The organism is Streptomyces sp. NPDC050423, from assembly GCF_040655445.1.
Classification (GTDB): Bacteria; Actinomycetota; Actinomycetes; order Streptomycetales; family Streptomycetaceae; genus Streptomyces.
Genome location: NZ_JBFAJY010000002.1, coordinates 227394 through 283173, shown reverse-complemented (window position 1 = coordinate 283173; position 55780 = coordinate 227394). Strand labels below are relative to the sequence as shown.

Here is a 55780-nt window from a genome sequence, read left to right as displayed (position 1 = left end):
CTTCCGCGTCGTCACCGAGGCGGCGGGGCGCGGAGACCTCGGCACCCAGCGCGCGCAGCCAGGGTCCGATCATCGGGCCGAGTGCGTCACGGATCAGCCCGTCGTGGGGCAGCCCGGCCGTCAGCAGTTCGTCGCCCAGGACGAGGACATCGACGCGCGGCCGGGGGCGGGTGAGCAGTTCGTCGTACCCGGCGGCAGCGGCCAGCCCGAGAACGGGGGGCGTCACCAGCGTTCCGGCGGGGAGGAGCTGCTCTCCGGAGCGGCACTCCTGTCCGCGCGGCCTGATGTCCTGCCCGGGGCTCACCTGCCGCAGTGCGTACAGCAGCCCCTTGGCCTCGTCGGACCGGGCGTGCTCGCTCCGGATGACGGCGGTGGCGTCTGCCGGGATACGGGCGCCGGTGGCAATGCGTACGGCGTCACCGTCGGGGAGCGGCGCGGGGGCGGCGTGGCCGGCGAGGACGCCCTCGTTCTCCCGGATGCGCCACGGCCCCGGCCCTGCGACGGCCCAGCCGTCCATGGCGGAGGTGTCGAAGGACGGGAGATCGGTGAGCGCGGCGAGCGGTTCGGCCAGCACGTGTCCGAGCGCGTGGTCGAGGGGGAGGCGTCCGGTGCGGGCCGGAACGCCGCGCCCGGCGCGGGCCGCGACGGCACGGGCCTCGTCCCACGGCGTCGCGTGGGTACGCGTCCTGCCGCGCGCGGCGGGGCGGTGTTCGTCCTCGGGGGCGGGGTCGGGGTCGGGGATGCGGGGTGGGGTCGCTGACGGTTCAGGTCCGCGTTCAGGTCCGCGTTCAGGTCCGAGTTCAGGTCCGCGTTCAGGAGGCGCCTCGCTGTACGGCTGTCGGCCGACCAGTGCGAGGGCCTGCGCGACGGCCCGCTCTTCGTCGGCCTCGGCCTCGGCTGCGCGGCGCGCTGCGGCGTCAGCGGGCTCGGGGGACAGACCGGGCTCGGCGGGCTCGGGGGTCTCAGCGGACTGGGCGGACTGGGCGACGGTCTTTGCGGCTGCCGGGTTCCTGTCCTCGGCCGGGTTCATCGCGGCAGCCGGGAGCCGCCCGGTACTGCCGCTGCGGCCCGTCATGGCGTCTCGGTCTCGTCCGCCCACCGGAGAGCGAGCGCGGCGGCCTTGCGGGCGGCCTCGGCCACCGCCTCGGGCCCGCCCCCGTCGCTGCTCGCCTTCGCCGCCGCGTACCCGACCAGGAAGGTCGTCAGGGGCGCGGCGGGCCTGGCGACACCGTGGGCGGCGTCACGGGCGAGGTCGAGCAGGACGGCGGTGTCGACGTCGAGTTCGATGGCCAGTTCGTTCTTGACTGCGGTGATCCATTCGTCCAGCACGGTCCCATGCTCTCTGATCCGGGCCCTGGCCGAAGCGATGTCCTGCCAGGTGTCGCAGTCGAACGAGGCGAGCGGGTCCGCGGCCACCCGGGAAAGCCGCAGCTCGTGCGTCAGCAATCGCAGGGGCAGTCCGGCGAGTCCACCGTGCTCCGCGGCGAGCAGTGCCAGTTCGCGGCGCAACGGCTCCGCCCGGTAGACGGCCACCAGTGGCTGGTCCCGGCCGTCCTGATCGGTGCAGACGGCGCCCTCCAGGCCGCCCCCGCCTACGGCTGCCAGCAGGGACCCGACCGTGTCCGCGCCGAGGAACGGCAGATCGGCGGAGAGCACCAGCAGGCGTTCCGCCGACGTGTGCCGCACCCCGGCACCGAGTGCGGCCAGCGGACCGCCGCCCCGAGGCTCTTCGTGCGCCCAGGTCACCGGGCGCACCGTGGGCCGCCTGCCCCCCACCACCACCGTGGTCCCGGCGTCGGAACAGGCCGCGAGCACCCGGTCCAGCAGCGCACGGCCACCGATCCGGAGCCCCGGCTTGTCGGCACCGCCGAGCCGCTTGGCGGCACCCCCGGCGAGAACGATGGCGTCATACACGGTCATGCCCCGAGTATGCGGGCCGTCCCGCCCGGTGGGTCCTCCCCGTCCGCGATGCCGTGGATCAACGCGGGACGGAACAGGGAGAACCGGGAGAAGCAGGGAAACCGGAGGTCGTGCCTACAGCGTCCGCAGGAGCACCGCCGGCTGTTCCACGCAGTCGGCCACATAGCGCAGGAAGCCGCCCGCCGTACCGCCGTCGCAGACCCGGTGGTCGAAGGTCAGCGAGAGCTGGACGACCCGCCGCACGGCGAGCTCGCCCTGGTGCACCCACGGCTTGGGGACGATGCGGCCGACGCCGAGCATCGCCGCCTCGGGGTGGTTGATGATCGGGGTGGAACCGTCGACCCCGAACACCCCGTAGTTGTTGAGCGTGAACGTGCCACCGGTCAGCTCCGCCGGCTTCAGCGTTCCCGTCCGAGCGGCCTCGGTGAGCCGGGTGATCTCGGCTCCGATCGACTCCGTGCTGCGCGCCTGCGCGTCCCGTACGACCGGGACGACGAGCCCCCGCTCGGTCTGGGCCGCGAACCCGAGGTGGACACCGGGCAGCCGCACGATCTCCCGCGCTTCCTGGTCCACCGTGGAGTTGAGTTCGGGATACCGGGCCAGGGCGGCCGTGCAGATACGGGCGAGCAGCGCGAGCACCGACACCTTGGGCCCGGCACCGGGACCACCGGCGCCGTTCATCGCCGCTCTGGCCGCCATCAGCTCAGTGGCATCGGCGTCCACCCAGCAGGTGGCGTCGGGGATCTCGCGCCGACTGCGCGCCAGCTTGTCGGCGACCGCGCCCCGTACACCGCGCAACGGAATCCGTTCACCGGCAGAACGTACCGATGCCTGGTCCGTCACCGCGGCCTCCTGCGGGGGCGCGGCAACCGACCGGATGGCGGACTCCACGTCGGCCCGCAGGATCAGGCCGTCGGGCCCGGAGCCCGAGAGCTGCCGCAGATCGAGGTCGTGCTGCCGCGCGAGCTTGCGCACCAGCGGGGAGACAACGGCGACCGGCCCCCGTACCCCGTCCGGAACGACGGCGGAACCCGCGGCCCCAGCAGATGCCCCAGCGAACACAGGAGCGACGGAAGGAGGGGAAGCAACAGGAGCGGCGGCCGGCGCCGAGAGTCCCTCCGGCCGGACCCGCCTCCGGCGCACCGGCGGTGCACCGGTCCCGTACCCCACCAGCACGTTGCCGGACCCGGACGATTCCGCCCCGGCGGCCCCCGTGCCGGATCCGGTTCCCGCCGTACTCCCGGACGGCTCCACGGACCCGACCGCGACCGTCAGCAACGGCGCCCCGACCGGGAGTTCCGCACCCTCCTCACCGAACCGCGCGGTCACCACGCCCCCGTACGGGCACGGCACCTCCACCATCGCCTTGGCCGTCTCGACCTCGACGACCGGCTGATCGATGGCGACGACATCGCCGACCTCCACCAGCCAGCGCACGATCTCCGCCTCGGTCAGACCCTCGCCGAGATCCGGAAGCTTGAATTCGAGTACCTGCGCCATCAGTGCTCCGCCTCCCACTGCAGTCGCGCGACGGCGTCGAGCACCCGGTCCACGCCCGGCAGGTGGTGTCGCTCCTGCATCGGCGGCGGGTACGGGATGTCGAAACCGGCGACGCGCAGCACCGGCGCCTCCAGGTGGTGGAAGCAGCGCTCGGTGATCCGGGCCGCGATCTCGCCGCCCGGACCGCCGAAGCCGGTGGACTCGTGGACGACGACCGCACGGCCGGTGCGCCGCACGGACGCGGCCACCGTCTCGTCGTCGAACGGCACCAGCGAGCGCAGATCGACGACTTCGAGGTCCCAGCCCTCCTCGACCGCGGCCTCGGCGGCCTCCATGCAGACGGGCAGCGACGGCCCGTACGTGATCAACGTCGCGCTGCGTCCGGGCCGTCGAACGACGGCCCGCCCGATCGGCTCCACGGCGGCGGGCGCCTGCGGCGACCAGTCCGCCTTCGACCAGTAGAGCCGCTTGGGCTCCAGGAAGACCACCGGATCGTCGGAGGCGATCGAGGCCCTCAGCAGCCCATAGGCGTCATCGACCGTGGCGGGCGTGACTACATGGAGACCGGGGGTCGCCATGTAGTACGCCTCCGAGGAGTCGCTGTGGTGCTCGACGCCGCCGATTCCGCCGCCGTACGGCACCCGGACCGTGATCGGCAGCGGCATGGCGCCGCCGGTCCGGTTCCGCATCTTGGCGACATGGCTGATGAGCTGCTCGAACGCCGGATAGGCGAAGGCGTCGAACTGCATCTCGACGACGGGCCGCAGCCCGTACATCGCCATGCCGACGGCCGCCCCGAGGATGCCGGCCTCGGCCAGCGGGGTGTCCGTGCAACGGTCCTCGCCGAACTCCTTCGCCAGGCCGTCGGTGATCCGGAAGACACCGCCGAGCGTCCCGACGTCCTCCCCGAGGACGTGCACGGAGGGGTCATCGGCCATCGAGTCGCGCAGCGCACGCCCGAGGGCCTGCGCCATGGTGGCGGGTTTGGCCCTCGCCGTCCGCTCTCCGGCCGTGGCCGCTGCGGTCGTCATCGCCCTGTTCCCCCGTCGTCCGTGCCGTGCTGCTCGTTCTCCGCGTCCAGCTCGACGCGCAGGCGGGCCGCCTGCTCACGCAGCTGGGTGGTCTGCTCCGCGTACACATGGGTGAAGAGATCCATCGGGTCGAGCACCGGATCCCCGTTCATCCGCTCGCGCAGTTCGGCCGCCATTCGCTCGGCGGCCGTCCGCGCCTCCTCGATGCCGTCGTCGCCGAGCAGCCCGCGCCCGGTCAGCTCCCGTTCCATGAGCTGGACCGGATCGTGTGCCCGCCACGCCTCGACCTCGCTGTCGCCGCGGTAGCGGGTCGCGTCATCGGCGTTCGTATGCGCGTCCATGCGGTAGGTGATGGCCTCCACGAGCGTCGGGCCGCCGCCGCTCCTGGCCCGCTCGACCGCCTCGGCGAGCACCTGGTGCACGGCCGCCGCGTCGTTGCCGTCGACCAGCCGGCCCGGCATCCCGTATCCCACGGCCTTGTGCGCCAGGGAGGGTGCCGCGGTCTGCTTGGCCAGCGGTACGGAGATCGCGAAGCCGTTGTTCTGCACGAGGAAGACGACCGGGGCCTTCCAGACGGCCGCGAAGTTCAGCGCCTCGTGGAAATCGCCCTCGCTGGTTCCGCCGTCACCGACCATGGCGAGCGCGACCACGTCGTCACCCTTGAGCCGCGCCGCGTGCGCCAGGCCCACGGCATGCGGCAACTGGGTGGCGAGCGGGGTGCAGAGCGGGGCGATGCGGTGCTCGCGCGGGTCGTAGCCGGTGTGCCGGTCGCCTCGCAGCAGGGTCAGCGCCTCGACCGGGTCCAGCCCCCGCGCCACGGCCGCGAGTGTGTCGCGGTAGCTGGGGAAGAGCCAGTCCCGCTCCTTGAGCACCAGGGCGGCCGCGATCTCGCAGGCCTCCTGCCCCGTGCTCGACGGATAGACGGCGAGCCTGCCCTGCTTGGTGAGGGCGGTCGCCTGGGTGTTGTACCGGCGGCCGCGCACCAGCTCGGCGTAGAGCCGCAGCAGCAGCTCGGGGTCTGCGTCGGCCGCGGCGTCCGTACCGAGCACGCGGTACGGCTCGGGGTCCGGGAGCAGCGGCGCCGGGTCGGTGAGCGGCTTCCACGCCGGGGGCGGCGTGGGCCGGTAGGCGGCCGCGCCGGGCAGCTCTTGGACCGTCATGACAAGCACCTCCTGGCATCGAGGGGTATCGAACGGCAGCTTTCGACATCAGGGGTGTCCGATATCGAGAGGTATCGATGGGTGGTGAAATATGTCCAAATATCAAGCACTGCGCGAGACACGAATGTGGTGCGCCTCACCTACCGATTGTTCGGTCGCGAGCGCATTTTGGCTACAGGCGCCGTCAGCCTGTGGACAAACGGTTCTCCACAGCCTGGGATGGAGACAGCTCGTCCAGGACAGGGAGGCGCGGGAACATGGCAGCTGAACAAATGGCCGACGGGGGCGAGGACCCCGGCCGGATTCCTCCGGCACGGCCGCTCGACTCCACCGACCGCGCCATCCTCCGGTTGCTCCAGACGGACGGCCGCGCCTCGATACGGTCGGTGGCCGATCGCGTCCACGTCTCGCGCGCCAACGCCTACGCCCGGATCAACCGGCTCATCGACGACGGGGTGATCCGGGGTTTCAGCGCCCGGGTGAACCACGAACGGGCGGGGCAGGGGGCCTCCGCCTACATCACGCTCAAGATCGTCCAGAATTCCTGGCGGACCGTCCGCGAGCAGCTCCAGGCACTGCCGGGAGCCACGCACATCGCGCTGGTCAGCGGCGATTTCGATGTCCTGCTGCTGGTGCACACGCAGGACAACCAGTCACTGCGCGATCTGGTGCTGACCAGGATCCAGTCCATCCCGGAGGTGCTCTCCACCCGCACCCTGCTGGTGTTCGAGGAGACGGACCTGGCCCCGGGCCCGTTCCGCCCCACGGAGCTCACCTGAGGCGGAACAGGGGCTGTGGAGCCGTGAGGCCGAGGATCAGCGGCTCAACGGCTCGATCGGCCCAACCGGGATCCCTCGGCTCAGCGGCTGGACTTCATGCCGTCGAAGGCCAGCTGCACGACGGTGTCCGCGAGCTGCTCCCGCTCCGCACCGCCGTCCGGCAGCGGCCGGTACCACTCCACCAGCGAGTTGACCATGCCGAAAAGCAGCCGCGTCGCGAGGCGTATGTCCACGTCGGAGCGGAGATCGCCGTCCGCGACCGCGGCCTTGAGCAGATCGCCCACCCGCTGGTCGAACTCGCGCCGCCGCTCCAGCGCCCAGCGCTCGGTCTTCGTGTTGCCCCGCACCCGCAGCAGCAGCGTGACGTAAGGCAGTTCGGCTATCAGCACCTCGACGGTACGACGGGTGACGTACTCGACCCGCCCGATCGCGCGACCTCGCGTCGCACCCGATTCGTCGAGGATTCCGAAGAGGCCGTCCAGCGCCCGGCTGACCGCTCGCCGCAGCAGCTCTTCCTTGCCGGCCACGTGGTGATAGATGGACGACTTGGAGATCCCCGCCGCCTTCGAGAGGTGCTCCATGGACGTGCCGTCGTAGCCGCGCTCGTTGAAGACACGGACAGCGACGGTGAGCAGAGTCTCCGGGGTGTACGTGTCCCGCTTGGCCGTGGTCATGCCAGCGATCCTCCCCTACGAGTTGTCCACAGGTTTCGTGGGGCCCCTTGTCCCGACCGATCGTTCGGTTACTCTAACTCTGTCCGCCCGTCCCTGCCCAGCTCGATGAGGAGTTGGTCCGTCATGGCCGCCGAGCTCTCCCCGCACCTGCTGTCCGAGAAGCACCGCCCCACGCTCGACCGGGCCCTCGACGCGATCCGCTCGCGTGCCTACTGGTCCCCGCACCCCGAGCACCCGAAGGCGTACGGCGAGGGCGGCGCCCCCGGCAGCCTGGGCGCCGCCGAGGGCAAGGCCGCCTTCGACGCCGTGCTGAACACCCGTATCGACCTCGGCCAGCCGGGCACCGACGGATGGGCGGGCGGGGAGGTCTCCCCGTACGGACCGGAGCTCGGCGTCGAATACCCGCACGCCGATCCGGACGTCCTGATCCCGGCGATGCGCGCGGGGGTGCCGGCCTGGCGCGAAGCGGGCCCCGAGACCAGGGCCCTGGTCTGTCTGGAGATCCTGGCCCGGATCAGCGCCCGCACCCATGAGTTCGGCCACGCGGTGATGCACACCAGCGGGCAGGCCTTCATGATGGCGTTCCAGGCCGGTGGCCCGCACGCCCAGGACCGTGGCCTGGAGGCGGTGGCATACGCGTACGAGGAGCAGATCCGCGCTCCCCGGACCGCGGACTGGTCCAAGCCGCAGGGCAAGCGAGACCCGATCGAGCTGCACAAGACGTTCACTGCGGCGGGCCGCGGCATCTCGCTGCTGATCGGTTGCAACACCTTCCCCACGTGGAACGGCTATCCGGGCCTCTTCGCCTCTCTCGCCACCGGCAATCCCGTCCTGGTCAAGCCGCATCCCCGCGCGGTGCTCCCGCTGGCCCTCACGGTTCAGCTGGCGCGCGAGGTGCTCGCCGAGGCGGGCTTCGACCCCAACCTGGTCGCCCTGGCCGTCGAACGGCCGGGCGAGGGCATCGCCAAGTCCCTGGCGGTCCGCCCGGAGATCAGGATCATCGACTACACCGGGTCCACGGAGTTCGGTGACTGGCTGGAGGCCAACGCCCTTCAGGCGCAGGTCTACACGGAGAAGGCCGGGGTCAACACGATCGTCCTCGACTCCACCGACGACTACCGCGGCATGCTCTCCAACCTGGCGTTCTCGCTCTCCCTCTACAGCGGCCAGATGTGCACCACCCCGCAGAACCTGCTGATTCCCCGCAACGGCATCACGACGGACATCGGCGAGAAGACGTACGACGACGTGGTCGTCGACATCGCCGCGGCGGTCACCGGGCTCCTGGGTGACGACGCGCGGGCCAACGCCCTGCTCGGCGCCCTGGTCAACCCGGAGGTCCGGGCCCGTCTGGAGCAGGCCGTGAAGCTCGGCGAGGTCGCCCTGCCCTCAAGGGAGGTGGCCAACCCCGACTTCCCGGAGGCGGTGGTCCGTACGCCGCTGATCGTCAAGCTGGACGGCACCGAGCCGGACGACGACTCCCCCTGCCTGTCGGAGTGCTTCGGCCCGGTCTCGTTCGCGGTCGCGGTCGACTCGACGGCGGACGCCGTGGAGCTGCTGCGCCGCACGATCCGCGACAAGGGCGCGATGACGGTGGGCGCGTACACGACATCACCCGAGGTGGAGAACGCGCTGGTGGACGTCTGCCTGGACGAGTCGGCCCAGCTCTCGCTGAATCTGACGAGCGGGGTGTACGTGAACCAGACGGCGGCGTTCTCCGACTTCCACGGGTCGGGCGGCAACCCGGCGGCCAACGCGGCCCTGTGCGACGGGGCTTTCGTCTCCAACCGCTTCCGCACCCTGGAAGTCCGCCGCCAGCGCTGACGGACGCTCTCTGTCAGCCCATCCGGCACCCCACTCAGCCCGTCCGGCGTTTGAGGACCGGGGGCCCGGGGGCAGAGCCCCCGGTTACAGGAAGGGGCGGGTAGGGGACAGCCGCCGCAGGCACCCCACCCGCACCCGGCCCCCGCTCGCCCTCGCCCGGCGGGCCCGGCCCCTCACCCAGAGGCCGGGCCCGCCGCACCCGCACCCGCACCCGGAATATCCGCATACCGCTGCACCCACGCATGCATGGCAATCGCTGCCGCCGCCCCCGCGTTGATCGACCGCGTGGACCCGAACTGCGCGATCGAGCACACCATCGACGCGTGCTTACGGGCCTCCTCGGTCAGTCCGGGCCCCTCCTGCCCGAACAGCAGCACACACCGCCGCGGCAGCTCGGTCCGCTCCAGCGGCACGGCGCCCGGCAGATTGTCGATGCCGATGATCGGCAGCCCCTCGGCTTCCGCCCAGGCGGTCAGATCCGTGGTGTCGGGGTGGTGGCGGACATGCTGGTAGCGGTCGGTGACCATCGCCCCGCGGCGGTTCCAGCGCCGCCGCCCCACGATGTGGATCTCCTTGGCGAGGAAGGCGTTCGCCGTGCGCACCACCGAGCCGATATTGAAGTCGTGGCCCCAGTTCTCCACCGCCACGTGGAAGTCGTGCCGCCGCAGATCCAGATCGGCGACGATCGCCTCCCTGGTCCAGTACCGGTACGGGTCGCCCACATTGCGCCGGTCGCCGTGGGCGAGCAGCTCGGGGTCGTAACGTTCGCCCACGGGCCAGGGCAGCGGGTGCGGCCCGACGCCGATCTCCGCCCCGAACCCGTCGTCGTACTGAGCCGGCTCGTCCACCACGGGCGGCTCGGCCGTCGCGGATTCATCGGTCGACGGATTCCTGCTGGTACTGCCGGTGCTCCCGGTCTCGCTGCTCACCCGACGAGCGTATGGCCCCCGTCGTCGCTGTGCTGCGGTGCCTCCCGGTCCTCGGCGGCGTCCCGGGGCTCCGGCACCGTGCCGCGCGCCCGGAACAGCAGATCCCGCCCGAGCGCCGCCCGGCCCCCCAGCCACACCAGGAAGACGGTCGGCAGGAAGACGGCGTCCGCGGCGATCATGGCCATCGAGAAGAAGGGCAGCCCCAGCAGCAGGGCGATACCGGCGTGCTCGCCGATCATCACGACGAGCAGGACGTTCTTGACCCGTCGGTTGAACAGGGTGAACGGGAACGCGACCTGCACGATGACCGTGGCATACGTCAGCACCATCACCATCACCCCGCTCGATGCGAGGATGTCCGAGAGACCGGGCCACGGCGTGAAGTAGTCGAGCTTGAGCGGGTAGTACAGCGCTGTGCCGTCCTGCCACCTCGTACCCTGGATCTTGTACCAGCCCGCGGTGGAGTAGATCAGGCAGACCTCGGCCATGATCACGACGAGGGTGGCGTTGTGGGCGAGATTGGCGATGACGTCGAGCAGGGTGCGCGGCTCGCTGTGCGGCGCGTACCGGTTCACGGCCCACCAGGCACCGTGGCCGGTCCACATGATCCAGAACAGCACCGGCAGCCAGACGGTTCCGCCCAGGCTGTCCGTCACCGTGGCCCCGAGCAGCACGGCGCCGAACGCCGCCCACAGCAGCGGACCGGCCACGTCCCCGCGTACAGGACGCCCGCCGCCGGCCTTCCCGTCCGGGTCCACGTCCCCGTCCGACCCGTCCGCCCGCGCTCTGCGCGCCGCACGGCGGGCGTCCAGCGACCAGACCTGACCGCACCGGGTCAGCACCAGGTAGATCGCCATCAGATGGAGGACGTTGTCGCCGCCGTCACCCATGAAGATGCTGCGGTTCTGCAGCGAGAGCACCCCGGCCATGAACAGCACGGACATGGCGCGGGTGTGCCAGCCCACCAGCAGCAGCGCGGCCGCGATCAGCGCCAGCGCGTACACGATCTCGAACCAGACGGTGCTGTCCGACCACATGAGTGTGGTGAAGGCCTGGTTGTTGGATATCAGCTGCTCCGCCATGTCCCAGCGCCACGGGGCACCGGGGCCGTACATCTCGTGCCGGTGCGGCAGTTCCCGCAGCAGGAACAGCAGATACGTGGCGGAGAAGCCGATCCGGATGACGGCGCTCTGGTACGGGCCGAGGGACGAGGCGGTGATGCGCTGGATACCGCGGGCGAGCCTGCTGTCGCGGCCGGGGCGGGGCGTGCTCACTGGTCCGTCTCCTTCGGGTCCGCCGAGCCCTCGGGGAGGTCGGCCGCGGTGACGGTCCACCAGGGCAGGACCCGGTAGGACGGCTTCGTGCTGATCTTCTCGTCGCTCCACGGAGGCGCCGGGACGGACCGCACCTCGGAGCGGACCTGGATCCGTTCGACGGTGCCGCCGTAGTCGTGTCCGCCGAGGCGCAGCATGACGATGCGGCGGATGTACTGCTCGGAGAGGTTGCCGCGCAGCCCGTTGGCCCGGTTCTGGCTGTCATGGGACCCGAGGTAGAAGTCCCAGCCCCGGCGGAGTTCGTTCTGCTGGACGTGACTGGGCAGCGGATTGCCGCGTATCGCCTTGCCGTCCTCGCCCGAGAGATTCATCCAGGGGGTGGTACGACGGCCGTCGGCACCGGCTATCTCGGCGCGTACGTGCACGGCGATGTTCTGCTGCAGCGGATTGGGGGCGAAGAGCTTCCAGTTCTGCTCGAACTCGGGGTAGACCCATTCATCGATCCCCTTGCCGTGCTGCTTGGTCAGCGTGTTGGAAGGGGCGACGTGCAGAAACACCATCGCCAGCTGAGTGCACGTGATCAGCCCGATCACCGCCAGCGCCACAGCGGCGGCGACCTGGTACGGAAACGACAGCCCCGCCATTCCGGCAGGAGGCTCGGGCTCGGCGAGCGGCTCGGGCCCGGAGCTCGGATCAGGCTCGGAACGCGGTCCGGCCTCGGGGCCGGGGCCGGGCTCGACAGGAGGCTGCGGACCGGGCTCGGTGCGCGGATCAGGAACCGTTGGAACCGTCCCTGAATCGGGACCGGCAACGCGCCCGTCCCCGCCGCCGACGCCCCTGTCGTCGTACGAATCCATCCCGCCCCGATCCCCGTCGATCCCGGTCAGTTATCCACAGGGTTGACACCCTACGGGCCGCAGACTCACCATTGAAGACATTGAACCGAACGATCGGTCGGTAGGGAGTCCGGGATGGCGGCAGTGACTGCGGGCCAGACAGCGCAGGCGACAGCGGGCAGTACCGATGGGGCGGACGGGGCCCTCGCGGCGGCCTTCGACGCCGCGGTGGCGGCCGACGAGCGCATCGAGCCGCGTGACTGGATGCCCGATGCCTATCGGGCCTCGCTGGTCAGGCAAATGGCTCAGCACGCCCACTCCGAGATCATCGGCATGCAGCCCGAAGCAAACTGGATCACGCGAGCGCCCTCGCTGCGCCGCAAGGCCATCCTGATCGCCAAGGTGCAGGACGAGGCGGGACACGGTCTTTATCTGTACAGCGCGGCCGAGACCCTCGGCACCGGCCGCGAGGAGCTGCTCGACAAGCTGCACGCGGGCCGTCAGCGGTATTCGTCGATCTTCAATTACCCCACCCTGACCTGGGCGGACGTGGGCGCGATCGGCTGGCTCGTGGACGGCGCCGCGATCACCAACCAGGTGCCTCTGTGCCGCTGCTCCTACGGCCCCTACGCCCGCGCGATGGTCCGTGTCTGCAAGGAGGAGTCCTTCCACCAGCGCCAGGGCTACGAACTGCTGCTGGCCCTCAGCGGCGGCACGGCCGCACAGCACGAGATGGCACAGGACGCGGTGAACCGCTGGTGGTGGCCGTCCCTGATGATGTTCGGCCCGCCGGACGACGCCTCGTCGCACTCCGCCCAGTCGATGACCTGGAAGATCAAGCGGCACTCCAACGACGAGCTGCGGCAGCGCTTCGTCGACATCTGCGTCCCGCAGGCAGAGGTGCTGGGGCTCACCCTCCCCGACCCCGACCTCCGGTGGAACGAGGAGCGCGGTCAGCACGATTTCGGGGCGATCGACTGGACGGAGTTCCAGGAGGTCCTGAAGGGCAACGGCCCGTGCAACGAGGAGCGCCTCACCCAGCGCCGCCGAGCGCACGAGGAAGGCGCCTGGGTCCGCGACGCCGCCGCCGCGTACGCGCAGAAGCAGACAGTTGTACCGAACGTGGAGGCGACAGCATGAGCAGCTCGACCGACTGGCCGTTGTGGGAGGTGTTCGTCCGCTCGCGGCGTGGCCTCTCCCACACCCACGCCGGCAGCCTGCACGCCCCGGACGCCGAGATGGCCCTGCGCAACGCACGCGATCTGTACACGCGCCGGTCCGAGGGGATCTCCATCTGGGTGGTGCCGTCCACCGAGATCACGGCGTCCTCGCCGGACGAGAAGGACACGTTCTTCGAGCCGGCCGGCGACAAGCCCTACCGGCACCCGACGTTCTACAAGATCCCGGACGGGGTGAAGCACCTGTGACCGCGGCTCTCGCCCTGGGCGACGACGCGCTGGTGCTGTCGCACCGGCTGGGGGAGTGGGCGGGCCACGCCCCCGTGCTGGAGGAGGAAGTGGCCCTCGCCAACATCGCCCTGGACCTGCTGGGCCAGGCCCGCCTGCTGCTCTCCCTCGCCGGGGACGAGGACGAGCTCGCGTATCTGCGCGAGGAACGCGCCTTCCGCAACGTCCAGCTGGTCGAGCAGCCGAACGGCGACTTCGCCCACACCATCGCCCGCCAGCTCTACTTCTCCGTCCACCAGCACGGACTGTACGAGCAACTGGCGGCCGGTGCCGGCGAGTTCGCCGGGATCGCGGCCAAGGCGGTCAAGGAGGTCGCCTACCACCGGGACCACGCCGAGCAGTGGACGCTGCGCCTCGGTGACGGCACGACGGAGAGCCACGACCGGATGCAGCGCGCGGTGGACGCGCTGTGGCGTTTCACCGGTGAGCTGTTCGAGCCCGTCGAAGGCGTGGAGGTGGACTGGGAGACCCTGCGGAACGACTGGCTGGCATCCGTCACCGCCGTACTGGAACGGGCCACGCTGACCGTACCGACCGGGCCGCAGTCCGGAGCCTGGACGGCCGGAGCGGGCCGGCAGGGCATCCACACGGAGCCTTTCGGCCGGATGATCGCCGAGATGCAGCACCTGCACCGCAGCCACCCGGGGGCGTCATGGTGACCCGGACGGCGCTGGAGGAGGAGCTGCGCCACCTCGCGGGCTCCGTCCCCGACCCCGAGCTGCCCGTGCTGACACTGGAGGAGCTGGGTGTGCTCCGAGGGGTGGAGGTACTCGCACCGGGCCGCGTCACGGTCCGCCTCACCCCCACCTACACCGGCTGCCCCGCGATAGAGGCCATGTCGATGGACATCGAGCGGGTGCTGCTCGACCACGGCATGACCGAGGTCTCCGTGGTCACCGTCCTCTCTCCCGCCTGGTCCACGGACGACATCAGCGCGGAAGGGCGGCGCAAGCTCACCGAGTTCGGCATAGCGCCCCCTCGGCCGCATGACGCGGCCTCCCCCGCCGGGCCCGTGGCGCTCTCCCTGTCGGTGCGCTGCCCGCACTGCGGCTCCACCGACACGGAGCTGCTGAGCCGGTTCTCGTCCACTGCCTGCAAGGCGCTGCACAGGTGTGTGACATGCCGCGAACCGTTTGATCACTTCAAGGAGTTGTAGATGTTCCATCCGCTCCGGGTCAGCGCGATCGAACGGCTCACGGACGATTCGGTCGCTGTCGACTTCGCCGTGCCGCCGGAACTGCGCGAGACCTTCCGCCACAAGCCCGGCCAGCACCTCAATGTCCGCTACACCGTCGACGGCGAGGAGGTCCGCCGCTCGTACTCGATCTGCGCACCGGCCACCGAGCAGCCGGCCGACCCCGCACTACGGGTGGGCATCCGGCTCGTCGACGGCGGGGCGTTCTCCACGTACGCGCTCAAGGAACTCGCCGTCGGCGATCAGGTCGAGGCGATGCCTCCGATGGGCCGCTTCGTGCTCACGCCGCGCGCCGGGCAGTTCGCGGCGGTCGTCGGCGGCAGCGGGATCACCCCGGTGCTGTCCATCGCGGCGACGCTGCTGGCGCGGGAGCCCGACGCCTCGTTCTGCCTGATCCGCAGCGACCGGACCGCTGCGTCGACGATGTTCCTGGACGAGGTCGCCGACCTCAAGGACCGCTATCCGGACCGGTTCCAGCTGGTCACCGCGCTCTCCCGGGAGGAGCAGCAGGCCGGCCTCCCCTCGGGCAGGCTGGACCGCGAGCGGCTCACCGGTCTGCTGCCCGCGCTGCTGCCGGTGGCCGAGGTGGACGGCTGGTATCTCTGCGGCCCACTCGGTCTGGTCCGGGCCTCCGAGGCCGCGCTGCGCGGTCTGGGCGTCGAGCGGACCCGCATCCACCAGGAGATCTTCCACGTCGACGACGGGCCCGGAACGTCCGCCCTGCCGCGGATCGAGGCACCGGCCGGGAGCATGCTCACGGCGACCCTGGACGGCCGCTCGGGCAAGTGGCCGGTGCAGGAGGGCGAATCGCTGCTGGAGACGGTGCTCCGTAGCCGATCGGACGCGCCGTACGCCTGCAAGGGGGGCGTGTGCGGGACCTGCCGGGCCTTCCTGGTCTCCGGTGAGGTGCGGATGGACCGCAACTTCGCGCTCGAACCGGAAGAGACGGGGGCGGGCTATGTGCTGGCCTGCCAGTCCCATCCGGTGACCGGGGAGGTGGAGCTCGACTTCGACCGGTGACCGCTCGCGCACGGTGCGGACCGGTGACCGCACCACACCGCGCACCACACGGCACGGCATGGCATGGCATGGCACGGCATGGCACGGCATGGCATGGCACGGCACAGCAGGGCACCGCACCTGTTCCCTTCTTGTAGAACCTGTTCTATCTTGACGCTCCGTCAGGTTCAGGTACGGGCGCAGCGGTTCGCGGGAGGCCAGGACAGTGGACTTCACCTTCACCGAGGAACAGCAGGCAGCCGCAGAGGCGGCACGAGCGGTCTTCTCGGGCGTTGTGCCCGACGCGGTTCCCAGCCCCGCACTCGTACCGGGTGCGGTGGCCGAGGACATCGACAGACCGCTGTGGGCCGGTCTTGCCGCAGGGGACCTGCTGAGCCTGACGCTGTCGCCCGAGCACGGCGGGGCCGGCCTCGACCTGATCGCGCTCTGCCTGGTGCTGCGCGAGTCCGCGAAGGTTCTCGCGCGGGTCCCTCTGCTGGAGACGTGCGCGGTCGCGATGACGCTCCAGCGCTACGGGGACCAGGCCCTGGCCGCCGAGCTGCTGCCCGGCGTCGGCCGCGGTGAGCTGGTCCTCACCGTCGGAGCCAATGGGCGCACCGGCCATGATCCGGCCGAACTCGCCGTCACGGCCCGCCTCGACGGCGACCCCGGCAAGGCCGGCGGCGACGGAGAAGGCGGCGACGGCTCCGAGGCCGTCTGGGTACTCGACGGTGTGCAGTCGGCCGTGCCGTGGGCACAGACCGCGAACTGGATCGCGGTGCCCGCCCACACCGGGGACGGCCGGGCCGTTCTGGCTCTGATCCGGCGCGACCACGACGGTGTCACCATCGCTGAGCAGGTCTCCACCAACGGCGAACTCTTCGGCGAGGTTCGGCTGGACGCGGTACGGATCACGCGCCGCGAGCTGATCGAAGCCGCCGGCGCCTGGGAATGGCTGCACGCGCTGCTCACCACCGGAACCTGCGCACTCGCGCTGGGTCTGGGTGAGGCCGTACTGGCCATGACGAGCCAGTACACCGGAAAGCGCGAGCAGTTCGGCTTTCCCGTGGCGACGTTCCAGTCCGTCGCCGTACAGACCGCGGACCGCTACATCGATCTGCGGGCCATGGAGGTGACCCTCTGGCAGGCTGCCTGGCGGATCGCCACCGGCGGGGGTGGCGCGCTGCCCCCTGCGGGCGATGTCGCCGTGGCGAAGATCTGGGCATCCGACGGGGTCCGCCGGGTCGTGCAGACGGCACAGCACCTGCACGGCGGCTTCGGCGCGGACACCGACTATCCCCTGCACCGCTTCCATGCCTGGGCGAAGCAGATCGAGCTCTCCCTCGGCCCGGCCGCGGCCCACGAAGAGGCACTGGGCGACCTGCTGGCCGTGCACTCCCTCGACTGAACACACCGGCACCGACGAGGGTGGAAGCGGCCCGGGGCAGGAGTCCGGGACGTGGGGCAGCAGCCGAAGAAACCCGGGTCAGACGACGAAGGCCGGGTTGCCGCTGTCTGTGACCATCGGACGCCCGGCACCGTCCCAGGCGAGCATTCCGCCGTCGATGTTCACGGCGTCGATGCCCTGCTGCACCAGGTACTGGGTGACCTGGGCGGACCGGCCGCCGACCCGGCACATCACATGCACGCGCCGGCCGTCCTGGGCCGCCTCGGTCAGCTCACCGAAACGGCCCACGAAGTCACTCATCGGAATGTGCAGGGCGCCTTCGACGTGCCCGGCCGCCCACTCGTCGTCCTCCCGTACGTCCAGCACAAAGCCGTCCGCCGGCACCGCCGCGGCGTCGACCGTGGGAAGCGGGCCGAAATTCATGGGTCATGCCTTCTCTCGTAAATGCGTGGATGCGCTCCGAAGTCACCGGAAACGCTACTGCACCAGACCTGCCAGTTCAGTCTCCCGCTGCGACACCTCGCCCAACAGCTGATCGGCGATCTCTTCGAGCAGGTGATCCGGATCGTCCGGGGCCATCCGCAGCATGGCACCGATCGCGCTCTGCTCCAGCTCCTGAGCGAGCACCGTCAGCAGTTCCTTGCGCTGGGTCAGCCAGTTCAGCCGGGCGTAGAGTTCGTCGGCCTCGCCGAGCTCCGCCTCCGGGGCAGCCGGCCCGGCCGCCCACTCCTGTGCCAGCTCCTTGAGCAGTGGCTCGTCCCCACGCCCGTAGGCGGCGTTGACACGGGTGATGAACTCGTCCCGGCGGGCCCGCTCCTCCTCGTCCTGGGCCAGATCCGGATGGGCCTTGCGCGCCAGCTCGCGGTACAGCTTGCGGGCCTCCTCGGTCGGCCGGACCCGCTTCGGCGGCCGTACGGGCTGCTCGGTCAGCATCGCGCTCGCCTCGGGGGACAGCCCGTCGGAGTCCATCCAGTCGTGGAACAGCTCGTCGACACCCGGCATGGGCATCACGATCGCCCGCGCCTCCTGCGCCTTGCGCAGATCCTCGGGATCGCCGGTCCGCGCGGCCCGCGCCTCCGCGATCTGCGCATCGAGCTCATCGAGACGCGCGTACATCGGGCCCAGCCGCTGGTGGTGCAGCCGGGAGAAGTTCTCCACCTCGACCCGGAAGGTCTCCACCGCGATCTCGAACTCGATCAGGGCCTGCTCGGCCACCCGCACAGCGTGCGCGAGCCGCGCCTCTGGCCGCGCCTGCTCAGCAGATCCTCCGCCGGCCCCGCCCGCGGTTCCGCCGCCTGCTCCGCCCGCCTCGCCAGCACCGGCTTCTGCCGTACCGGGCGACGCTGCGCCGGCCTCATCGGTACGGCTGCCCGCCGCACCGGCGGCCGGGGCTCCGGCAGGAGCCGTCTCCGCGTGCGCGTCGGCCGGGCGGCCTGGCTGCTCGTGCTGCCGGTCGTGGTCCTGCCGGTCATCGTCGTTCCGGGTGGTCGGCACCCCGGCGGCTTCGTGGGTCACCCGTCCAGCGTATGGCCACGGCCCACGCCCCCGGGACGCGCGGTCGGCGAAACGGGCTTCATACGCCCGCCTCGGCGGCTGTCCGACCCGCGCCGATCGCCCGCACGAGCTCGGCGTGGTCCGCCTCCGTACGGTCGGCGTAGGTCACCGCGAACGCCGCCACCGCCTCGTCCAGCTCGTCGTTCTTGCCGCAGTAGCCCGCGATCAGCCTCGGATCGGCGCTGTGCGCGTGAGCTCGGGCCAGCAGCGCGCCGGTCATCCGGCCGTAGTCGTCGACCTGGTCGGCTGCCAGGGCCGCGGGATCGACGCTGCCCTTGCGGTTCCTGAACTGCCTGACCTGGAAAGGCCGCCCGTCCACGGTCGCCCAGCCCAGCAGGATGTCGCTGACGACCTGCATCCGCTTCTGCCCGAGCACGACCCGCCGCCCCTCGTGCGGCACCTCCGGCACATCGAAGCCCACGGCGGGCAGATGAGGCGCCAGCACTGAGGGCCTGGCCTCCTTCACCTGCAGCACCAACGGCTCACCCCGGTGATCCAGCAGCAGCACCACATACGACCGGGTGCCCACGCTCCCCGTGCCGACCACCCGGAACGCCACATCGTGAATCGCGTACCGGGCGAGCAGCGGAACCCGGTCCTGCGAGACGGTGCCCAGGTAGCCGCCGAGCCCCGCCGCCACGGACGCGGCCTCCTCGTCCGGCACCCGGCGCAGCACCGGCGGTGCGTCGACGAATCGGCGTCCGCCGTCCCCGGAGTCCTCCGTGGACTTCGCGGCGAAGCGGGCGCTGGTGTTGTTGCGGGCCTTCTCCGAGACCCGCTCCAGCGTGCCGAGCAGATCCCGCGCGTCCGTGTGCGAGACGAGTTCCTCGTCGGCGATGGCGTTCCAGGCGTCGAGCGCGGGCAGCTTGGCCAGCAGCCTCATCGTCCGCCGGTAGGCGCCCACCGTGTCGTACGCACCCCTGCGGCAGGTCTCCTCGTCCGCGCCCGCCTCGCGGCCCGCGAGCACCAGCGAGGTGGCGAGGCGCTTGAGATCCCACTCCCACGGGCCGGTCACCGTCTCGTCGAAGTCGTTCAGGTCGATGACCAGGTTCCCCCGCGCATCGCCGTACAGCCCGAAGTTGGCCGCGTGGGCGTCACCGCAGAGCTGGGCGCCCACCCCGGTGACGGGGGTGCCCACCAGGTCGTGGGCCATCAGCCCGGCCGAACCCCGGAGAAAGGCGAACGGGGTGGCGGCCATCCGCCCCACCCGGATCGGCGCGAGCGCGGGCACCCGGCCCCGGTTGGACTCCTCTACCGCCCGCACCGCATCGGGCCGGCCCGCGGGCAGTACCAGCGACTCGTGCGCGGACCTGGGTATCCGCTCACGCAGCGCCTTGCCCGCTTCTCTCGGCGACTGCGGGCCGCCCCGGTCCTTCGGGTGAACGCGGCGGGCGAACCCGGGCACCACCGGAATGCGCGGACCGCCCTCCGCAGCCCGCTGCACCGGCACTGTCGCTTCGATCTCACCCATGGCGCACAGCTCCCCCGACCTCGCCCGACGCCGCCGTCCGGCACTCCCGGCCCAACATCAACTGACGACGACGGTACCGCCGTTCACCGGCACCCGTCTGCCCCTGTGGATGACCGGCCGGACCACCTGTGGACAACCTCCCGGGCCCCGCTCCGCCGGCCCCCGCCCGCCGCGGCCCGTCGGCTAACAGCCGCCGCCGCTCTCCTTCAGATGCGTCTCCGCCCAGCGCCCCAGTTCCTTGAGCGCGGGCTCCATCGCGGCACCGGCCTGCGTCAGGCGGTACGAAACCCGTAGCGGCGGCCCCTCGTCGACCTCCCGGACCACCAGGCCCGCCGTCCCCAGTTCGGACAGCCGGTCCGAGAGCATGCGCTCACTGATGCCCGGAATCGCCCGCCTCAGATCGGCGAAGTACACGGGCTGCTGGAGCAGCACCGAGACGATCGGCCCCGTCCAGCGCTTGCCGAACAGCTCGAAGACGCGACTGATGCTCACATCGACCCGCCGGCACGCCTGCTCGCTGTGATCCGCCATACGCCCAGAGTACTGCGCCACCATGAGTGACTTACGATTAGTAAGTCCCTATGTTATTAATAGTGACGTACGAAAACTCGGCCCGCCTCGACGGCCCGCCACCCCATCGCATCCCCGCCGCGCCACCGACACCCCGTGGAGACCCCCATGGCCACACTTCTGCACCTCGACTCCGCCGTTTTCCCCCAGGGCTCCGCGTCGCGCGAGGTCACCGCCGCATTCGTGGAGGCCTGGCGCGAGCAGCACCCCGACGGGCGGGTCATCTACCGCGACCTCGCCGCCGACCCGCTGCCGCACCTGAACGCCGCGGCCGTCGCCGCCGGCGCCGAGCACCCGCTGCGTGGCGAACTCGCCGCCGAGCTGGCCGCCGCGGACGCGGTCCTGATCGGTGCGCCGATGTACAACTTCACGATTCCGTCGACCTTGAAGGCGTGGCTCGACCACGTGATCATCGTCGGCCACAACGTGGGCCCCGACAGCCCGGTGGCCGGCACCCCGATCACCGTCGTCGCCAGTCGCGGCGGCTCCTACGCCGCCGGCACCCCGCGTGCGGAGGCCGAGTTCGTCCAGAACTATCTGGCGACGCTGCTGACGTCCATGTTCGCCGCCGAGGTCGACTTCATCGTCCCGGAGCTGACCCTGGCCCACAGCAAGCCGGAGATGGCCGAGCTCATCCCGCTCGCCGAGACGTCCCGCGCCAAGGCATTCACGGATGCCGCGGAGAAGGCCAAGAGCCTCGCGTCCCGGTTCGCCGCCTGAGGCGACCGAGGCGACCGAGACACACAAGAAGCCTGAGACGCCTGAGACGCCTGAGACGCCCGGCATATCCGACATACGGGAAGCCGCAAGGCAAAGGTTCACGCGACAAGGAAGGCCGGGGTCAACGGATCCCGGCCTTCCCGCATAACGATCCCACCACTCCTGAACCCACAGCGACCCGACCGCCATCCCCGCAGACGTCCCGCCGGCACCTCCACCGACGCCCCCTCCAGCGCCTCACCGGGGGCCGTCGCCACGGACCGCACGGACCTCACGGACCTCACCGCGGAACCTCACCAGGGAGAACCAATCGGGTGTTTCACGTGAAACCAATCCCGGTCTCAATCCCACCCGACCCGGCGTCAGCCGCCAACACGCCCCGACCGCGAGAGCAAACCGAAGAAGCCCCGCAGACCGTGGTCTGCGGGGCTTCTCTCTTGTGCGCGAGGGGGGATTTGAACCCCCACGTCCCTAAGGACACTGGCACCTGAAGCCAGCGCGTCTGCCGTTCCGCCACTCGCGCATGAATGGTGTTCCAGAATCTCTCACTTTTCGGTGCGAGCCCCTGGCGACATCAGGAAGATTAGCACGCTGGACAGGGCAGATTCACATCCGTTTGTTTCGCCGAACGCCTGACGGGAACCGGGAACCCGGAGCCGCCGCCCCCACTCCTCCTGAGTACACCCAAGGTGCGGGACACTGTCAGGAGGCCACCTCTACGATCCGTGTGAGGGGGGACACTCATCCGCAGTGCAGACAAGGGGAACCAGCCGATTTCCCGACGCGTGGATACGATCAGTAAGCAGTACAGGGACGACGACACCGGAGGAGGTGCCCCATGGGAGTCATGAAGCGTTTCGAGCAACGTCTCGAAGGTCTCGTCAATGGCACTTTCGCCAAGGTCTTCAAGTCCGAGGTGCAGCCGGTCGAGATCGCTGGAGCCCTCCAGCGGGAGTGCGACAACAACGCCACCATCTGGAACCGCGAGCGGACCGTCGTCCCCAACGACTTCATCGTAGAACTCAGCGCCCCGGACTACGAGCGGCTCAGCCCGTACTCGGGCCAGCTGGGCGACGAGCTCTCCGGCCTGGTGCGGGACTACGCCAAGCAGCAGCGGTACACCTTCATGGGCCCCATCAAGGTGCACCTGGAGAAGGCCGACGACCTCGACACCGGCCTCTACCGGGTCCGCAGCCGCACTCTGGCATCGAGTTCGTCACAGCAGGGCCAGCCCGACCAGCAGGGGTTCCAGAACCAGCCAGGACAGCCGGCCCAGCCCGCGCGTCCCGGCCATGGGCGCCCCCCGCAGGCCCCCGGCGGCTACGGCTACCCGCCCGCCTCCGCCCCGCCCATGCCCGCGGCCCCGCCGCCGGGCTCGGGACGTCCCGCGGCACCCGCATCCGACCGGCGCCCGCCGGCCAGTCCCAGCCCCCTGCCGAACACGCAGGTGCGACGCTGGATCGAGATCAACGGCACCCGCCATCAGATCTCCCGCCCGACGTTGGTGATGGGCCGCAGCACCGACGCCGATGTGCGGATCGACGACCCCGGCGTTTCCCGCCGGCACTGTGAGATCCGGACCGGAACGCCCTCGACGATCCAGGATCTCGGGTCTACCAACGGCATCGTGGTAGACGGGCAGCACACAACCCGCGCTACGCTCCGCGACGGCTCGCGGATCCTCGTGGGCAACACCACCATCGTTTACCGGCAAGCCGAAGGGTGAAGCGGGGGCAATGTCAGAGCTGACCCTTACGGTCATGCGGCTAGGTTTTCTGGCTGTTCTGTGGCTGTTCGTGATCGTGGCCGTCCAGGTCATCCGCAGCGACCTGTTCGGAACGCGCGTAACGCAGCGCGGCTCACGCCGCACTGCGTCCGACGCGCGCCCGCCACAGGCACGCCAAACCGCCGCGGCACCACCGCAGCAACGCCAGCAGCCCGGCCGCCAGCGCCGGGGCTCACCGACCAAGCTGGTCGTGTCCGAGGGCACCCTCACCGGCACCACGGTGGCGCTCCAGGGGCAGACCATCTCGCTGGGCCGGGCCCATGACTCAACGATCGTGCTGGACGACGACTACGCGTCCAGCAGGCATGCCAGGATCTACCCCGACCGTGACGGCCAGTGGATCGTCGAGGATCTCGGGTCCACCAACGGCACGTATCTGGACCGGACCCGTCTCACCACGCCGACGCCTGTTCCGCTGGGCGCGCCGATCCGGATCGGCAAGACCGTCATCGAGCTGCGGAAGTAGTACGACAATGAGCGAGCGGAGCGAGCCGGCCGCGGCGGTCCGGGCATCGGACCCGGCCAGGCTCCCGACCGGAGGGTGGGCAGTGTGGCTCGAGACCGGCTGTACCCCGAACCGACGGGCGAGGTGCGCATGAGTCTTTCCCTGCGCTTCGCCGCCGGATCGCACAAGGGCATGATCCGGGAGGGCAACGAGGACTCCGGCTATGCCGGACCGCGCCTTCTCGCCATCGCCGACGGGATGGGCGGCCAGGCGGCCGGTGAGGTCGCCAGCTCCGAGGTGATCTCCACGCTCGTCCAGCTGGACGACGACGTACCCGGCTCCGACATCCTCACGTCGCTCGGTACAGCGGTCCAGCGGGCCAATGACCAGCTGCGCATGATGGTCGAGGAGGACCCGCAGCTGGAGGGCATGGGCACCACGCTCACCGCTCTCCTCTGGACCGGTCAGCGTCTCGGCCTCGTCCACGTCGGCGACTCCCGTGCGTACCTGCTGCGTGACGGCGTACTGACCCAGATCACGCAGGACCACACCTGGGTCCAGCGGCTGGTCGACGAGGGCCGGATCACCGAGGAGGAGGCCACCACCCACCCGCAACGCTCCCTGCTGATGCGCGCGCTGGGCAGTGGCGACCACGTCGAACCCGATCTCTCCATCCGCGAGGTCCGGGCCGGCGACCGTTACCTGATCTGCTCCGACGGCCTCTCCGGCGTCGTCTCCCACCAGACGATGGAGGAGACGCTCGCCAGCTACCAGGGCCCGCAGGAGACCATCCAGGACCTGATCCAGCTCGCCCTACGTGGCGGTGGCCCGGACAACATCACCTGCATCGTCGCGGACGTCCTCGACGTCGACAGCAACGACACCCTGGCCGGGCAGCTCAACGACACCCCGGTCATCGTCGGCGCGGTCGCGGAGAACCAGGCCGCCCAGCTGAACGACGGCGGCGCGATGGAGACCCCCGCCGGACGGGCGGCAGGCCTCGGCCGCCCCGTCCCGCCGCCCTCGGGCGGCTTCGGCCCTCCCGGCAGCGGTGACGACTCCGGCTACGACGGGATGCCGGACGGGTCCTTCGGGTCCTACTCCGACGAGGACTTCGTCAAGCCCGGCGGCCGCAAGTGGCTCAAGAGGTCGCTGTACGTCGTGCTCGCACTGGCAGTCATCGGCGGCGGTCTGTACGGCGGCTACCGCTGGACCCAGACCCAGTTCTACGTCGGCGCGAAGAACGACAACGTCGCGCTGTACCGGGGCATCAGCCAGGACCTCGCCTGGGTCTCGCTCTCGAAGGTGGAGAGCGACCACCCCGAGATCGAACTCAAGTACCTCCCGGCGTACCAGCGCAAGCAGGTCGAGGCGACCATCGCCGAGGGCAACCTCGCCGACGCCCGCGAGAAGATCACCGAACTCTCCACCCAGGCCAGTGCCTGCAAGAAGGACGCGGAGCGCCGCGCCGCCGAGAAGAACGCCCCCAGCGACGAGGGCCAGGCCGGCACTACGGACACGGATGCCACCAAGACGTCCTCGACGTCCGGCACCGCCAAGACCAAGCACACTTCAGCGACTCCCACTCCTGGTCCCAGCCTCTCGGAGGAAGAGAAGAAGCTGGTCCCGCAGTGCGGTAAGCAGTAAAGCCGTAGGGGGCCTTCAGCACCATGAGCGTTGTCACCAACACGACCACCATCGGCGCGATCGACGCACCGAGCCGGCGCAACACCGAACTGATGATGATGGTCTTCGCCATCGCCATCTCGGTGTTCGCCTACGCCAACGTGGGCCTGGCCATCGACGGCCGGCTACCCTCCGGCATGTTCGGATACGGGCTCGGCCTGGTCCTGCTCGGCGCCGTGGCCCACCTCGTGGTGCGCAAGTTCGCGCCCTACGCGGACCCGCTGCTGCTGCCGCTGGCCACGCTGCTCAACGGGCTGGGGCTGGTGCTGATCTGGCGGCTGGACCAGTCACCGAGGCTGATCCAGCGTGCGGAGAGCCTGTTCGGGGCGTACAGCGCCGACGCTCCCAAGCAACTCATGTACTCGGCTGTCGGCGTAGCTCTCTTCGCCGCGGTGCTGGTGATCCTCAAAGACCACCGCATCCTCCAGCGCTACACCTACATCTCCATGGTCGTGGCGCTGGTCCTGCTGGTCCTGCCCGTGTTCTTCCCTGCGGTGAACGGCGCGAAGATCTGGATCAGCCTCGGCCCCTTCTCCATCCAGCCGGGTGAGTTCGCGAAGATCATCATCGCGATCTTCTTCTCCGGCTATCTCATGGTGAAACGTGATGCCCTGGCCCTCGCCAGTCGCCGGTTCATGGGTCTCTACCTGCCCCGCGGCCGCGACCTCGGGCCGATCCTGGTCATCTGGGGGCTTTCGATCCTGATCCTGGTCTTCGAGACCGACCTCGGGACGTCGCTCCTGTTCTTCGGCCTCTTCGTGATCATGCTGTATGTCGCCACGGAGCGGACCAGTTGGATCGTCTTCGGTCTGCTGATGTCAGCGGGCGGGGCCGTGGGTGTCGCTACCTTCGAGCCGCACGTGCAGGAGCGCGTCGACGCCTGGCTCGACCCCTTCTCCCAGAAGACCATGGAGCACAGCGACCAGATCGCGCAGGCGCTCATGTCCTTCGGGTCGGGCGGTACTCTGGGCACCGGCTGGGGCCAGGGCCACTCCGACCTGATCGGCTTCGCCGCCAACGCCGACTTCATCCTCTCCACCGTCGGTGAGGAACTCGGCCTCGCCGGAATGATGGCCGTCCTGCTGGTCTACGGTCTGATCGTCGAGCGCGGTGTCCGTACCGCCCTCGCCGCCCGCGACCCGTTCGGCAAGCTCCTCGCCATCGGCCTCTCCGGCGCCTTCGCCATCCAGGTCTTCGTCGTCGCCGGCGGTGTCATGGGCCTCATCCCGCTGACCGGTATGACGATGCCCTTCCTCGCCGCCGGTGGTTCGTCCGTGATCGCCAACTGGGCCCTGATCGGGATCCTGATCCGCATCAGCGACACCGCGCGCCGCCCCGCCCCTGCCCCCGCACCCTCCGCCGACGCCGAGATGACCCAGGTGGTCCGCCCGTGAACAAGCCCCTGCGCCGGATCGCGGTCTTCTGCGGAATCCTCATCCTGGCTCTGCTCGTACGCACCAACTACCTCCAGTACGTACGGGCCGACGAGCTCAACACCCGCGACGAGAACCGCCGCGTCCGTATCGAGCGGTACGCGCACGAGCGCGGCGACATCATCGTCGACGGCGGCAAGGCCGTCACCGGGTCCAAGGAGACCAAGGACAGCGACTTCAAGTACAAGCGGGTCTGGCAGGACGGCCCGACGTGGGCCCCCGTCACCGGCTACTCCTCGCAGGCCTTCGGCGCCACCCAGCTGGAGAGCATCGAGGACGGCATTCTCACCGGCAACGACGACCAGCTCTTCTTCGACCGCACGATGTCGATGTTCACCAAGGACAAGAAGCAGGGCGGCAACATCGTCACCACGCTCAACGCCGCCGCGCAGAAGGCCGCCTTCGCGGGCCTCGGTGACAAGAAGGGCGCCGTCGCCGCCCTCGACCCGCAGACCGGCGCCATCCTGGCGCTCGCCAGCACGCCCTCGTACGACCCCTCGACCTTCGCGGGCAACTCCGACAAGGACTCCAAGGCCTGGCAGGCGCTCCAGAAGGACAAGGACAAGCCGATGCTCAACAGGGCATTGCGCGAGACCTACCCGCCCGGCTCGACCTTCAAGGTCGTCACCGCGGCGGCCGCCCTGGAGAACGGCCTCTACACGGACATCGACGCCAAGACGAGGTCCCCGCTGCCCTACCGCCTTCCCCTGAGCACCAGGAACCTGGACAACGAGAACAACATCCCGTGTGAGAACGTCTCGCTCCGGGAAGCGCTGCGGATGTCCTGCAACACCGTCTTCGGCAAGATCAGCGACGACCTCGGCAACCAGAAGATGATCGACGAGGCCAACAGGTTCGGCTTCAACAAGGACGTCTTCGTCCCGGTCCGCGCCACCGCGAGCATCTACCCGAAGGACAACCGCCCGCAGAACGCCATGGCCGGCATCGGTCAGGCGTCCAACCGCGCCACCCCGCTCCAGATGGCGATGGTCGCCTCCGCGGTCGCCAACGACGGCAAGCTGATGCAGCCGTACATGGTCGCCAAGCGGCAGTCGCCCAGCCTGGACGACATCTACACCCACCAGCCGGAACAGCTCAGCCAGCCCCTCTCGGGTGAGAACGCCCAAAAGCTCCAGGAGATGATGAAGACCGTCGTCGAGTCGGGAACGGGCGGGAACGCCAAGATTCCCGGCGTCACCGTCGGCGGCAAGACGGGTACGGCTCAGCACGGGCTCGGCAACAGTGAGAAGCCGTACGCCTGGTTCATCTCGTACGCGAAGACCGACAGCGGCTCTCCCGTCGCCGTCGCCGTGGTCGTCGAGGACGGCAAGGCCAACCGCGACGACGTCTCCGGTGGCGGTCTGGCCGCCCCCATCGCGAAGGCCGTCATGGAGGCGGTCATCGACGGCAAGAGGTGACGCCCGTCACGCCGAGCACCATATCCGCACGTTGGGATACCGGTCGGATATCAGGTATGGGCTGCGGGCTGATCAGGTAGTGCGCGGCCGGTAGCGTATGCGCGAACAGCACACCGCCGGACCGCACACCGGTGCGGTCAGGACTGACGGAGAGGGCTGGAACAGTTATGGAAGAGCCGCGTCGCCTCGGCGGCCGGTACGAGCTGGGCTCGGTGCTCGGCCGTGGTGGCATGGCCGAGGTATACCTCGCCCACGACACCCGGCTCGGCCGCACCGTCGCTGTGAAGACGCTTCGGGCTGACCTCGCCCGCGACCCGTCCTTCCAGGCCCGGTTCCGCCGTGAGGCCCAGTCCGCCGCCTCGCTCAACCATCCGGCGATCGTCGCGGTGTACGACACCGGTGAGGATTACGTCGACGGGGTCTCGATCCCGTACATCGTCATGGAGTACGTCGACGGCTCGACGCTCAGAGAGCTGCTGCACTCGGGCCGCAGACTGCTGCCGGAGCGCACGCTCGAAATGACGGTCGGCATCCTCCAGGCGCTGGAGTACTCGCACCGTGCGGGCATCGTTCACCGTGACATCAAGCCGGCCAACGTCATGCTGACGCGCACCGGCCAGGTCAAGGTCATGGACTTCGGCATCGCCCGCGCCATGGGTGACTCCGGTATGACGATGACCCAGACCTCGGCCGTCATCGGCACCGCCCAGTACCTCTCCCCGGAGCAGGCCAAGGGCGAGCAGGTCGACGCCCGGTCGGACCTTTATTCGACGGGTTGTCTGCTCTATGAGCTGCTGACGGTCCGGCCGCCGTTCATCGGTGACTCACCTGTCGCGGTCGCCTACCAGCACGTACGGGAAGAGCCGCAGACCCCGAGCAACTTCGACCCCGAGATCACGCCCGAGATGGACGCGATCGTGTTGAAGGCCCTGGTCAAGGACCCGGACTACCGCTACCAGTCGGCCGACGAGATGCGCGCCGACATCGAGGCCTGCCTCGACGGCCAGCCGGTCACCGCGGCGATGGGCGCGGCCGGCTACGGCGGCTACGACGGGTACGGCAACGACCAGCCCACCACCGCCCTGCACCCCGCGGACCAGAACGGCGCCCCGACGTCGATGCTGCCCCCGGTCAACCCGGACGACGGCGGCTACGGCTACGACGACCGGCCCGGCCGCCGCCGACAGAAGAAGAGCAACACCTCGACGATCCTGCTGGTCGTCGCGGGCATCCTGGTGCTGATCGGGGCCGTCCTGATCGGCAAGCAGGTCTTCGGCGACACGAACAGCGGCGCCGCCGAGTTCAAGGCGCCCGACATGATCGGTTCGACCGTCAAGGAAGCACAGGGGCTCGCCAACAACACCAACATCGTGCTCAAGGTCGGCCCGAAGGAAGCGTGCAAGGACCAGCCCAAGAACAAGATCTGCCGCCAGACCCCGACGCCTGACGAGATGATGGCGGAGAAGGAGACCGTCACGGTCTTCGTCTCCACCGGTGCGCCGAAGGTCAGTGTCCCGGACGTCACTGGGGAGTCCGAGAACAGCGCGCGCAAGCTCCTTGAGGAGCAGGGCTTCACGGTCACCGTCCATTCGGTCGAGTCCGCAGACGCCCAGCCCGGCACCATCCTTGACCAGTCCCCCAAGGGCAACGCCAAGGCCGAGAAGAACTCCGAGGTCAAGCTCTCGGTCGCGACGGAGAAGCTGCTCACCGTGCCCGGACTGGACGGCCGCTCATACGACGAAGCGCTGACCCAGCTGACGGCGCTCGGTTTCACCAACGTCGCCAAGTCCGACATCGACTCCGACAAGCCCGCGAACGAGGTGGTCGGCCAGACCCCGGCGGCCAACGAGAAGGTGGGCAAGGACAGCGCGATCATCCTGAAGGTCTCCAAGGGCCCGCCGGCGCCGACGACGATGCCCGTTCCCGAGGTCAGGGGCAAGAAGGTCTCCGAGGCCAAGCAGGCCCTGACCGATGCCGGCTTCACGAACATCCAGTTCGCGGAGAACAGCTCGGACAACGACAACGCCAGGGTCACCGGCATCGACCCGCAGCCGGGCACGCAGGCCGACCCGGCGAACACCACCGTCACCCTCACCACGATGGGCGGCGACGGTCCCGGCGGCGGAGACGGCAACATCTTCGGCGGCCCGTCCGGCTCCCGGCACTGACCGCGTCCCACCCCGTCCGCGCATCCGGCACGGACACAGCGCAGGGCCCCGGCACCACAACGGTGACCGGGGCCCTGCGCTGTGTCTGCGGCCGGATGCTCGGACGGGGGACCGGAACGCGCGTCAGCGCAGCTCGGCCGGCTTCGTACGGTCGCGGTCGACCTTCTCCGTACGGACCAGCTCGCCCCACACGATGTAGCGGTACTTCGACGTGAAGACGGGCGTGCACGTCGTCAGCGTGATGTAGCGGCCGGGCTTCTTCTTGCCGGAGCCCTTCGGGACCTCCTGGAGCACGTCGACGTTGTACTTCGACGTCTCCGGAAGCTCCTTGAAGACCTTGTAGACGTACCAGGTGTCCTTGGTCTCGAAGACGACCGCGTCCCCGGTCCGCACCTTGTCGATGTTGTGGAACTTCGCCCCGTGGCCGTCCCGGTGGGCGGCCAGCGTGAAGTTGCCCTTCTCGGCGGAGGGGAGCGCCGACTTCACCGGGTCGGTGTAGTAGCCGGCGATGCCGTCGTTGAGGTTCTCGGTGTCGGTGCCCTTCTTGACGAGCACCTCGCCGTTCTTCATCGACGGGACGTGCAGGAAGCCGATGCCGTCCTTGGTGTCCAGCGCCCCCGGGCCGTCGGCCCAGCGGTCGCGGACGGTGTGGCCCTGCTTGGTGGCCTCGCGGTCGGCGAGCACGTTCGTCCACCAGAGGGAGTAGGCGACGAAGAGCCCGAGCACCAGGCCTGCGGTGATCAGGAGTTCGCCGAAGACACTGACCGCGGCCGCGACGGGATGGCGGCCCCCGCGCCGCACCGGGGGCGCGGACTCGCCGGTCTGCTCTTGGTCCTCGGTCCTCGCTGCCACCGCACCGTCCCTGTCGTGATGATGTCCAGCCCGTTCAGCCCACCAGCGCGTCGGGCTTTCCCTTGCTGCGCGGCCGTTCATCGACCATCTTGCCCCAGACGATCAATCGGTACGTACTCGTGAATTCGGGCGTACAGGTCGTCAATGTGATGTACCGACCGGGCTTGGTGAATCCGGACTGCGGAGGCACCGGGCCGATCACCGACACATTGGACGGCGAGGTCTGGGGCAGCACGCTCGTCATCTCGTACGTGTAGTAGGCGTCCTGCGTCTCGACCACGATCGGGTCGCCGGGGCTCAGCCGGTTGATGTAGCGGAACGGCTCGCCGTGGGTGTTGCGGTGGCCGGCCAGCGCGAAGTTGCCCTGCTTCGCAGAGGGCATCGCCGTGCGCAGCGGGTCCTCGCCGTAGTGGCCGACCATGCCGCGGTCGAGGACCTTGTCCTTGCTGGTGCCCTCGGCGATCGGCGTGACCACGTCCAGTTTCGGGATGTGGATGATGGCGAAGCCCTGCCCGGCCTCGAACGCACCGGGGGCACGTTTGCCGCTGGCCCAGTCGTTCTGGATCTTGTGCGTCTCGTTGCCGGCGATCTGGTCGGCGCGCACGTTGGTCCACCACAGCTGGTACGTGACGAACAGCAGCATCAGCACGCCCAGCGAGATGAACAGCTCGCCGACCACCCGGCTGGCCACGACCGCCGGGCTGTCCTTGGCCGCCCGCGCCGCCCGTCGCGCCTCGACGCGTGACATCGGTTTCGCGGGGCCGGCCGGTCCGGACGCCGGCCCCGGCTGCGGGTCGGGACGTCTGCGGCCGCGGGCCCTGGCCGCACGGCGCCGTTCTGCCCGGCCTCCGGTACCGGGCGCTTCCGCGGACTCCGCGGGTCCCGCGGGCCCCACGGGTCCCGCATCCGGCCCGGCAGGTACGGCAGATTCGACTGCTTCGACTGGTCCGGCAGGTACGGCTGCCATGACCTCCGTGGCGTCCTCGGCCGCCGGATCGCGTTCCGGTTCCGGGCGGTGCTCCGTCCGCGCGCGGGGGACTACCCGGGGGACTGTTCGCCGGATGTCCGGCGTTCGCAGTGCGACGGTCTCGTCGTGGCGAGGGGGCACTTCGGCCGGGGCCGCCGGGACGGGCGCCTGTCCGCCGTACCAGTCCCGTTCGTACCCCTCCGGGTCGTACCACTCACGCGGAGGCTCCTGAGCCGTCTGCGGCCCGTGTGGCGCCTGGGCCGGCGGCGTACCGGCACCGCCCGGCCCGCTGCCCGGGTCCGCCGTCCCCCCGGCAACGTCCTCCGCCCGGGACCAGGGCGAGGCGTGCTCCCCCGGCAACGGGTCGTTCAACGGGTCCGCCAACTGGCCGACCGCCGCCTCGAACGCGCCTGCGGCCTCGTACGTCCCCTCTTCCCGCGGGCCGTCCTGACCGGCGTCGCGGCCGTGGCGGGGTGGGGTCACGCGACGGCCTTGCCCACCACCGGCGCGAGCCCCGCCGACCTCTCGACGGCTCCGGCGTCGCCGCACTGCGCCAGCCAGTTCGCCAGCATCAGATGGCCGTGCTCGGTGAGCACCGACTCCGGGTGGAACTGCACTCCCTCGACCGCGAACTCCCGGTGCCGCAGCCCCATGATGATGCCGTCGGGCGTTCGCGCGGTGACCTCCAGCTCCTCGGGAACCGTGTCCGGTTCGGCGGCGAGCGAGTGGTAGCGGGTCGCGGTGAAGGGGGAGGGCAGACCGGCGAAGACACCCTTGCCCTCGTGGGTCACCGGGGACGTCTTGCCGTGCAGCAGCTCGGGGGCTCGGTCCACGACACCGCCGTACGCCACCGCCATCGACTGCATCCCGAGGCAGACCCCGAAGACCGGGACGCCGGTCGCCGCGCAGTGCCGCACCATGTCGATGCAGACGCCCGCGTGCTCGGGGGTGCCGGGGCCCGGCGAGAGCAGGACGCCGTCGAAGCCGTCCTGGGCGTGGGCCGTGGTCACCTCGTCGTTGCGCAGCACCTCGCACTCGGCGCCCAGTTGGTACAGGTACTGCACGAGGTTGAAGACGAAACTGTCGTAGTTGTCGACGACCAGGATGCGGGCGCTCATCGGCCGGCCCCCGTCGCGCCCGCGCCGTCGACCGTCACATCGCCGAACGGAAGCAGCGGCTCCGCCCACGGGAAGACGTACTGGAACAGCACATAGACAACCGCCAGGGCGAGCACGAGCGAGATGAACCCGCGCACCCACACGTTGCCCGGCAGATGACGCCAGACCCAGCCGTACATGCTGACCCCTCCATTCGGTACGGGACCAGACTAAAGGGCCGGGGCAGGGCCGTGGGTCAGCTGTGGAAAGCTGCCGGCCTTCCGTCGGTCACGGGCTGGGTCGCGTCCAGGTGCGCCCAGACGATCAGCCGGTGGCTGCTGCCCCACTCGGGGTCACAGGTGGTCAGCGTCAGATAGCGGCCGGGCCCGTCGAAGCCGGACTTGCGCGGCACGGGGTCGATGACACCGACATCGCTCGGCACGGTGCGGTAGGGCTTCTTGTCGATGCGGTACGTGAACCACGTCGTCCCGTCCGTCAGCAGCACCGGGTCCCCGGGGCGCAGCTTCGGGAAGTCCTTGAAGGGGTCGCCGTACGTGCGGCGGTGGCCGGCCACCGCGAAGTTGCCGGTGGCTCCCGGGCGGGCGGTGCCGCGGTAGTGCCCGAGGCCCTTCTGCAACGTCTTGACCTCGGTGTTCTCCAGGACAGGCCACTCCCACCCCTTTCCGAAGCGGGGTATGTAGAGCATCGCGAACGGCTTCCCGTCGCGGTACGCCGCGGGAGCCGGAGGCTTCGGACCCGGCGACGACGGTGGACTCGGTGATGCCGGTGATGACCCTGATGACGGCGATGCCGACGGGGCGGGTGCGGACACCGTCCCCTGCGCCCACTGGCGCTGCAGGTCGTCGATCTGTCCCTCGGTCGCACCGGCGGCCTTCACCCCGGTCCAGAACAGCACGTACACCACAAACAGCACGATCAGGGCACCGATCGTGATGCACAGTTCACTGAACGTCCTGACGATCAGTCGCACCGACACCGGTCGGCCTCCCCGCAGCTGCTCGCTACTTCACCGGCTCCGCATAGTGGAGATCCACTGTGCCCGAGTAACCGGGAAGAGTCATCGCCTGGCGCTCGTCGACTTTCCAGCCGAGCCCGTACGCCTTCACGTACAGCAGGTAGTTCTGGATCGCCGGGGAGGCGTCGAGCGCCTGCTTGAGCTTGCCGGGGTCACCGACGGCGGTGATCTTGTACGGCGGTGAGTAGACGCGGCCCTGGAGGATCAGGGTGTTGCCGACGCAGCGCACCGCGCTGGTGGAGATCAGCCGCTGGTCCATGACCTCGATGCCACCGGCTCCGCCCTGCCACAGGGCGTTGACGACCGCCTGCAGGTCCTGCTGGTGAATGACCAGGTCATTGGGTTGCGGATCGGGGTAGCCGGGGTTCGCGGTGGCATTCGGCGGGGCGTCGTCGAGGGTGACGGACACGGCTCGGCCGGAGAGCTTCGCGGTGCCGGCGGCCCGCTCCAGCCCCTTGAGCCGGGCATCCTCCGCCGTGGTGCTGCCGTCGTCGCGCTGGGCGAGGGCGTCGACGTCCCCGCGCACGGACGCGGCGGACTCCTCCAGGCCCGCGTTCTTCTCGCTGCGCTGCTGGATGAGGTCGGAGAGCTTCAGCAGCGAGGAGTCGGTGCGGATGTTGGTGCCCTTGGCCGTGTTCGCACTGGTGACGAAGATGAGGCCGGCGAGGGCGAAAACGGCGGCGGTGAGCACTCTGACCGGATACCGGAGGGTGCGCCGGACCGGCCCTGGGGGAGAGTCGGCAGAATTGCTCAACGTACCCTTATCTCCTTCGGCGCCACGGAAGCACTACGCTAACGGACGCCCGGGGGAGGCAGCATTTCCCCCTCGCGCCACGCCCGGCGTCAGCCAACAGTTCCCTGCGCGGTAACGCAGCGCATCGACAGGAGAGTTCCTCGTGCCGAAGTCACGTATCCGCAAGAAGGCCGACTTCACGCCCCCTCCGGCGAAGCAGGCAACCAGCATAAAGCTGACCAACCGCAGTTGGGTGGCGCCGGTCATGCTGGCGCTGTTCCTGATCGGTCTGGCCTGGATCGTCGTTTTCTACGTGACCGACGGCTCACTGCCGATCAAGCCACTGGGGAACTGGAACATCGTCGTCGGCTTCGGCTTCATCGCCGGCGGCTTCGGCGTATCCACCCAGTGGAAGTAGCTCCCCGGAGCGCCCAGGTCGCATCCCCGACACCACAGCGGACCCCGGTACCGCAACCCTTGCCCTGAGTTACCCACAGCGTTATCCACAGGCGGGGGAAAAGGTCAGACGATCTGTGGATAACTCCTTGATCGTTGACGCCGGTGTGACTGCAGCCACCCCCGAGCGGGGCGGCACGCCCCTTGTCCCTGCTGGAAAAACCCAGCTCAGCGACAAGGGGCACAGTTGTACCCACTGAATGCACAAGATTCGGTACACGCTGTGGACAACTTCGATCACAAACGGTCTGCATCGTGCTGACGGCGTGCTGACAGGGCGCTTCCTACGTCAGCGAGGCTGTTCTGAGAACCACGATCAGGACGACCACGGCGAGGGCCGCGGCGCAGGTGCCGTACTGCACCGGATTCCGCCGCTCGCGCGGGGCATGCACCATGCCGATCGCGATCAGCGTGCCCGCGATCAGGCCGCCGACATGTGCCTGCCAGGCGATGCCGCCCCAGGGGTTGAAGGTGATGATCAGGTTGATGGCGAGGAGCGCGAAGACCGGGCGCATGTCGTAGTTCAGCCGGCGCATGAGCACCACGGTGGCGCCCAGCAGCCCGAAGATGGCGCCCGAGGCACCCAGCGAGGGCTGGTTCGGCTCCGCGAGCCAGTAGGTCAGTGCGCTGCCCGCCAGCCCCGAGAGCATGTAGAGCGCGAGGTAGCGGGCCCGGCCGAGCGCCGCTTCCAGCGGACCCCCGAGCCACCACAGACCCAGCATGTTGAAGGCGATGTGCCACACCTCCTGGTGCAGGAACATCGACGTCACCAGCCGGTACCACTGGCCTTCCGCAATGCCCTCGGGCGGACCGCCGTAGTAGAAATTGGCCCGGCCCAGCAACACCAGATCATCGACCAGCGCACTGTTGGCCAGCACCGCGACGAACACCGCGACGTTGATCCCGAGCAGGATCTTGGTGATCAGCCTCGGGTCCGCCGCGACCGAGCCGCCCGCGATCGTACGCGGCCGGCCGGCAGCCGGGCTGTGTCCCGTGCCCGATCCCTGACGCACGCAGTCCGGGCACTGGAAGCCGACCGAGGCGCTGACCATGCAGTCCGGGCAGATCGGGCGGTCGCAGCGGGTGCAGCGGATCGCCGTCTCACGGCCCGGGTGGCGGTAGCAGGCGACCGGACCGTCCACGGGAGCGGACGCGTTCTGCTCGCCCGGCGGCTGCTGGTCCATCGGTCCCATCACTTCCCGGTCCCCTCGGTCCTCGTCATCGCGGCAGGGCACACCGAGCCGCCCTGCACGTCCGTTCTGTCATCAAGTACGGACGGGCGGGGCAGTTGGTTCCCGGGCGGATCAGAGAGTGAGCGGCCGGCGACGTTCGGCGATCAGCGGGTCTCGACGACGACCGACTCGATGACCACGTCCTGCAACGGACGGTCGGTGCGCGCGTTGGTCTGCGCGGCCGCGATGGTGTCGACGACCTTCTGGCCCGCCGGGTCCACCACCTCACCGAAGATGGTGTGCTTGCCGGTCAGCCAGGCGGTCGGCGACACCGTCACGAAGAACTGCGAGCCGTTGGTCCCCGGGCCGGCGTTGGCCATGGCCAGCAGGTACGGCTTGGTGAAGGCGAGGTCCGGGTGGAACTCGTCACCGAACTCGTACCCCGGGCCGCCCGTGCCGTTGCCCAGCGGGTCGCCGCCCTGGATCATGAAGCCGCTGATGACGCGGTGGAAGACGGTGCCGTCGTACAGCCGGTCCTTGGACTTCTTCCCCGTCGCGGGGTGGGTCCACTCGCGCTCACCGGTGGCGAGCTCGACGAAGTTCTTGACCGTCTTGGGCGCGTGGTTCGGCAGAAGCCGGACCTCGATGTCGCCCTGATTGGTCTTCAAGGTGGCGTAAAGCTGCTCGGCCACGATCTGCCTTCCGTAAGTCTTCCCTGACGTCCACCGATCCTCGCACGGACCACACCCCGCGTCGTCCGGCCCGCCCACGCCGCACGGGCCGCCCACCCCTCGCCTCCCACCCCTCGCCACCCGTCTCCGGCGGGCGCTGCCGCTTCCGGCGGAAGGGAATGCGGCCAAGTGCGTGACGAACCGGCGCGGGCCGGGCCGAACCGTGGCATTGTCGTCAACAGGCTCCCCTTGCACCTCATTGCCCGAGGGTGTCCCTCATGACCTGAATGACCCGGATGCCCGCCCCAGGTGCCGCACAAGCCCCGTGTAGGCATGATCTCGAACTGGGTGGAAAGGCGGAGTACCAACCCGCCACCAAGGAGGAGGATCCCGTGACCCGCATCGACAGCGTGCGTGCCGCAACCGACTCGGCGAGGGACAGCGTGCAGCACGCCGCGGAAGTAGTGGCCCCCTACGCCGGCACGGCCAGGGAACAGGCCGCTCACTACGCGCAGGAGGCCCGTACGCTGCTCGCGCCGAAGGTTTCGAAGGCAGCCCAGCAGGCCCGCGTCCAGTACGGCGCGCACCTCGCACCACGTATCGAACTCGCCCGTAACCATGTGCCCCCCAAGGTCGACGAGGCCGCGCAGCGCGCCGCGCTCCGCACCCGTCAGGCAGCCCGGAGCGCCGCGGACTACACCGTCCCCCGCGTCGAGAACGCGATGGCCGCCGCCCAGCCGGTCGCCGAGCAGGCCTCGGCGCGCAGCACCGCCGCACTGGCCGCTCTGCGCGGGCAGGTCACGGCGAAGGAGATCAGGAAGCTGACCCGGAAGCACGAGCGGCGGGCCAAGGCCGGCCGGGCGTTCAAGGGACTGGCCGTGGCCGGCCTCCTGGCGGGCGGTGCCTATGCCGTCTGGCGCTGGTGGGACCGGCAGGCCAACCCCGACTGGCTGGTCGAGCCGCCCGCCCCCACCGAGGTGGACGACCGCGCCCCCCTGACCTCGGTCGACGGGAGCGGCTCGACGGTCCTCGACCCCGACGTCCGGGCCAAGCAGGCCGACGCCGAGGCGGACGGACCGGACGGCGCGGACGGCACGGACGGCACGGACCTGGACGACCGCCCCTGACCGGCGGCTGAGCAGCGGCACGACGGACGGGCGCCAGGAGACCTCGGGTCTTCCGGCGCCCGTCCGTCGTGCCGGACAGCACCCCCCGGCGACGAAGTCCCCCCGTCCTCGATCGCGCGGGAGCCCTGCGGTAGCCCTCCCGCACAACTCAACCGCCTTGCCATAGAGCCCGCTCCAGCTCCTAGAGTGCGCCGCACCACGGTCCACCCCGTGGCGCCGTGGACAGTCTGACCAGCGAGGGGGCACAACCATGCGATACCGCACGCTCGGCCGCACCGGCATCGACGTGAGCACGTACTGCCTGGGCACGATGATGTTCGGCGCGGTCGGCAACCCCGACCACGAACAGAGCGCGCAGATCATCCACGCCGCCATGGACGCGGGCGTCAACTTCATCGACACGGCGGACATGTACTCGGCCGGTGAGTCCGAGGTGATCGTCGGAAAGGCGCTGCGCGCATCGGGCCGACGGGACGAGGCCGTACTCGCGACGAAGGTCCACTTCCAGATGGGCGAGGGCAGGAACCGGAGCGGCAACTCACGCCGCTGGATCACCCAGGCCGTGGAGGCGAGCCTGCGGCGGCTCGACACCGACTGGATCGACCTCTACCAGGTGCACCGGCCGGATCACACGACGGACATCGAGGAGACGCTCGGCGTCCTCGGCGACCTCGTACAAGCGGGCAAGATCAGGGCGTTCGGCTCGTCGACCTTCCCCGCCGAGGAGATCGCCGACGCTCAGCACGTGGCGGAGCGGCGCGGCCTCCAGCGCTTCCGCACCGAGCAGCCCCCGTACTCGGTCCTCGCGCGCGGAGTGGAGACCTCCGTGCTGCCGACGGCCCGGCGCTACGGCATGGGGGTGCTGACGTGGAGTCCGCTCGCCTCCGGCTTCCTGAGCGGCCGGTACCGAGCGGGGCGAGCCGTCGATCTCACCTCGGGACGAGCGCAGTTGAACCCCGCCCGCTTCGATCCGTCGATCCCCGAGAACATCACCAAGCTGGAGGTCGCCGACAAGCTCGCCGAACTGGCCGCGGACATCGGTTGCACTCTGCCGGAGCTGGCGGTGGCCTTCCCGCTCGCCCATCCGGCCGTCACCTCGGTCATCGTCGGCCCCCGCACGGCAGAACAGTGGGAAGCCCTGCGGAAGGGCGCCTCGGTCGTCCTCGACGACTCGGCCCTCGACCGCATCGACGAGATCGTCCCGCCCGGCACGAACCTGTACCACCCGGACGGCGCCTGGAAGTCTCCCGCACTGACCGACACCCGCCTGCGCCGCCGGCCCAGGGAAGAGCGCCCGGCATCGTGACACAGGCCGGGCATCGGCGTATCCGTACGAGAAAAGCCCGCCTGACCTGCATCTTCACAGGTCAGGCGGGCTTTCGGGATGTGGAGCCTAGGAGATTCGAACTCCTGACATCTGCCTTGCAAAGGCAGCGCTCTACCAACTGAGCTAAGGCCCCTGAAGCGGGCAGCACCGGGCGCACCGGCATCGTGGTCACCGCCGCAGACCAGAGTACCCGGTGATCCCCTGAATCCTCCAAAAGACAGGGGCTCCCGGTCGACGACCACGCTCCGTAAGATGCTCGTCGGGGTTCGCAGCAGCGAAGCCTCGGCGAAGGGGAGACGCTATGGATGCGGCACAGCAAGAGGCGACGGCCAGAGCCAGGGAGCTTCAGCGCAGTTGGTACGGAGAACCGCTCGGGGCGCTCTTCCGTCGGCTGATCGATGATCTGGGGCTGAACCAGGCCCGGCTGGCGGCAGCACTCGGCCTCTCCGCTCCCATGCTCTCCCAGCTCATGAGCGGTCAGCGGGCGAAGATCGGCAATCCGGCAGTGGTCCAGCGCGTCCAGGCGCTCCAGGAACTGGCCAGTCAGGTCGCGGACGGCAGTGTCAGCGCGGGAGAGGCCACCGACCGGATGGAAGAGATCAAGAAGTCCCAGGGCGGCTCCGTGCTCACCGGCACCAGCCAGACGTCGTCGACCAGTGGCGCTCCCACCGTGCGCCGTGTGGTCCGCGAGATCCAGTCGCTGCTGCGGTCCGTCGCGGCCGCCGGTGACATCATCGATGCCGCGGACGCCCTCGCCCCGACGCACCCGGAACTGGCAGAGTTCCTCAAGGTGTACGGGGCAGGACGCACCGCGGACGCGGTGGCGCACTACGAGGGACACCAGAACTAGTCGGGCCGGGCCGGTGTACGGACCTGGCCATCGCAGTATCCGGGCACGGGCACACGCACCGGCCGAGAGCTGGAACGGGGAGCGAGCGCAGCGCAATGGGTGAGGTCTTCGCTGGTCGGTACGAGCTGATCGATCCGATCGGACGTGGTGGGGTCGGTGCTGTCTGGCGTGCCTGGGATCACCGGCGCCGCCGCTATGTGGCGGCCAAGGTTCTCCAGCAGAGCGACGCACACACGCTGCTGCGCTTCGTCCGCGAACAGGCACTGCGGATCGAGCATCCGCATGTGCTCGCTCCGGCCAGCTGGGCCGCGGACGACGACAAGGTCCTGTTCACCATGGACCTCATCAGCGGCGGTTCGCTGGCCCACGTCATCGGTGACTACGGGCCGCTGCCCCCTCGGTTCGTCTGCACGCTGCTCGACCAGTTGCTGTCCGGTCTGTCGACGGTGCATGCCGAGGGGGTCGTGCACCGGGACATCAAACCCGCCAACATCCTTATGGAGGCCACCGGAACCGGCAGGCCGCATCTGCGGCTGTCGGACTTCGGCATCTCCATGCGCAAGGGTGAGCCGCGCCTCACCGAGACGAACTACGTGGTGGGAACGCCGGGATACTTCGCGCCCGAGCAGATGATGGGTGCGGAGCCGGACTTCCCCGCGGACCTCTTCGCGGTCGGCCTCGTCGCCCTCTACCTGCTCCAGGGGCAGAAGCCCGACTCGCAGGCGCTCGTCGAGCACTTCACCTCGTACGGCACACCCAGTGCTCCGCAGGGCATCCCCGAGCCCCTCTGGCAGGTGCTCGCGGGGCTGCTGCAACCGGATCCGCAGGCCCGCTTCCGTACGGCCACGGGGGCGCGCAAGGCGCTGACGGCCGCGGTCGAGATGCTGCCCGAGCCCGGTGCCGACGACGAGCCGGTGGAGGTCTTCGACCAGATCGGCCCGCTGCCCGCCGGCTTCGGACCCGCGGGGCCGGTCCCGGCATCGCAGCCGCCCGGCGGCCCGCAGGGCCAGGCGCAGGCGCAGGAACCCGGGCAGCAGCCGTACGCACAGCGGCCGGCCTCGATGTCGGAGACGGGCAGCTTCCACCTCCCGCCACCCCCGCAGCACGCCGACTCCACGCCCCGGGCGGCGCAGCCCGGCACGCACCATCCGGCGCATACGGCCTCCCCCTTCCCCGGCGCCGCAGCGGACCTCTCCCAGGCCCCCACGTCCGCGGTGCAGCACGACCAAGCTCTCACTCGTCCGTACACCGCTCAGCGGGCGCAGGTTCCCTCCCCCGGACCGGGGTTTTCCGGGGCCGGGGCTCCGCAGGCCTTCGCGCAGGCACCGTCGCCCCAGGTCATGTCCCCTTCGCACACCCCGGCACACGTTCCGCGAAAGCGGCCGGGACCGTCCACGAAGGTGGCGGTCCCGGTGCTGCTGGTGGCGCTGATCTGTTTCGCCGTGGGTATCTGGGCCCTGACCCAGGCCTGAGTGACGGCTCGGCGGACACGGGCCGGACGGCGGCCCGCACCCAGTCCAGGACTGGGCCAAGCCAGGCCAGGACTGGGCCAAGCCAGGCCAGGCCCAGTCCGGCCCCTGCCCGCCCCGGTCCTGTACGGCTACCAGGCCTGCGGCGGCCCTCCGTACGGCTGCTGCGGCGCGCCGTCTGCCGTCCCGGCCGGTGCCGCGGCCGCCGCCTGCCCGCGTCGTGCGAGCAGCATCCACCCGCCCAGCCCGAGCACCAGGACGGCGCCCGCGCCGATGCCGGCCGCGCCGAGCAGCTTCATGTTGCTGCTCCTGCTCTCGCTCTCGGCGGCCTGCGGGCCGCTCTGGCCGTTCCTCGCCATGTCCTTGTCGCCCTGAGTGACACCGAAGATCCCGGCGTCGCCGGCGTACGGCGTGTCCCCGGCCGCCCCCTTGACCGTGACCGAGAGGGTCAGCGGGAACGGCTTCGAACCGTAGGGCTTGGCGACCTCCGGACTCAGCGTCACGGACAGGTAGTACCAGCCGGCGAAGCGCATCGCGCTGACGCTGCTGCGGGAGGCGAACCTGTTCTCGTACGCCACCGGAGGCACCGGGTCCAGGGACATGGAGGCCGGCCTGCCCGAGTAGGACATGGGGGACGCGTTGCCGACGCGGCCGTGCGCCGGGTTGTCCAGGGACATCGCGAGCGCGCCGCTGACGTACTCGTCCTCGTCCGGAACAGTGCTGTTGCCGAGACCGGCGGTGGCGAAGATCTGCTGTCCCCAGTCCACCGGGACCCGGTAGAAGAGGGTCTGTCCGGGCACGACCTCGTCCCTCCACTCGCCGGTTTCCAGGCTCGTCGCGTCGTAGTAACTGCTGCCGCCGTGCCTGCGGTTGTCATCGCCCCGGGTGGGCGGCTTCGGCGAGGCGGACGGCCAGTTCTCCGGCGCCTTGGTCGGCGTCGACCCGCCCTTCGCGAGCTGCGGCTCCGACGCGTACCGGATTTCCAGCTCCCAGTCCCCGCGCCCCGAGGTGTCCTCGTTCTCCCGCTCGATCAGGACGTTGTACGTACCGGCGCCCTGGCAGCTGCTGCTGCCCTTCTTCACGTTGCGATAGGCGTACGCGGCGATGGGGCGCGGGTACTCCGCGGACTCGAAACGGGCGTCCTCCGAGCTGCACTGCAGGTCCGACTTGTCCCTGATGCTGATCGCGATGCCGTCCCCGTAGGCGACCTTGCCGCCGTCCTTCGGCACGACGACGGCCGAGACGTACGCGTTCGTCGTCTCCTCCAGGTTCAGCCGGTAATAGAGCTTCTGGCCGAACTTGATCGAGCTCCGGTAGACCGAACCGGCCGTGAGCACCGTCGCATCGGTGTTGACCTCGGCGCCGGTGACCGCCTTCGCCTTCGGATCGAACTGGTACGCAGCGGGCCCGTCCGCCCCGTACGCCTGCCCCGGCAGCGCCGCCACCGCGCACATCGCCGCGACCGCGGCCAGCGTCGCCCGGCCCCTGCTGCGCTGCCTCATCACGCGCTTCCCCTCGTCGTCCGTGCGGCTGCCCCGCGGCGGTTGCGTACATATACGAACACGGCGACCAGCACAGCCATGACGGCAGCCCCGGCGGCAGCCGCGATGCCGGTCCATCCTGCCCCTCCGGCACCATCGCTGTCTCCGGACGCGGTCGAATCACCCTTCTTGTCCGCATCCTCGGCCGCATTCCCGTCGGCGCTCTTGTCAGCACTGCTGCCGGACCCGGCCCGCACGGGCGCTCCGTGTTGCGGCCCGGTCCGTTCCGCACCGAGCACCGACACCCGCAGCACCAGACCGATCTGCGGATTCTCCGCGATCTCGGCGGCCCGCGCGCCCAGCGTCACCGAAATGTAGAACCCGCCCCCGGCATGCACCGGCTGCACATTGTTCCGGCTCTCGTAGCGGTTGGTCCAGGAGACCGGGACGCCGCCCATCCGCAGGGCGGCGGGCCGGCCGTTGTACAGCGTGGTCGAGGTGAACTCACCGCCGCCGGTGAGCGGGTGGCGGGCCGGTGTGTAGAGCCGGGTCGCCCCGTAGGAGTACGTGGCGGAGCTGCGGTCCACCGTCGGCTCGTTCGCGAACTCCACGTCGTAGCGCACCTGCTGGCCCCAGCCGGCCGGGACCTTGTACCAGAGCGTCTGGGACGGCAGGATCCGGTCGCGCCACACGCCCTGCCCGATCTCCCTGGCATCGTTGAAGCCGGTGCCGCCCCGCACATCGCGGGGGTCGCCCGCCGGCAGCACCGCCTCCTTGCCGCCCCGGCCGTACTCGGCCTGCGACTGCGCGGGCGACAGCCCCTCCTCCAGCGGCGGCTCGACCCCGTACACGAGCTCCAGCGGCCAGCGCGCGGCATCGGAGCCCTTCTTGCTCTGCCGCTCCACCACCAGCCGGTAGCGGCCGGCCCGGTCGCAGGTGCGGGTGCCCGCCTCGGAGCGGATGCGGGCCACCGCCGACGTCAGCGGTGCCGCCCCCTCCTTCTGCTGGAAGCGCTCGGTGTCCGTCCCGCAGGAGCCGTGCTCGTCGTACTCGATCCTGGTGCTCAGCGCGTCGAACGTGTCGACGGCCGCCCCCGGCTGCGGAACCGCCGTCGCCGCGAAGTCCGCCGTGGACACGGCGTCCAGATCCACCGCGTAGTACCGCTTCTCGCCCGGCCCGATGGTGTCCAGGTACTGCCCGGGTACGAGCACGGGGGACCGGTCGGCCGTGGCCGCGCCCGCCACCCGCTCGCCCCGGAAGCGGTACCCGTCCGCGGAGAGCCGCGCGGCGCGCTGGAGCTGGCGGGCCAGCGACTTGGCGTCCGGGGCGTCGTAGTAACGCCCGTTGCCCGCCTGCGCGATGCATTCGAGCTGCTCGCGGGCCGCGCCCTTCACCTGGAAGCCGACGGTGTCGATCCGCAGCCCGACGCCTTCCTTGCCGAGTTGCTCGGCGACCTCGCAGGGCCGCGGTGCACCGCAGTTGTCCTCGCCGTCGGAGATCAGCAGGATCGTGCGCGTACCGATGGCGTCGGCCGCGGGCCGCGGCAGGTCCTGCGCCGCCTTCCGGAGCGACGGGCCGATGGGGGTGTCTCCCCTGGGCCGTACGCCTGCGACCGCCCGCTTCACCGCGGCCCGGTCGAGCCCCCGTACCGGGCGCACGAGACGGGTGTCCGTGCAACCGCGCGGCCGGTCGGCGCCGTACACCCGCAGGCCGGTCGGATAGCCGTCGGGGAGGCCGTCCACGACCGTGCCGACGGCTGCGCGGGCGCTCTCCATCCGGGTCCGGCCCGTACCGTCGTCGTCCCCCATGGAACCGGACGAGTCGAGGACCATGACCAGGCTGCCGCTTCCGTCGGATCCGGCCGCGCCCGACGCGGCGGGGGCCTCCCAGGACGCCGCCACGGCCGGCAGCGCGCCTGCCACCAGGGCGAACAGCGCCCCGCCGATCAATGTCCCCGTCCGCACCGTACGGCGGTGGTCGCGTGCCCTCATCCGTGCCCCCAGACCGAAATCCCCGGCTTCTTTGCTCAAGCAACCTATTGATTTGCGTAGGCGAACTCAAGGGCACAGGTGTCACGGTCCCGCAACAGCACGAAGCCCCGGCCGCTCAAGCGACCGGGGCTCGCAACAGGCTGTTCTGTCTCACACACCCGAACCTGCGGGCACGGAGTCAGTCGCCTCCGTCCACAGATCCTGCTCGGCGCGATCCGCCTGGATCTGGCGGTACACGAGGAGCCCGCCGATGGCGGCCAGTGCGACCAGGAGAAGCTTCTTCACCGCGCGACCTCGTCTTTCCTTGGCGTAGGGGACTTCTGCCGCCCGACTATACACACCGGCCGATATCGACCGGTGACCTCCCCGCAACCCAACTGGGGCCTACGGAAAAGCGATCGTCGGAGGATCGGGCCGCCGCGTCGCCACCCCCGTCACGACTCCCACCACTGCCCCGTGTCCGTCCCGGAACCAGCCGATGGGGGCCGGTTGCACCATACGAGTGGTGTTCATCTGAACATCGGCACATCGGCAGCGTCGGTCCGTGAAATCGCGAGCCGAATCCACATCATCAGGAAGGTAAGCGAAACGGACCACCCGAAAGTGAGTGAGGGGCCATGAGCACCTACAGGGCCAAGAACATCTGGACCGCCTTCATCACCGCGTTCTTCGCACTTCTCGCGGCACTGGGCCTCGCAGGCTCCACCGCGTCGGCCACGGAAGCCACGGTCACGGAGCCGGCGGCCACGACCCACAAGCACACGGGTGCGACCGCGGCAACCGCGACCACCCCGTCGGTGCGATGGACCCTTCCGCGTGACCGGGCACTGCCGCCCACGATGAAGCAGCGCATCCGCGCCGAGGCACACGGCTCCTCACCCGCGACCCGCCACCTGTCCGCGGACACGGCGGACACCGCGAACACCACAAGCACCGCCCGCGCCTCGCACGGCGCCCCGGCGGGCGACGCCTCCCTGCTGCCACCCTGAGAGCGGCGCACCTGACCCCCAGAGCCCCCGGGCCGGTTCACACCGGACGGGGGCTTTCCCGTGCGCCCGCCACGCCCGCCCCGCCTGCCACGGTCGCCACATCCGTCACCACGCCCGCTCCCGGCCGTGCCCCGCGCCCCTGACGGAGCGACCGGTGCGGGCCTCCGGGCCACACCTCTGCGCCATAACGTGCCGCCGTACCGCGTACGGCGGAGCTCCGGCACGCGCAAGGTCCGGCACCCGGCTCATGGAACGACCGGAGTTCACGGAACTCCCGCCCAACAGCACACCCCGCCCAACACCGCACCCCACACACGCAGAAGGCCCGGTCTCTCCGAAGAGAGACCGGGCCTTCTGTTGTCACTGTGGGGCTAACAGGATTTGAACCTGTGGCCTCATCCTTATCAGGTCGATCACTGGGGTCTGTCAATGTCGACCAACCGCGACTGCGCCTCGGGCGATCGTCCACTGAGATCCGACGCCGACCGCTGCTGTTCGTCCTTGTTGGTGTCAGCCGGTGATGTCACGCGCCGCAAGTCGTCTCACACTCAGTCGTCGGCCTGCTGATCTTCTTGACTGCGAGGAAGGGTCGATCGAATGGCCCACACGCCAGCGAGCATGCCTAACCCGGAAGGCATGCCATCCCATGGCTGCGGCAACGTGGTTTGAAGCCACCTCGTCCCCACGGTGATCAGCACGAGGACCACGATAAGCAAGGGGCGCCGGATAACGTGCCTGCCCATCGCAAGGAACGACGCGCCGAACTGCCTCAGTCTCCCCGGCTTCATGTCCGGGACTGTAGCGCTGCGTCCCCCATCTTCACCACGTGCGCCAACCCACCACTCACCCCAGCTCCCATCCCGTCCGCCTTCGACCCACACACCGTGGAGCGGTCGCGGTTCAGGGCGTCAAGGTGGAGCGCGCCACTGTACGAACGACCTTGACGCCCTGGGCCGCGACTGCTCGGCTCTGCCTGGGTCGGAGGTGGTCGGGATGGGAGCCCCCCACGCTCACCACGAATCCGCCGGCACCCGCGAACGGCGCCCCGTCCCATCCCGGAGTCTGAGCGCCCCCGCCGGAGGCATCGTCTTGAAGCCGCGGGCTTTGGTCTCGACTCATGCCCTCGGGCCTATCCACTGCGGGCGCGCGTCGGCGGCGGCAGCGCCGAGCGGGCCGAAGGCAGGAGCGCGGGCGCAGCCAGAGCCGGGAAGCGCGCCCGGCGGAGCGGAGCGCAGCCGGGTGCCTTGATGAGGTAGAGAAACCTGTAACCCGGCCCGCTAGTGGCTTAGGTGATCTGCTCCGCGAAGAGGGCGTCCGCGATGGCCTGCATGTCCTCGGTAATGGCGTTAGCGCCCAGGGAAACGAACGCTTCGGCCTTGTTGGGCTTGTTGGCGTAGCCGATCACGCTTGCTCCAGCAGCATGTGCGGCCTGAATGTCAGTCAGCGAGTCGCCGATCAGTGCACATGCCGAGACGTCCACCTGCATCAGTCCGGCCGCGTGGATCAGTGGATACGGGTTCGGCTTCATCAGGTGCGGCTGCTCGGATGGTCGGCCCACGATCTCGGCGACGTAACCCCCCAACCCATGACGGTCGAGGAAGGCCCTGACGCACTGGGTGGAGTTGTTGCTCACCACTGCCACGCCTCGGCTGGACTCCTTGGCAGCCCGAAGCGCGGCAACAGAGCCCGGCGTCGGCTCTCCGGCAACGTCCACTGCTCGGATTTCTGCTGTAGTGAGAGCTTGCTCGATCTTCTGCCCCAGGGCCACGCTCGCTTCGTGGGCGATGCCGAGCACCTCTATCGGATCACTTGTCTCCGCTGCCTTCGCGCCCGCGGCTTCACTCTCGGCCGCAACCAGCCGTGTCAGCTCGCGGGCAACCTGCGGTGCCGGCAGTCCGGCGAACACGTCGCAGATTGGTCCATCAAAGTCGAACAGCAGGACGCGGGCCCCGGTGACTGCCTCGACGAGCGGGTCAGTGAGCATCGAGATCGAAATCCCTTGCGATGGTCTCCCAAACGCTGTCGAACCACATGCCAGCCTGCTGTACCTGTTGGGCACCGCTGGACGATTCGCCGTCGTTGATGGAGTGGTGGAACAGCACGGTGTCCTTGCCCACTAGGTCATAGATCTCGATGGTTTCCCCCTGGGCAACCACCTTGTTGGGCCGGATCGGGTAGTAGCCGAAGAACGCGTCCTGGCCGTTGATGACGTACAGCTTGAAGAACGGCGTGCCGCTGTGCACACGGACCTGGATGCGGGTCTCGGCGACCAAGCCCAGATGTTTCAGCTCGGCGAAGGCGTCGCGGATGCTACGGGTGTAGCTGACCATGATGTCCCGCATGCGGTCGCGGAGACGTTGATCGTCCCCGCCGCCCTCCATCCTGACCGGCGCAGCCTGGGGCACCGACATGTCCGGGACGAGTATCCGCATGGTGATGCTTTGCGGGGTCAGCCTGCCTACCCGGATCTTGTCCAGCGGCTCTTGGAGCGCGCCATGCAGGGTCTCGCTGGAGAAGCCAGCGAAGTCGATGGTCACCTGGTCCCGGCTGAACGCCTGCTCGACGTACGGGCGGAGGCCAGAGGGACGTTCAGTGCGATTGCGGACGTAGACGCCGCTGCCCTTGCGGGAGACAACGAGACCTTCGTCCTCCAGGTCCCGTAGCGCTCGCTGGATGGTGGCCCGTGCGAACCCGTACCGATCGGTCAGCTCCTTGTGGGACGGAAGCTTCTCGCCGGGAGCAATGCGCCGGGTGCGAATGGCCGCCCCCAGGCTGCTCGCTACCTGCTCATACGGGGGTCGGTCGTCGTCGGGGTCCAGCGGTTCGGGAACGAAGGTCATGCCTCGATGGTAGGCGACCAAGTGGTCACTAGGACAGTCATGTCGGTCAAGTTATTGACATGGCTAGCCAAGCTCTCTAACTTGGTGCGTGGCCAACCAAGCTAGCCAGGTTGGTCCCACTGGGACGGCGCCCCTACCGCCAAGCAAGCGCGCCGTCCCTTGTCCCCTGAGGGAGCTTCCATCATGCCTGCAACGCTCGTTGCTCCGCGCGTCACTTCAGAGCCCTCCGTCGTCGCTCCTCCCGTCGCGGTCGAGGATCTTTCGGCCGGGGAACGGAAGGTGGCGCTCTACGCGTCCGACATGCCGACCCGCTACCGCTTCCGCAAAGGCGACGACGCTCAGCTCGTGACCTGGATCCTTCAGGGCGTGGCCCGTCTGGGGCTGGAGGAGCTTTACCTCTCGGCCGCGTACGCCCACGGGTACCGGCTCCTGGAGCTGGCCAACCTCGCAACGGCTGAGCACACCCGAGCCCACTCCGCGCGCTTCACCAACGGTCGGCGGCTGGACCGTGCGGAGTCGGTCGCCGGCATCGTCGGGATCGGCCCGGGCCGTATCCCCTGCTCGGCTTCGGCGATCGCTCGAAACCGACGTCCGATGGTCGAAGGTGCGTGCATCTGTGGCGGGACCGGCTGGTTCGAGATCTGCTTCGAGCCCGGCGAGCCGACGGCTGTCGTGTCTCAGAACTGCCCGGCACACAACCCGACCGGGGACCGCCCCAATCAGCGCGTGGCGGTGACCGCGTGAGCTTCGACGACGCTTTGCACGCGGCTGAGGTGGCCGACGAGAGGCGTGCCGAGGAGATCGGCATGTACCTCGACGCCCACGACGTACGCCCCTACACCCGGTTCTTCACCGTGATCGATGACGCGCACTACGCCGAGGAAGACGCCAAGGTGCGCGGGCTCTACCCGCCCCTCGGGCACGGCTACCCGAGGGAGGACATCCTGTGACGGTCTTCCCCGTGGAGCCTTCGGCCGTGGCTGGCACTGCTGCGGTCGTGGGCACCGACCCCCTGACCCTGGCCGACCTCTTACGTGTCGCCAACGCCCCCGGCTTCGACCGGTGGCAGGAGCAGGTACGCCGTACCGGTGGCTGCTCGGACCCCATCCACCTGGAGGGCATGACCACCACCCGCGACGCGAAGTCGGGGCGGGTGCTGTACTCCTACAGCACCCAGGGCGAGCCCGGTGGACGGCTGCGGGTGGCGTGCGGAAACCGCCGGGCCTCACGGTGCCCCTCCTGCGCCTGGACCTACGCCGGAGACACCTTCCACCTGATCCGCGCCGGACTGACCGGCGACATCAGCAAGGGCACCCCCACCACGGTCCGCACGCACCCCAAGGTCTTCGCGACCCTCACCGCCCCCTCGTTCGGCCCGGTCCACAACCGGCCCACCCGTGGCGTCTGCCGGTGCGGCACCGAGCACCCCGAAGGCTCCCCGGACCTCGGCACGGCCCTCAACCCGGCCACGTACGACTACGCGGGTGCGGTGCTGTGGAACAACCATGCCGGGGACCTGTGGCGCAGGTTCACGATCTACCTCCGCCGGGAGGTCGCTGCCCGCGCCGGCCTCTCCCAGAAAGCCTCGGCCGATGCCTGCCGGATCTCGTTCGGGAAGGTCGCCGAGTTCCAGAAGCGCGGCGCGGTCCACTTCCACGCCATCGTCCGACTCGACGGCCCGGACGGCCCCGACACCACCCCGCCGCCCTGGGCCAGCGTCGCCCTGCTGTCCGACGCCATCCAGGCGGCTGCTGCCCGCGTGAGCGTGCCCGTCCCACCCTCCGGCGACCAACCCGCGCGGACCCTGCGATGGGGCGCTCAGGTGGACGTACGCCCGATCGGCGCGGACAACGCGAACGACGACCTGACCGAACAGGCCGTAGCCGCGTACGTCGCGAAGTACGCCACCAAGGCGGCCGAGACCACCGGCACCGTGGACCGGCGCATCGGAGAGCTGGCCGAACTCGACAAGCTCACCGACCTCCCCGACCACGCCCGGCACCTGATCGAAGCGTGCTTCGACCTGGACGACGCCTACCCCGAACGCAAGCTCTGGCAGTGGGCCCACATGCTCGGCTTCCGCGGCCACTTCTCCACCAAGTCCCGCCACTACTCGACCACCCTCGGCGCACTGCGACAGGTCCGCGCCGACTTCCGCGCCCGCCAGGAACGCCGCGAACGGGGCCTTCCCGACCCGGACGACTCCCCGGAGGGCTCCACACTCACCCTCGCCCACTGGACCTACGCCGGACACGGCCACACCCCCGGCGAATCCTGGCTCGCCTCCACCATCGCCCGCGACATCCAGAGCAACCGCGACACCGCCCGCGAAGCACGCGCCGAACTCGAAGCCCTCGACGGAGGTGACTGGGATGAGTGACGAGCTGCTGACGGTGCCTGAGGTGATGGCCCGGCTGAAGGTCGGCCGGACCACCGTCTACGACCTGATCCGTACGCGCCGCTTGCCCTCGCTGACGATCGGCAGCAGTCGCCGCGTCCCGGCTGACGGTCTGCGCGCGTACCTCGCATCCCGCCTTGAGGAGGCTGCCTGATGGCCAAGCGTCGCCCCAACGGTGGAGGCACAATCACCAAGCGCAAGGACGGCCGGTACCAGGGCGCCGCGTACGTCACCAACACGGACGGGCACCGGGTCCGAAAGTTCGTGTACGGCTCGTCGTACGACGACGCTGCCGAGAAGCTGGGCAAGCTCCAAGACCAGGAGCGCAACGGCGTACCGGTGCCCTCGCGAACCTGGACGCTCGGCGAGTGGCTGGCCTACTGGCTTGAGCACATCGTGAAGCCGAACCGGGAGCACAACACGTACGTGAAGTACGAGTCCAAGGTGCGGTTGTACCTGGTCCCCCACCTGGGCAAGAAGCCGTTGATCCGGCTCACTCCGGCACAGCTCCGGGCGTTCATGGCTGAGCTGAACCGCACCGAGGTTCCGCCGGCCGCGCGCTTCGAAGTGCTCCGAGTCCTCCGCAACGCGCTGAACCGGGCCGTTCGTGAGGAACTGCTGACGCGGAACGTCGCTGAGCTGGTCGACATGCCCAAGGTGACCAAGCGGGAGGCCAAGCCGTGGAACGCGCGGGAAGCGATCTCGTTCCTGCGCTCGGCTCGTGCGCACCGCCTCTACGCGGCCTGCGTCCTGGTGCTCGTCCTCGGCCTGCGTCGCAGCGAGGTGCTGGGGCTGCGCTGGCAGGACGTCGACTTCGATCAGCGACAGTTCACGCCGCTCAAGCAGGTGCAGCGGGTCAAGGGCGTCGGCCTGGTGCTCAAGGACCTCAAGACCGAGTCCTCCCACGCGGTGCTGCCGCTGCCCGAGTTCTGCGCCCGTGCCCTGGAGGAGCGCCGGACGCTGCAAGACCTGGAGCGGAGGATCGTGGGGGACCAGTGGGACCAGAAGCCGGGGGAGGAACTGATCTTCTCTTCCGAGCGCGGCGGCCTGATCGACCCTGTGGGCTTCTCCCGCAGCTTCAACGCCCTGGTGAAGCGGGCCAGCGTCCGCCGGATCACTGTGCGGCTGGCTCGCCACACCTGCGGCACCCTGCTGGCCTTCCTCAAGGTGCACCCCAAGGTTGCCCAAGCGATCCTCCGGCACAGCCAGATCAGCATGACCATGGACGTCTACACCCACGTGGTGGGCGACGGTGAGCGGGAAGCCGTGACGCTCCTCGCCGAACTCCTGGAAGATCCGTTGATCGGCTGATGTCAGCCGGAGATGTCAAAGGCCCCCAACCATGATCGGTTGGGGGCCTTTGGACTGGTGGGGCTAACAGGATTTGAACCTGTGGCCTCATCCTTATCAGGGATGCGCTCTAACCAACTGAGCTATAGCCCCGCCGCGCTGTGCGCTGACTTCTGAAGATTAGCGCACGTCGGGGCCAGTCCCAAAATCGATACCCGCGTCGCTACTCGTCCTCGGCCAGCGTGAGCTCGACACCGCCCACGAAGCCGGCCGACAAGTTGTAGATGAAGGCACCCAGAGTCGCCAGCGCGGTCGCCAGAACCACGTCGATCACCGCGATGACCGAGGTGAAGATGAGGACCCTCGGCAGCGACAGGAACGACTGCAGATCGAAGCCGCTTCCCTCGGTCGAACCGGTTGCCTCGCTGATGGTGCCGCCCACGGTGTTGAAGACGCCCATCGCGTCCATCACCATCCACAGGACCGCCGACGCCACCACCGTGCAGATGCCGAGCGCGATGGACAGCAGGAAGCTGACCTTCATCACCGACCACGGATCGGCCTTGGCCACCCGCAGACGCGCCTTACGGGTACGCGGAGTGGTCCGCGCCCCCGTCCGCGGTTTGCGGGACGCCTGTGCCGCGCTCACGCCCGGCACGCCGCCCTGCTGCCCCTGCGGCCGGCCACCCTGTGTCCCGCCCGGGGGCGAGGGGTAGGCCTGCGGCGGGTGGTACGGCCCCGCCTGGCCCGGTGCGGGCTCGCGCTCGCCGGGCAGCGGCCCGGCCGCGTAGCCCTCGTACTGGGGTTGAGGACCCCGGGTATCCGTCACAGTGCCCCCTTGGGAGTCCGTGGCAGGGCCACGGGCACCGTTCGCGCCGGCTCCGGAAGCGGCCGAACCGGCGCCCGTGGCTCCACTCACGCTCTACTCCTCGTGCTCCCCGGTCGAGGACGTCGTGCCCTCGACCGTGCTCTCACCAGCTGCGTCGGCCGTGGTGGCCTCCGCTGTCACTGCCTCGGCCGTCTCGTCCTCGGCATCGACGGGACCGTCGACCTCTTCGGCCTCGCGACCCGCCTCGGCGTTACGCGCGATCCCTACGACGGCATCGCGCTTGCCCAGATTGATCAGTTGGACGCCCATGGTGTCACGGCCCGTCTCCCTGACTTCATTGACTCGCGTACGAATCACACCACCGCCGAGCGTGATGGCAAGGATCTCATCCGTAGCCTCGACCACCAGCGCACCGACCAGTGAGCCCCGGTCCTCCACGATCTTGGCGGCCTTGATGCCCAGGCCGCCGCGACCCTGAACGCGGTACTCGTCGACAGGGGTCCGCTTCGCGTACCCGCCGTCAGTGGCAGTGAACACGAAAGTACCGGGCCTGACGACATTCATCGAGAGAAGTTCGTCTCCCTCGCGGAAACTCATGCCCTTGACGCCCGAAGTGGCGCGGCCCATCGGACGCAGCGCATCGTCCGTCGCAGTGAACCTGATCGACTGGGCCTTCTTGCTGATGAGCAGCAGGTCGTCCTCGGACGACACCAGCTCCGCGCCGATCAGCTCGTCGTCCGAGCCGTCCGCCGTCTCGCGCAGGTTGATCGCGATGACGCCACCGGAGCGCGGGGAGTCGTAGTCCTTGAGCGCGGTCTTCTTCACGAGACCGCCCTTCGTGGCCAGAATCAGGTACGGCGCGGCATCGTAGTCGCGGATCGCCAGGATCTGCGCGATCTGCTCGTCCGGCTGGAAGGCCAGCAGGTTGGCGACGTGCTGACCGCGGGCGTCACGGCCGGCGTCCGGCAGCTCGTACGCCTTCGCCCGGTAGACGCGGCCCTTGTTGGTGAAGAACAGCAGCCAGTGGTGCGTCGTCGACACGAAGAAGTGGTCGACGATGTCGTCTTCCTTGAGCTTCGTGCCGCGCACACCCTTGCCACCGCGCTTCTGCGAGCGGTAGTCGTCCGTCTTCGTGCGCTTCACATAGCCGCCGCGGGAGATCGTGACGACGATGTCCTCCTCGGCGATCAGGTCCTCGATGGACATGTCACCGTCGAAGGGCACCAGCTTGGAGCGCCGGTCGTCGCCGAACTTGTCGACGATCGCCGCCAGCTCCTCGCTGACGATCTGCCGCTGCCGCTCGGGCGAGACCAGGATCGCGTTGTACTCGTTGATCTTCGCCTGGAGCTCGTCGTGCTCGGCGGTGATCTTCTGGTGCTCCAGCGCGGCCAGCCGGCGCAGCTGCATCTCCAGGATCGCGTTCGCCTGGATCTCGTCGATCTCCAGCAGGCCCATCAGGCCCTCACGCGCGATCTCCACGGTGTTGCTGCGCCGGATGAGGGCGATGACCTCATCGATGGCGTCCAGGGCCTTGAGCAGGCCGCGCAGGATGTGCGCCCGCTCCTCGGCCTTGCGCAGCCGGAACTTCGTACGCCGGACGATGACCTCGATCTGGTGCGTCACCCAGTGGCGGATGAACGCGTCGATCGACAGGGTGCGCGGCACCCCGTCCACCAGCGCCAGCATGTTGGCGCCGAAGTTGGTCTGCAGATCGGTGTGCTTGTACAGGTTGTTCAGTACGACCTTGGCGACCGCGTCCCGCTTGAGCACGACGACCAGACGCTGACCCGTGCGCGACGACGTCTCGTCACGGACGTCCGCGATCCCGCCGACCTTGCCGTCCTTCACCAGGTCGGCGATCTTCTGCGCGAGGTTGTCGGGGTTGGTCTGGTACGGGAGTTCCGTGACCACCAGGCACTGGCGGTTCTGGATCTCCTCGACCGCCACGACCGCGCGCAT

Annotated in this window: 54 protein-coding genes and 3 tRNA genes (2 of these 57 only partly in view); 26 read left to right on the top strand and 31 right to left on the bottom strand. The window is 69.7% G+C overall.

All coding sequences use genetic code 11. The features are described 5' to 3' along the window. The 5 genes from AB0I52_RS02835 to pdhA all read right to left on the bottom strand — a co-directional run. Window positions 1-1075 carry the 5' portion of a molybdopterin-binding protein gene (locus tag AB0I52_RS02835; protein ID WP_363068250.1) on the bottom strand. The gene continues 587 nt to the left of window position 1, outside the view, so only the first 1075 of its 1662 coding nucleotides appear in the window; it begins with the start codon at window positions 1073-1075; the stop codon falls past the left edge of the window. Continuing rightward, window positions 1072-1920 (bottom strand): NTP transferase domain-containing protein, encoded by an 849-nt coding sequence (locus tag AB0I52_RS02830; protein WP_363068248.1) that lies wholly within the window; start codon window positions 1918-1920, stop codon window positions 1072-1074. Before AB0I52_RS02830 ends, AB0I52_RS02835 begins: the two co-directional genes overlap by 4 nt. A 114-nt stretch (window positions 1921-2034) precedes the next feature. Further along, window positions 2035-3420 (bottom strand): dihydrolipoamide acetyltransferase family protein, encoded by a 1386-nt coding sequence (locus tag AB0I52_RS02825; protein ID WP_363068246.1) that lies wholly within the window; start codon window positions 3418-3420, stop codon window positions 2035-2037. Beyond that, complete coding sequence (locus AB0I52_RS02820) at window positions 3420-4451, bottom strand: alpha-ketoacid dehydrogenase subunit beta (RefSeq protein ID WP_363068244.1); 1032 nt, start codon at window positions 4449-4451, stop codon at window positions 3420-3422. The genes AB0I52_RS02825 and AB0I52_RS02820 overlap by 1 nt, the downstream gene beginning before the upstream one ends. Then, the gene (gene pdhA / locus AB0I52_RS02815; protein WP_363068242.1) at window positions 4448-5611 is read right to left on the bottom strand and encodes a pyruvate dehydrogenase (acetyl-transferring) E1 component subunit alpha; all 1164 of its coding nucleotides are present in this window, start codon (window positions 5609-5611) and stop codon (window positions 4448-4450) included. The genes AB0I52_RS02820 and pdhA overlap by 4 nt, the downstream gene beginning before the upstream one ends. Before the next feature lie 272 nt (window positions 5612-5883). Here pdhA and AB0I52_RS02810 point away from each other — a divergent pair, with 272 nt between their 5' ends. After that, window positions 5884-6390 carry an Lrp/AsnC family transcriptional regulator gene (locus tag AB0I52_RS02810; protein ID WP_363068311.1) on the top strand — a complete coding sequence of 169 codons (507 nt, stop codon included), beginning with the start codon at window positions 5884-5886 and terminating at the stop codon, window positions 6388-6390. An 80-nt stretch (window positions 6391-6470) separates the two neighbouring features. Here AB0I52_RS02810 and AB0I52_RS02805 read toward each other — a convergent pair whose 3' ends face one another. Further along, a complete protein-coding gene (locus AB0I52_RS02805; RefSeq protein ID WP_363021046.1) occupies window positions 6471-7064 on the bottom strand; it encodes a TetR/AcrR family transcriptional regulator in 594 nt (197 codons plus the stop codon). Window positions 7065-7187: 123 nt separating this feature from the next. Between AB0I52_RS02805 and paaN the strand changes: the two genes are divergently transcribed. Then, on the top strand, window positions 7188-8888 hold the full coding sequence (gene paaN / locus AB0I52_RS02800; RefSeq protein WP_363068240.1) for a phenylacetic acid degradation protein PaaN: 1701 nt from the start codon (window positions 7188-7190) through the stop codon (window positions 8886-8888). A 173-nt stretch (window positions 8889-9061) separates the two neighbouring features. Here the strand turns inward: paaN and AB0I52_RS02795 are convergent, their stop codons facing one another. From AB0I52_RS02795 to AB0I52_RS02785, 3 genes are read right to left on the bottom strand one after another with little or no spacing between them, the layout of a single operon-like run. Then, window positions 9062-9817 (bottom strand): TrmH family RNA methyltransferase, encoded by a 756-nt coding sequence (locus AB0I52_RS02795; protein ID WP_363068238.1) that lies wholly within the window; start codon window positions 9815-9817, stop codon window positions 9062-9064. Beyond that, window positions 9814-11091: an HTTM domain-containing protein gene (locus AB0I52_RS02790; protein WP_363068236.1), complete on the bottom strand. Its 1278-nt coding sequence runs from the start codon at window positions 11089-11091 to the stop codon at window positions 9814-9816. The genes AB0I52_RS02795 and AB0I52_RS02790 overlap by 4 nt, the downstream gene beginning before the upstream one ends. Beyond that, the gene (locus AB0I52_RS02785) at window positions 11088-11948 is read right to left on the bottom strand and encodes a DUF5819 family protein (RefSeq protein ID WP_363068234.1); all 861 of its coding nucleotides are present in this window, start codon (window positions 11946-11948) and stop codon (window positions 11088-11090) included. Before AB0I52_RS02785 ends, AB0I52_RS02790 begins: the two co-directional genes overlap by 4 nt. A 114-nt stretch (window positions 11949-12062) precedes the next feature. Here AB0I52_RS02785 and paaA point away from each other — a divergent pair, with 114 nt between their 5' ends. The 6 genes from paaA to AB0I52_RS02755 all read left to right on the top strand — a co-directional run bounded on the left by paaA (window position 12063) and on the right by AB0I52_RS02755 (window position 16995). After that, window positions 12063-13067, top strand: a complete 1005-nt coding sequence (gene paaA / locus AB0I52_RS02780; RefSeq protein WP_362953328.1) for a 1,2-phenylacetyl-CoA epoxidase subunit PaaA — start codon at window positions 12063-12065, stop codon at window positions 13065-13067. Then, the gene (paaB, locus tag AB0I52_RS02775; protein WP_363068232.1) at window positions 13064-13354 is read left to right on the top strand and encodes a 1,2-phenylacetyl-CoA epoxidase subunit PaaB; all 291 of its coding nucleotides are present in this window, start codon (window positions 13064-13066) and stop codon (window positions 13352-13354) included. The genes paaA and paaB overlap by 4 nt, the downstream gene beginning before the upstream one ends. After that, entirely contained in the window at window positions 13351-14052 is a 702-nt protein-coding gene (gene paaC / locus AB0I52_RS02770; protein ID WP_363068230.1) for a 1,2-phenylacetyl-CoA epoxidase subunit PaaC, read from the top strand. The genes paaB and paaC overlap by 4 nt, the downstream gene beginning before the upstream one ends. After that, the gene (gene paaD, locus AB0I52_RS02765; protein ID WP_363068228.1) at window positions 14046-14549 is read left to right on the top strand and encodes a 1,2-phenylacetyl-CoA epoxidase subunit PaaD; all 504 of its coding nucleotides are present in this window, start codon (window positions 14046-14048) and stop codon (window positions 14547-14549) included. Before paaC ends, paaD begins: the two co-directional genes overlap by 7 nt. Next, window positions 14550-15608: a 2Fe-2S iron-sulfur cluster-binding protein gene (locus AB0I52_RS02760; RefSeq protein ID WP_363068226.1), complete on the top strand. Its 1059-nt coding sequence runs from the start codon at window positions 14550-14552 to the stop codon at window positions 15606-15608. It begins immediately after the preceding gene. 205 nt (window positions 15609-15813) lie between these two features. Then, window positions 15814-16995 (top strand): acyl-CoA dehydrogenase family protein, encoded by a 1182-nt coding sequence (locus AB0I52_RS02755; RefSeq protein WP_363068224.1) that lies wholly within the window; start codon window positions 15814-15816, stop codon window positions 16993-16995. Between the two features lie 78 nt (window positions 16996-17073). Here the strand turns inward: AB0I52_RS02755 and AB0I52_RS02750 are convergent, their stop codons facing one another. From AB0I52_RS02750 to AB0I52_RS02735, 4 genes are all read right to left on the bottom strand, one after another. After that, a complete protein-coding gene (locus AB0I52_RS02750) occupies window positions 17074-17418 on the bottom strand; it encodes a rhodanese-like domain-containing protein (RefSeq protein WP_363068222.1) in 345 nt (114 codons plus the stop codon). Between the two features lie 54 nt (window positions 17419-17472). Further along, a complete protein-coding gene (locus AB0I52_RS02745; RefSeq protein WP_363068221.1) occupies window positions 17473-18510 on the bottom strand; it encodes a J domain-containing protein in 1038 nt (345 codons plus the stop codon). Window positions 18511-18568: 58 nt separating this feature from the next. Continuing rightward, window positions 18569-20020: a DUF2252 domain-containing protein gene (locus AB0I52_RS02740; protein WP_363068219.1), complete on the bottom strand. Its 1452-nt coding sequence runs from the start codon at window positions 20018-20020 to the stop codon at window positions 18569-18571. Window positions 20021-20203: 183 nt separating this feature from the next. Further along, window positions 20204-20551, bottom strand: coding sequence for a helix-turn-helix domain-containing protein (locus tag AB0I52_RS02735; RefSeq protein ID WP_363068217.1), 348 nt, complete (start codon window positions 20549-20551; stop codon window positions 20204-20206). Between the two features lie 147 nt (window positions 20552-20698). Here AB0I52_RS02735 and AB0I52_RS02730 point away from each other — a divergent pair, with 147 nt between their 5' ends. Further along, the gene (locus AB0I52_RS02730) at window positions 20699-21310 is read left to right on the top strand and encodes an NAD(P)H-dependent oxidoreductase (protein WP_363068215.1); all 612 of its coding nucleotides are present in this window, start codon (window positions 20699-20701) and stop codon (window positions 21308-21310) included. Between the two features lie 440 nt (window positions 21311-21750). Here the strand turns inward: AB0I52_RS02730 and AB0I52_RS02725 are convergent. Beyond that, window positions 21751-21833: transfer RNA gene (locus AB0I52_RS02725), tRNA-Leu, on the bottom strand. A 315-nt stretch (window positions 21834-22148) separates the two neighbouring features. On the opposite strand from AB0I52_RS02725, the gene AB0I52_RS02720 reads away from it, so the two are divergent. The 6 genes from AB0I52_RS02720 (at window position 22149) to pknB (ending at window position 30246) form a co-directional block, all read left to right on the top strand. Beyond that, complete coding sequence (locus AB0I52_RS02720) at window positions 22149-23036, top strand: DUF3662 and FHA domain-containing protein (RefSeq protein WP_363068213.1); 888 nt, start codon at window positions 22149-22151, stop codon at window positions 23034-23036. A 10-nt stretch (window positions 23037-23046) separates the two neighbouring features. Next, window positions 23047-23562 (top strand): FHA domain-containing protein, encoded by a 516-nt coding sequence (locus AB0I52_RS02715; protein ID WP_362953316.1) that lies wholly within the window; start codon window positions 23047-23049, stop codon window positions 23560-23562. Window positions 23563-23691: 129 nt separating this feature from the next. Beyond that, window positions 23692-25188: a Stp1/IreP family PP2C-type Ser/Thr phosphatase gene (locus tag AB0I52_RS02710; protein ID WP_363068211.1), complete on the top strand. Its 1497-nt coding sequence runs from the start codon at window positions 23692-23694 to the stop codon at window positions 25186-25188. A gap of 23 nt (window positions 25189-25211) precedes the next feature. Continuing rightward, window positions 25212-26621, top strand: a complete 1410-nt coding sequence (locus AB0I52_RS02705; protein WP_363068209.1) for an FtsW/RodA/SpoVE family cell cycle protein — start codon at window positions 25212-25214, stop codon at window positions 26619-26621. Further along, window positions 26618-28078 (top strand): penicillin-binding transpeptidase domain-containing protein, encoded by a 1461-nt coding sequence (locus AB0I52_RS02700; protein WP_363068207.1) that lies wholly within the window; start codon window positions 26618-26620, stop codon window positions 28076-28078. Before AB0I52_RS02705 ends, AB0I52_RS02700 begins: the two co-directional genes overlap by 4 nt. A 167-nt stretch (window positions 28079-28245) precedes the next feature. Next, a complete protein-coding gene (gene pknB, locus AB0I52_RS02695) occupies window positions 28246-30246 on the top strand; it encodes a Stk1 family PASTA domain-containing Ser/Thr kinase (RefSeq protein ID WP_363068205.1) in 2001 nt (666 codons plus the stop codon). Between the two features lie 123 nt (window positions 30247-30369). Here pknB and AB0I52_RS02690 read toward each other — a convergent pair whose 3' ends face one another. The 6 genes from AB0I52_RS02690 to AB0I52_RS02665 are packed head-to-tail and all read right to left on the bottom strand — an operon-like array spanning window position 30370 to window position 34952. Further along, window positions 30370-31098 carry a class E sortase gene (locus AB0I52_RS02690; protein WP_363068203.1) on the bottom strand — a complete coding sequence of 243 codons (729 nt, stop codon included), beginning with the start codon at window positions 31096-31098 and terminating at the stop codon, window positions 30370-30372. 34 nt (window positions 31099-31132) lie between these two features. Further along, a complete protein-coding gene (locus AB0I52_RS02685; RefSeq protein ID WP_363068201.1) occupies window positions 31133-32548 on the bottom strand; it encodes a class E sortase in 1416 nt (471 codons plus the stop codon). Next, the gene (locus AB0I52_RS02680; protein WP_363068199.1) at window positions 32545-33183 is read right to left on the bottom strand and encodes an aminodeoxychorismate/anthranilate synthase component II; all 639 of its coding nucleotides are present in this window, start codon (window positions 33181-33183) and stop codon (window positions 32545-32547) included. The genes AB0I52_RS02685 and AB0I52_RS02680 overlap by 4 nt, the downstream gene beginning before the upstream one ends. After that, window positions 33180-33362, bottom strand: coding sequence for a hypothetical protein (locus AB0I52_RS02675; protein WP_363068197.1), 183 nt, complete (start codon window positions 33360-33362; stop codon window positions 33180-33182). Before AB0I52_RS02675 ends, AB0I52_RS02680 begins: the two co-directional genes overlap by 4 nt. A gap of 56 nt (window positions 33363-33418) precedes the next feature. Beyond that, window positions 33419-34159 (bottom strand): class E sortase, encoded by a 741-nt coding sequence (locus AB0I52_RS02670; protein ID WP_363068195.1) that lies wholly within the window; start codon window positions 34157-34159, stop codon window positions 33419-33421. A 25-nt stretch (window positions 34160-34184) separates the two neighbouring features. After that, entirely contained in the window at window positions 34185-34952 is a 768-nt protein-coding gene (locus AB0I52_RS02665) for a DUF881 domain-containing protein (RefSeq protein WP_363068193.1), read from the bottom strand. 142 nt (window positions 34953-35094) lie between these two features. Here AB0I52_RS02665 and crgA point away from each other — a divergent pair, with 142 nt between their 5' ends. Continuing rightward, entirely contained in the window at window positions 35095-35349 is a 255-nt protein-coding gene (crgA, locus tag AB0I52_RS02660; protein WP_362953305.1) for a cell division protein CrgA, read from the top strand. A 322-nt stretch (window positions 35350-35671) separates the two neighbouring features. Here the strand turns inward: crgA and AB0I52_RS02655 are convergent, their stop codons facing one another. Next, window positions 35672-36571, bottom strand: a complete 900-nt coding sequence (locus AB0I52_RS02655) for a rhomboid family intramembrane serine protease (RefSeq protein WP_363068309.1) — start codon at window positions 36569-36571, stop codon at window positions 35672-35674. Between the two features lie 152 nt (window positions 36572-36723). Then, on the bottom strand, window positions 36724-37251 hold the full coding sequence (locus AB0I52_RS02650) for a peptidylprolyl isomerase (protein ID WP_363068191.1): 528 nt from the start codon (window positions 37249-37251) through the stop codon (window positions 36724-36726). A gap of 371 nt (window positions 37252-37622) precedes the next feature. Between AB0I52_RS02650 and AB0I52_RS02645 the strand changes: the two genes are divergently transcribed. Both AB0I52_RS02645 and AB0I52_RS02640 read left to right on the top strand, forming a co-directional pair. Further along, entirely contained in the window at window positions 37623-38357 is a 735-nt protein-coding gene (locus AB0I52_RS02645; protein WP_363068189.1) for a DUF5324 family protein, read from the top strand. A 250-nt stretch (window positions 38358-38607) separates the two neighbouring features. Then, window positions 38608-39663, top strand: a complete 1056-nt coding sequence (locus AB0I52_RS02640) for an aldo/keto reductase (RefSeq protein ID WP_363068187.1) — start codon at window positions 38608-38610, stop codon at window positions 39661-39663. An 81-nt stretch (window positions 39664-39744) separates the two neighbouring features. On the opposite strand, the gene AB0I52_RS02635 is transcribed toward AB0I52_RS02640, so the two are convergent. Continuing rightward, window positions 39745-39817, bottom strand: a tRNA-Ala gene (locus AB0I52_RS02635). A 168-nt stretch (window positions 39818-39985) separates the two neighbouring features. On the opposite strand from AB0I52_RS02635, the gene AB0I52_RS02630 reads away from it, so the two are divergent. Together AB0I52_RS02630 and AB0I52_RS02625 are read left to right on the top strand one after the other, a co-directional pair. Continuing rightward, window positions 39986-40534, top strand: coding sequence for a helix-turn-helix transcriptional regulator (locus AB0I52_RS02630; RefSeq protein ID WP_363068185.1), 549 nt, complete (start codon window positions 39986-39988; stop codon window positions 40532-40534). A 95-nt stretch (window positions 40535-40629) separates the two neighbouring features. Then, complete coding sequence (locus tag AB0I52_RS02625; RefSeq protein WP_363068183.1) at window positions 40630-42006, top strand: protein kinase; 1377 nt, start codon at window positions 40630-40632, stop codon at window positions 42004-42006. A 128-nt stretch (window positions 42007-42134) separates the two neighbouring features. Here the strand turns inward: AB0I52_RS02625 and AB0I52_RS02620 are convergent, their stop codons facing one another. The 3 genes from AB0I52_RS02620 to AB0I52_RS02610 form a co-directional block, all read right to left on the bottom strand. Further along, on the bottom strand, window positions 42135-43505 hold the full coding sequence (locus tag AB0I52_RS02620) for a hypothetical protein (protein WP_363068181.1): 1371 nt from the start codon (window positions 43503-43505) through the stop codon (window positions 42135-42137). Then, the gene (locus AB0I52_RS02615) at window positions 43505-45475 is read right to left on the bottom strand and encodes a VWA domain-containing protein (protein ID WP_363068179.1); all 1971 of its coding nucleotides are present in this window, start codon (window positions 45473-45475) and stop codon (window positions 43505-43507) included. Before AB0I52_RS02615 ends, AB0I52_RS02620 begins: the two co-directional genes overlap by 1 nt. A gap of 150 nt (window positions 45476-45625) precedes the next feature. Further along, a complete protein-coding gene (locus tag AB0I52_RS02610; RefSeq protein WP_003958712.1) occupies window positions 45626-45760 on the bottom strand; it encodes a DLW-39 family protein in 135 nt (44 codons plus the stop codon). A gap of 332 nt (window positions 45761-46092) precedes the next feature. On the opposite strand from AB0I52_RS02610, the gene AB0I52_RS02605 reads away from it, so the two are divergent. Then, entirely contained in the window at window positions 46093-46464 is a 372-nt protein-coding gene (locus tag AB0I52_RS02605) for a DUF6344 domain-containing protein (protein WP_363068177.1), read from the top strand. A gap of 1285 nt (window positions 46465-47749) precedes the next feature. Here the strand turns inward: AB0I52_RS02605 and AB0I52_RS02600 are convergent. Next, the gene (locus AB0I52_RS02600) at window positions 47750-48448 is read right to left on the bottom strand and encodes an HAD family hydrolase (protein ID WP_363068175.1); all 699 of its coding nucleotides are present in this window, start codon (window positions 48446-48448) and stop codon (window positions 47750-47752) included. Then, entirely contained in the window at window positions 48438-49304 is an 867-nt protein-coding gene (locus AB0I52_RS02595) for a winged helix-turn-helix domain-containing protein (RefSeq protein ID WP_363068173.1), read from the bottom strand. Before AB0I52_RS02595 ends, AB0I52_RS02600 begins: the two co-directional genes overlap by 11 nt. A gap of 279 nt (window positions 49305-49583) precedes the next feature. Here AB0I52_RS02595 and AB0I52_RS02590 point away from each other — a divergent pair, with 279 nt between their 5' ends. Genes AB0I52_RS02590 through AB0I52_RS02570 form a run of 5 tightly spaced genes read left to right on the top strand, consistent with a single transcriptional unit; the run spans window position 49584 to window position 53013 of the window. Then, on the top strand, window positions 49584-50048 hold the full coding sequence (locus AB0I52_RS02590; protein WP_363068171.1) for a hypothetical protein: 465 nt from the start codon (window positions 49584-49586) through the stop codon (window positions 50046-50048). Beyond that, complete coding sequence (locus AB0I52_RS02585) at window positions 50045-50254, top strand: hypothetical protein (protein ID WP_363068169.1); 210 nt, start codon at window positions 50045-50047, stop codon at window positions 50252-50254. Before AB0I52_RS02590 ends, AB0I52_RS02585 begins: the two co-directional genes overlap by 4 nt. A 26-nt stretch (window positions 50255-50280) precedes the next feature. Continuing rightward, window positions 50281-51684, top strand: coding sequence for a replication initiator protein RepSA (gene repSA / locus AB0I52_RS02580; protein WP_363068167.1), 1404 nt, complete (start codon window positions 50281-50283; stop codon window positions 51682-51684). Next, window positions 51677-51856: a helix-turn-helix domain-containing protein gene (locus AB0I52_RS02575; protein ID WP_363068165.1), complete on the top strand. Its 180-nt coding sequence runs from the start codon at window positions 51677-51679 to the stop codon at window positions 51854-51856. Before repSA ends, AB0I52_RS02575 begins: the two co-directional genes overlap by 8 nt. Next, window positions 51856-53013, top strand: coding sequence for a tyrosine-type recombinase/integrase (locus AB0I52_RS02570; protein ID WP_363068163.1), 1158 nt, complete (start codon window positions 51856-51858; stop codon window positions 53011-53013). The genes AB0I52_RS02575 and AB0I52_RS02570 overlap by 1 nt, the downstream gene beginning before the upstream one ends. A gap of 55 nt (window positions 53014-53068) precedes the next feature. On the opposite strand, the gene AB0I52_RS02565 is transcribed toward AB0I52_RS02570, so the two are convergent. The 3 genes from AB0I52_RS02565 to gyrA all read right to left on the bottom strand — a co-directional run. Beyond that, window positions 53069-53145, bottom strand: a tRNA-Ile gene (locus AB0I52_RS02565). Window positions 53146-53215: 70 nt separating this feature from the next. Further along, the gene (locus AB0I52_RS02560; RefSeq protein WP_363022817.1) at window positions 53216-53821 is read right to left on the bottom strand and encodes a DUF3566 domain-containing protein; all 606 of its coding nucleotides are present in this window, start codon (window positions 53819-53821) and stop codon (window positions 53216-53218) included. Window positions 53822-53914: 93 nt separating this feature from the next. Further along, window positions 53915-55780, bottom strand: the 3' portion of a protein-coding gene (gyrA, locus tag AB0I52_RS02555) for a DNA gyrase subunit A (protein WP_363068161.1). It continues 786 nt past the right edge of the window; only the last 1866 of its 2652 coding nucleotides appear in the window; its start codon lies off the right edge, out of view — the gene reads right to left on this strand; the stop codon is at window positions 53915-53917.

Excerpts from the sequence above, each read along its gene's own strand:
- AB0I52_RS02630 (WP_363068185.1), top strand. The coding sequence starts at position 39,986 with ATGGATGCGGCACAGCAAGAGGCGACGGCCAGAGCCAGGGAGCTTCAG.
- AB0I52_RS02825 (WP_363068246.1), bottom strand. The coding sequence starts at position 3,420 with ATGGCGCAGGTACTCGAATTCAAGCTTCCGGATCTCGGCGAGGGTCTG.
- AB0I52_RS02625 (WP_363068183.1), top strand. The coding sequence starts at position 40,630 with ATGGGTGAGGTCTTCGCTGGTCGGTACGAGCTGATCGATCCGATCGGA.
- AB0I52_RS02595 (WP_363068173.1), bottom strand. The coding sequence starts at position 49,304 with ATGACCTTCGTTCCCGAACCGCTGGACCCCGACGACGACCGACCCCCG.
- AB0I52_RS02750 (WP_363068222.1), bottom strand. The coding sequence starts at position 17,418 with ATGAATTTCGGCCCGCTTCCCACGGTCGACGCCGCGGCGGTGCCGGCG.
- AB0I52_RS02570 (WP_363068163.1), top strand. The coding sequence starts at position 51,856 with ATGGCCAAGCGTCGCCCCAACGGTGGAGGCACAATCACCAAGCGCAAG.
- paaA (WP_362953328.1), top strand. The coding sequence starts at position 12,063 with ATGGCGGCAGTGACTGCGGGCCAGACAGCGCAGGCGACAGCGGGCAGT.
- AB0I52_RS02735 (WP_363068217.1), bottom strand. The coding sequence starts at position 20,551 with ATGGCGGATCACAGCGAGCAGGCGTGCCGGCGGGTCGATGTGAGCATC.
- pknB (WP_363068205.1), top strand. The coding sequence starts at position 28,246 with ATGGAAGAGCCGCGTCGCCTCGGCGGCCGGTACGAGCTGGGCTCGGTG.
- AB0I52_RS02830 (WP_363068248.1), bottom strand. The coding sequence starts at position 1,920 with ATGACCGTGTATGACGCCATCGTTCTCGCCGGGGGTGCCGCCAAGCGG.
- AB0I52_RS02730 (WP_363068215.1), top strand. The coding sequence starts at position 20,699 with ATGGCCACACTTCTGCACCTCGACTCCGCCGTTTTCCCCCAGGGCTCC.
- AB0I52_RS02575 (WP_363068165.1), top strand. The coding sequence starts at position 51,677 with ATGAGTGACGAGCTGCTGACGGTGCCTGAGGTGATGGCCCGGCTGAAG.
- pdhA (WP_363068242.1), bottom strand. The coding sequence starts at position 5,611 with ATGACGGTCCAAGAGCTGCCCGGCGCGGCCGCCTACCGGCCCACGCCG.
- paaD (WP_363068228.1), top strand. The coding sequence starts at position 14,046 with ATGGTGACCCGGACGGCGCTGGAGGAGGAGCTGCGCCACCTCGCGGGC.
- AB0I52_RS02760 (WP_363068226.1), top strand. The coding sequence starts at position 14,550 with ATGTTCCATCCGCTCCGGGTCAGCGCGATCGAACGGCTCACGGACGAT.
- AB0I52_RS02680 (WP_363068199.1), bottom strand. The coding sequence starts at position 33,183 with ATGAGCGCCCGCATCCTGGTCGTCGACAACTACGACAGTTTCGTCTTC.
- AB0I52_RS02720 (WP_363068213.1), top strand. The coding sequence starts at position 22,149 with ATGGGAGTCATGAAGCGTTTCGAGCAACGTCTCGAAGGTCTCGTCAAT.
- AB0I52_RS02705 (WP_363068209.1), top strand. The coding sequence starts at position 25,212 with ATGAGCGTTGTCACCAACACGACCACCATCGGCGCGATCGACGCACCG.
- AB0I52_RS02600 (WP_363068175.1), bottom strand. The coding sequence starts at position 48,448 with ATGCTCACTGACCCGCTCGTCGAGGCAGTCACCGGGGCCCGCGTCCTG.
- AB0I52_RS02605 (WP_363068177.1), top strand. The coding sequence starts at position 46,093 with ATGAGCACCTACAGGGCCAAGAACATCTGGACCGCCTTCATCACCGCG.
- AB0I52_RS02620 (WP_363068181.1), bottom strand. The coding sequence starts at position 43,505 with ATGAGGCAGCGCAGCAGGGGCCGGGCGACGCTGGCCGCGGTCGCGGCG.
- AB0I52_RS02710 (WP_363068211.1), top strand. The coding sequence starts at position 23,692 with ATGAGTCTTTCCCTGCGCTTCGCCGCCGGATCGCACAAGGGCATGATC.
- AB0I52_RS02640 (WP_363068187.1), top strand. The coding sequence starts at position 38,608 with ATGCGATACCGCACGCTCGGCCGCACCGGCATCGACGTGAGCACGTAC.
- AB0I52_RS02785 (WP_363068234.1), bottom strand. The coding sequence starts at position 11,948 with ATGGATTCGTACGACGACAGGGGCGTCGGCGGCGGGGACGGGCGCGTT.
- AB0I52_RS02820 (WP_363068244.1), bottom strand. The coding sequence starts at position 4,451 with ATGACGACCGCAGCGGCCACGGCCGGAGAGCGGACGGCGAGGGCCAAA.
- paaB (WP_363068232.1), top strand. The coding sequence starts at position 13,064 with ATGAGCAGCTCGACCGACTGGCCGTTGTGGGAGGTGTTCGTCCGCTCG.
- AB0I52_RS02810 (WP_363068311.1), top strand. The coding sequence starts at position 5,884 with ATGGCCGACGGGGGCGAGGACCCCGGCCGGATTCCTCCGGCACGGCCG.
- AB0I52_RS02675 (WP_363068197.1), bottom strand. The coding sequence starts at position 33,362 with ATGTACGGCTGGGTCTGGCGTCATCTGCCGGGCAACGTGTGGGTGCGC.
- AB0I52_RS02615 (WP_363068179.1), bottom strand. The coding sequence starts at position 45,475 with ATGAGGGCACGCGACCACCGCCGTACGGTGCGGACGGGGACATTGATC.
- AB0I52_RS02655 (WP_363068309.1), bottom strand. The coding sequence starts at position 36,571 with ATGGACCAGCAGCCGCCGGGCGAGCAGAACGCGTCCGCTCCCGTGGAC.
- AB0I52_RS02740 (WP_363068219.1), bottom strand. The coding sequence starts at position 20,020 with ATGGGTGAGATCGAAGCGACAGTGCCGGTGCAGCGGGCTGCGGAGGGC.
- AB0I52_RS02805 (WP_363021046.1), bottom strand. The coding sequence starts at position 7,064 with ATGACCACGGCCAAGCGGGACACGTACACCCCGGAGACTCTGCTCACC.
- paaN (WP_363068240.1), top strand. The coding sequence starts at position 7,188 with ATGGCCGCCGAGCTCTCCCCGCACCTGCTGTCCGAGAAGCACCGCCCC.
- AB0I52_RS02715 (WP_362953316.1), top strand. The coding sequence starts at position 23,047 with ATGTCAGAGCTGACCCTTACGGTCATGCGGCTAGGTTTTCTGGCTGTT.